This window comes from Janthinobacterium silvisoli (genome assembly GCF_014200725.1).
In the GTDB taxonomy this organism is placed as follows: Bacteria; Pseudomonadota; Gammaproteobacteria; order Burkholderiales; family Burkholderiaceae_D; genus Janthinobacterium.
Window position 1 is genome coordinate 114484 of sequence record NZ_JACHCL010000004.1, and the last position, 57671, is coordinate 172154.

Annotated in this window: 47 protein-coding genes, 1 tRNA gene and 1 pseudogene (2 of these 49 only partly in view); 15 read left to right on the forward strand and 34 right to left on the reverse strand. The window is 59.2% G+C overall.

Annotated elements, in window-relative coordinates; all coding sequences use genetic code 11:
- Nucleotides 1-513, forward strand: partial view of an aspartate carbamoyltransferase gene (locus tag HDE75_RS19550; protein ID WP_409254927.1) — the 3' end only. Its footprint begins 786 nt before the window's first position; the window shows 513 of its 1299 coding nt (coding positions 787-1299); its start codon lies beyond the left edge, outside the window; its stop codon occupies nucleotides 511-513.
- A gap of 174 nt (nucleotides 514-687) precedes the next feature.
- Here HDE75_RS19550 and HDE75_RS19555 read toward each other — a convergent pair whose 3' ends face one another.
- Together HDE75_RS19555 and HDE75_RS19560 are read right to left on the reverse strand one after the other, a co-directional pair.
- Complete coding sequence (locus HDE75_RS19555) at nucleotides 688-1425, reverse strand: SDR family NAD(P)-dependent oxidoreductase (RefSeq protein WP_183679681.1); 738 nt, start codon at nucleotides 1423-1425, stop codon at nucleotides 688-690.
- 63 nt (nucleotides 1426-1488) lie between these two features.
- Nucleotides 1489-2685 carry an MFS transporter gene (locus HDE75_RS19560; RefSeq protein WP_183679679.1) on the reverse strand — a complete coding sequence of 399 codons (1197 nt, stop codon included), beginning with the start codon at nucleotides 2683-2685 and terminating at the stop codon, nucleotides 1489-1491.
- A 108-nt stretch (nucleotides 2686-2793) separates the two neighbouring features.
- Here HDE75_RS19560 and HDE75_RS19565 point away from each other — a divergent pair, with 108 nt between their 5' ends.
- Together HDE75_RS19565 and HDE75_RS19570 are read left to right on the forward strand one after the other, a co-directional pair.
- On the forward strand, nucleotides 2794-3735 hold the full coding sequence (locus tag HDE75_RS19565) for a LysR family transcriptional regulator (protein WP_183679677.1): 942 nt from the start codon (nucleotides 2794-2796) through the stop codon (nucleotides 3733-3735).
- A 175-nt stretch (nucleotides 3736-3910) separates the two neighbouring features.
- Nucleotides 3911-7507 carry an indolepyruvate ferredoxin oxidoreductase family protein gene (locus HDE75_RS19570; RefSeq protein WP_183679675.1) on the forward strand — a complete coding sequence of 1199 codons (3597 nt, stop codon included), beginning with the start codon at nucleotides 3911-3913 and terminating at the stop codon, nucleotides 7505-7507.
- Between the two features lie 53 nt (nucleotides 7508-7560).
- On the opposite strand, the gene HDE75_RS19575 is transcribed toward HDE75_RS19570, so the two are convergent.
- The gene (locus tag HDE75_RS19575; protein ID WP_183679673.1) at nucleotides 7561-8571 is read right to left on the reverse strand and encodes a substrate-binding domain-containing protein; all 1011 of its coding nucleotides are present in this window, start codon (nucleotides 8569-8571) and stop codon (nucleotides 7561-7563) included.
- A gap of 436 nt (nucleotides 8572-9007) precedes the next feature.
- Here HDE75_RS19575 and HDE75_RS19580 point away from each other — a divergent pair, with 436 nt between their 5' ends.
- Nucleotides 9008-9331 carry a hypothetical protein gene (locus HDE75_RS19580; RefSeq protein ID WP_183679670.1) on the forward strand — a complete coding sequence of 108 codons (324 nt, stop codon included), beginning with the start codon at nucleotides 9008-9010 and terminating at the stop codon, nucleotides 9329-9331.
- Nucleotide 9332: 1 nt separating this feature from the next.
- Here HDE75_RS19580 and HDE75_RS19585 read toward each other — a convergent pair whose 3' ends face one another.
- Nucleotides 9333-10376, reverse strand: a complete 1044-nt coding sequence (locus HDE75_RS19585; RefSeq protein WP_183679668.1) for an MBL fold metallo-hydrolase — start codon at nucleotides 10374-10376, stop codon at nucleotides 9333-9335.
- 157 nt (nucleotides 10377-10533) lie between these two features.
- Here HDE75_RS19585 and HDE75_RS19590 point away from each other — a divergent pair, with 157 nt between their 5' ends.
- Together HDE75_RS19590 and HDE75_RS19595 are read left to right on the forward strand one after the other, a co-directional pair.
- Nucleotides 10534-11157, forward strand: a complete 624-nt coding sequence (locus HDE75_RS19590) for a TetR/AcrR family transcriptional regulator (protein WP_183679666.1) — start codon at nucleotides 10534-10536, stop codon at nucleotides 11155-11157.
- A 19-nt stretch (nucleotides 11158-11176) separates the two neighbouring features.
- The gene (locus tag HDE75_RS19595) at nucleotides 11177-11485 is read left to right on the forward strand and encodes a hypothetical protein (protein WP_183679664.1); all 309 of its coding nucleotides are present in this window, start codon (nucleotides 11177-11179) and stop codon (nucleotides 11483-11485) included.
- 19 nt (nucleotides 11486-11504) lie between these two features.
- Here HDE75_RS19595 and HDE75_RS19600 read toward each other — a convergent pair whose 3' ends face one another.
- The 9 genes from HDE75_RS19600 to HDE75_RS19640 all read right to left on the reverse strand — a co-directional run bounded on the left by HDE75_RS19600 (nucleotide 11505) and on the right by HDE75_RS19640 (nucleotide 20255).
- Nucleotides 11505-11792 (reverse strand): 2Fe-2S iron-sulfur cluster-binding protein, encoded by a 288-nt coding sequence (locus HDE75_RS19600; RefSeq protein ID WP_183679662.1) that lies wholly within the window; start codon nucleotides 11790-11792, stop codon nucleotides 11505-11507.
- A 16-nt stretch (nucleotides 11793-11808) separates the two neighbouring features.
- The gene (locus HDE75_RS19605; protein ID WP_260174218.1) at nucleotides 11809-12957 is read right to left on the reverse strand and encodes a Gfo/Idh/MocA family protein; all 1149 of its coding nucleotides are present in this window, start codon (nucleotides 12955-12957) and stop codon (nucleotides 11809-11811) included.
- Between the two features lie 9 nt (nucleotides 12958-12966).
- Nucleotides 12967-14019: a sugar phosphate isomerase/epimerase family protein gene (locus HDE75_RS19610; RefSeq protein WP_183679661.1), complete on the reverse strand. Its 1053-nt coding sequence runs from the start codon at nucleotides 14017-14019 to the stop codon at nucleotides 12967-12969.
- Nucleotides 14020-14076: 57 nt separating this feature from the next.
- Nucleotides 14077-15048: a substrate-binding domain-containing protein gene (locus tag HDE75_RS19615; RefSeq protein WP_183679659.1), complete on the reverse strand. Its 972-nt coding sequence runs from the start codon at nucleotides 15046-15048 to the stop codon at nucleotides 14077-14079.
- A gap of 59 nt (nucleotides 15049-15107) precedes the next feature.
- On the reverse strand, nucleotides 15108-16115 hold the full coding sequence (locus HDE75_RS19620; protein ID WP_183679657.1) for an ABC transporter permease: 1008 nt from the start codon (nucleotides 16113-16115) through the stop codon (nucleotides 15108-15110).
- Nucleotides 16096-17583 carry a sugar ABC transporter ATP-binding protein gene (locus HDE75_RS19625; RefSeq protein ID WP_183679655.1) on the reverse strand — a complete coding sequence of 496 codons (1488 nt, stop codon included), beginning with the start codon at nucleotides 17581-17583 and terminating at the stop codon, nucleotides 16096-16098. Before HDE75_RS19625 ends, HDE75_RS19620 begins: the two co-directional genes overlap by 20 nt.
- Complete coding sequence (locus tag HDE75_RS19630) at nucleotides 17583-18611, reverse strand: LacI family DNA-binding transcriptional regulator (protein WP_183679652.1); 1029 nt, start codon at nucleotides 18609-18611, stop codon at nucleotides 17583-17585. Before HDE75_RS19630 ends, HDE75_RS19625 begins: the two co-directional genes overlap by 1 nt.
- Before the next feature lie 115 nt (nucleotides 18612-18726).
- Nucleotides 18727-19308 carry a hypothetical protein gene (locus HDE75_RS19635; RefSeq protein WP_183679650.1) on the reverse strand — a complete coding sequence of 194 codons (582 nt, stop codon included), beginning with the start codon at nucleotides 19306-19308 and terminating at the stop codon, nucleotides 18727-18729.
- Between the two features lie 35 nt (nucleotides 19309-19343).
- The gene (locus tag HDE75_RS19640) at nucleotides 19344-20255 is read right to left on the reverse strand and encodes a glycerophosphodiester phosphodiesterase (RefSeq protein WP_183679648.1); all 912 of its coding nucleotides are present in this window, start codon (nucleotides 20253-20255) and stop codon (nucleotides 19344-19346) included.
- 148 nt (nucleotides 20256-20403) lie between these two features.
- Here HDE75_RS19640 and HDE75_RS19645 point away from each other — a divergent pair, with 148 nt between their 5' ends.
- Entirely contained in the window at nucleotides 20404-21690 is a 1287-nt protein-coding gene (locus tag HDE75_RS19645) for a DUF6445 family protein (RefSeq protein WP_183679646.1), read from the forward strand.
- Here the strand turns inward: HDE75_RS19645 and HDE75_RS19650 are convergent, their stop codons facing one another.
- The 4 genes from HDE75_RS19650 to HDE75_RS19665 form a co-directional block, all read right to left on the reverse strand.
- Nucleotides 21691-22773: an aldose epimerase family protein gene (locus HDE75_RS19650; protein WP_183679644.1), complete on the reverse strand. Its 1083-nt coding sequence runs from the start codon at nucleotides 22771-22773 to the stop codon at nucleotides 21691-21693.
- 75 nt (nucleotides 22774-22848) lie between these two features.
- On the reverse strand, nucleotides 22849-23712 hold the full coding sequence (locus HDE75_RS19655) for an NAD(P)-dependent oxidoreductase (RefSeq protein ID WP_183679642.1): 864 nt from the start codon (nucleotides 23710-23712) through the stop codon (nucleotides 22849-22851).
- A 20-nt stretch (nucleotides 23713-23732) separates the two neighbouring features.
- Nucleotides 23733-24908 (reverse strand): MFS transporter, encoded by a 1176-nt coding sequence (locus HDE75_RS19660; protein WP_221291948.1) that lies wholly within the window; start codon nucleotides 24906-24908, stop codon nucleotides 23733-23735.
- A gap of 84 nt (nucleotides 24909-24992) precedes the next feature.
- Entirely contained in the window at nucleotides 24993-25763 is a 771-nt protein-coding gene (locus HDE75_RS19665) for an SDR family NAD(P)-dependent oxidoreductase (protein ID WP_183679638.1), read from the reverse strand.
- Between the two features lie 142 nt (nucleotides 25764-25905).
- Between HDE75_RS19665 and HDE75_RS19670 the strand changes: the two genes are divergently transcribed.
- A complete protein-coding gene (locus HDE75_RS19670; protein ID WP_183679636.1) occupies nucleotides 25906-26814 on the forward strand; it encodes a LysR family transcriptional regulator in 909 nt (302 codons plus the stop codon).
- A 77-nt stretch (nucleotides 26815-26891) separates the two neighbouring features.
- On the opposite strand, the gene HDE75_RS19675 is transcribed toward HDE75_RS19670, so the two are convergent.
- Nucleotides 26892-26967 (reverse strand) — tRNA-Arg (locus HDE75_RS19675).
- Between the two features lie 198 nt (nucleotides 26968-27165).
- Between HDE75_RS19675 and HDE75_RS19680 the strand changes: the two genes are divergently transcribed.
- Nucleotides 27166-27732 carry a c-type cytochrome gene (locus tag HDE75_RS19680; RefSeq protein WP_183679635.1) on the forward strand — a complete coding sequence of 189 codons (567 nt, stop codon included), beginning with the start codon at nucleotides 27166-27168 and terminating at the stop codon, nucleotides 27730-27732.
- Nucleotides 27733-27859: 127 nt separating this feature from the next.
- Here the strand turns inward: HDE75_RS19680 and HDE75_RS19685 are convergent, their stop codons facing one another.
- The 4 genes from HDE75_RS19685 to HDE75_RS19700 form a co-directional block, all read right to left on the reverse strand.
- Entirely contained in the window at nucleotides 27860-29926 is a 2067-nt protein-coding gene (locus tag HDE75_RS19685) for a M13 family metallopeptidase (RefSeq protein ID WP_311735145.1), read from the reverse strand.
- Between the two features lie 214 nt (nucleotides 29927-30140).
- Nucleotides 30141-32216, reverse strand: coding sequence for a M13 family metallopeptidase (locus HDE75_RS19690; protein WP_183679633.1), 2076 nt, complete (start codon nucleotides 32214-32216; stop codon nucleotides 30141-30143).
- A 155-nt stretch (nucleotides 32217-32371) separates the two neighbouring features.
- Nucleotides 32372-34582, reverse strand: a complete 2211-nt coding sequence (locus tag HDE75_RS19695) for a TonB-dependent receptor plug domain-containing protein (RefSeq protein ID WP_183679631.1) — start codon at nucleotides 34580-34582, stop codon at nucleotides 32372-32374.
- A 233-nt stretch (nucleotides 34583-34815) separates the two neighbouring features.
- Complete coding sequence (locus tag HDE75_RS19700; protein WP_183679629.1) at nucleotides 34816-35433, reverse strand: hypothetical protein; 618 nt, start codon at nucleotides 35431-35433, stop codon at nucleotides 34816-34818.
- Nucleotides 35434-35763: 330 nt separating this feature from the next.
- Here HDE75_RS19700 and HDE75_RS19705 point away from each other — a divergent pair, with 330 nt between their 5' ends.
- From HDE75_RS19705 to HDE75_RS19715, 3 genes are all read left to right on the forward strand, one after another.
- A complete protein-coding gene (locus tag HDE75_RS19705; RefSeq protein ID WP_183679627.1) occupies nucleotides 35764-37215 on the forward strand; it encodes a S41 family peptidase in 1452 nt (483 codons plus the stop codon).
- 198 nt (nucleotides 37216-37413) lie between these two features.
- Nucleotides 37414-38535 carry a beta-ketoacyl-ACP synthase III gene (locus HDE75_RS19710; RefSeq protein WP_183679625.1) on the forward strand — a complete coding sequence of 374 codons (1122 nt, stop codon included), beginning with the start codon at nucleotides 37414-37416 and terminating at the stop codon, nucleotides 38533-38535.
- A gap of 219 nt (nucleotides 38536-38754) precedes the next feature.
- Nucleotides 38755-40467 carry a cation:proton antiporter domain-containing protein gene (locus HDE75_RS19715; RefSeq protein WP_183679623.1) on the forward strand — a complete coding sequence of 571 codons (1713 nt, stop codon included), beginning with the start codon at nucleotides 38755-38757 and terminating at the stop codon, nucleotides 40465-40467.
- A 48-nt stretch (nucleotides 40468-40515) separates the two neighbouring features.
- Here HDE75_RS19715 and HDE75_RS19720 read toward each other — a convergent pair whose 3' ends face one another.
- On the reverse strand, nucleotides 40516-42561 hold the full coding sequence (locus HDE75_RS19720; RefSeq protein WP_183679621.1) for an NADPH-dependent 2,4-dienoyl-CoA reductase: 2046 nt from the start codon (nucleotides 42559-42561) through the stop codon (nucleotides 40516-40518).
- Between the two features lie 160 nt (nucleotides 42562-42721).
- On the opposite strand from HDE75_RS19720, the gene HDE75_RS19725 reads away from it, so the two are divergent.
- Nucleotides 42722-43306, forward strand: a complete 585-nt coding sequence (locus tag HDE75_RS19725; protein WP_260174217.1) for an SRPBCC family protein — start codon at nucleotides 42722-42724, stop codon at nucleotides 43304-43306.
- A gap of 13 nt (nucleotides 43307-43319) precedes the next feature.
- Here HDE75_RS19725 and HDE75_RS19730 read toward each other — a convergent pair whose 3' ends face one another.
- The 4 genes from HDE75_RS19730 to HDE75_RS19745 form a co-directional block, all read right to left on the reverse strand.
- A complete protein-coding gene (locus tag HDE75_RS19730; RefSeq protein ID WP_183679619.1) occupies nucleotides 43320-43775 on the reverse strand; it encodes a hypothetical protein in 456 nt (151 codons plus the stop codon).
- Nucleotides 43776-43782: 7 nt separating this feature from the next.
- Nucleotides 43783-44280 carry a DUF2721 domain-containing protein gene (locus HDE75_RS19735; RefSeq protein ID WP_183679617.1) on the reverse strand — a complete coding sequence of 166 codons (498 nt, stop codon included), beginning with the start codon at nucleotides 44278-44280 and terminating at the stop codon, nucleotides 43783-43785.
- Nucleotides 44281-44376: 96 nt separating this feature from the next.
- Nucleotides 44377-45333, reverse strand: coding sequence for a prolyl aminopeptidase (gene pip, locus HDE75_RS19740; protein WP_183679615.1), 957 nt, complete (start codon nucleotides 45331-45333; stop codon nucleotides 44377-44379).
- 64 nt (nucleotides 45334-45397) lie between these two features.
- Nucleotides 45398-45880, reverse strand: a complete 483-nt coding sequence (locus HDE75_RS19745) for an Lrp/AsnC family transcriptional regulator (RefSeq protein ID WP_183679614.1) — start codon at nucleotides 45878-45880, stop codon at nucleotides 45398-45400.
- Nucleotides 45881-46011: 131 nt separating this feature from the next.
- On the opposite strand from HDE75_RS19745, the gene HDE75_RS19750 reads away from it, so the two are divergent.
- Nucleotides 46012-46638 (forward strand): LysE family translocator, encoded by a 627-nt coding sequence (locus HDE75_RS19750; protein WP_260174216.1) that lies wholly within the window; start codon nucleotides 46012-46014, stop codon nucleotides 46636-46638.
- A gap of 61 nt (nucleotides 46639-46699) precedes the next feature.
- Here the strand turns inward: HDE75_RS19750 and phbB are convergent, their stop codons facing one another.
- From phbB to HDE75_RS19770, 4 genes are all read right to left on the reverse strand, one after another.
- The gene (gene phbB / locus HDE75_RS19755; RefSeq protein WP_183679612.1) at nucleotides 46700-47440 is read right to left on the reverse strand and encodes an acetoacetyl-CoA reductase; all 741 of its coding nucleotides are present in this window, start codon (nucleotides 47438-47440) and stop codon (nucleotides 46700-46702) included.
- Between the two features lie 78 nt (nucleotides 47441-47518).
- Nucleotides 47519-48697, reverse strand: a complete 1179-nt coding sequence (locus HDE75_RS19760) for an acetyl-CoA C-acetyltransferase (protein WP_183679610.1) — start codon at nucleotides 48695-48697, stop codon at nucleotides 47519-47521.
- Between the two features lie 199 nt (nucleotides 48698-48896).
- Nucleotides 48897-49376, reverse strand: a complete 480-nt coding sequence (gene phaP, locus HDE75_RS19765) for a TIGR01841 family phasin (protein ID WP_183679608.1) — start codon at nucleotides 49374-49376, stop codon at nucleotides 48897-48899.
- Between the two features lie 129 nt (nucleotides 49377-49505).
- The gene (locus tag HDE75_RS19770; RefSeq protein ID WP_183679601.1) at nucleotides 49506-50414 is read right to left on the reverse strand and encodes a LysR family transcriptional regulator; all 909 of its coding nucleotides are present in this window, start codon (nucleotides 50412-50414) and stop codon (nucleotides 49506-49508) included.
- 309 nt (nucleotides 50415-50723) lie between these two features.
- Between HDE75_RS19770 and HDE75_RS26600 the strand changes: the two are divergent.
- Nucleotides 50724-51064, forward strand: a pseudogene (locus HDE75_RS26600) (5-methyltetrahydropteroyltriglutamate--homocysteine S-methyltransferase); the annotation flags it as partial.
- A gap of 175 nt (nucleotides 51065-51239) precedes the next feature.
- Here HDE75_RS26600 and HDE75_RS19785 read toward each other — a convergent pair.
- The 3 genes from HDE75_RS19785 to HDE75_RS19795 form a co-directional block, all read right to left on the reverse strand.
- Nucleotides 51240-51626, reverse strand: coding sequence for a hypothetical protein (locus HDE75_RS19785; RefSeq protein WP_183679599.1), 387 nt, complete (start codon nucleotides 51624-51626; stop codon nucleotides 51240-51242).
- The gene (locus HDE75_RS19790) at nucleotides 51623-55309 is read right to left on the reverse strand and encodes an RHS repeat-associated core domain-containing protein (protein WP_183679597.1); all 3687 of its coding nucleotides are present in this window, start codon (nucleotides 55307-55309) and stop codon (nucleotides 51623-51625) included. Before HDE75_RS19790 ends, HDE75_RS19785 begins: the two co-directional genes overlap by 4 nt.
- A gap of 449 nt (nucleotides 55310-55758) precedes the next feature.
- A protein-coding gene (locus HDE75_RS19795; protein ID WP_183679595.1) for an FG-GAP-like repeat-containing protein crosses the window boundary here: on the reverse strand, nucleotides 55759-57671 show its 3' portion. The gene runs 1537 nt beyond the window's last position; the window shows 1913 of its 3450 coding nt (coding positions 1538-3450); its start codon lies off the right edge, out of view — the gene reads right to left on this strand; it ends in the stop codon at nucleotides 55759-55761.

The window sequence follows — 57671 nt, forward strand, 5'->3', positions numbered from 1 at the left end:
AAATTGCTGGCGCTCTATAGCGGCATCAAGTTCACCCTGATCGCACCGGCAGAATTGGAAATGCCGGCACATATCATCGAACGTATCGCAGTCAATGGCAACGTCGTGGAACAGACGTCGGATCTCGTCAATGGACTACGCGGCGCCGACGTTGTATATGCCACGCGCATACAAAAAGAACGCTTTGCTAACGAGACAATTGAAGGATACACCCCGGAGTTCCAGATCAATCAAGCCCTGGTCAATTCTGTTTGCGGACCAGACACACTGATCATGCACCCCTTGCCGCGCGATAGCCGTCCGGGTGCCAATGACCTTGGCACGGATCTTTTGCATGACCCTCGTCTGGCGATCTTCCGCCAGACCGATAACGGCATCCCCGTCCGGATGGCGCTGTTCGCCTCTTTATTAGGCGTCGCTGATCAGGTACCGCATTCGCTGCGTGATGCAAGCTGGAAGGCACCGCGCTTTATCGGACCTGACGATGCACTCTTTCACGGCATGGATGGTTGAACAAGCCGCCGTGTACACGCATTACCGGGAAATGCGTCATCTGATGCTGGCCCCGGCGCTGGACGGCCTTTTCCGGATGCCGGCAGCCAATTTGCCAACGGCTGGCCTTTACGCAACCTTCCCGGTTCTCACCACGCAGCCGGTAGCTCCCTGGCGTCGCCCTGTTCGTCAATCTCAAGTGAGATTCAAGCCCCCATCGGATAACAGGATTTCTCCCGTCAGGTAGTTCGATGCGACCAGCATCGCCACGGCCTGGGCGATATCTTCCGGCTGCGCGGCGCGGCGCATCGGCGAGCGCTCGCGCCACAGTTGCTGGGCGGCCGTCCAGTCGGCTGTCAGCGGCGTATCCACCAGGCCGGGCGCGACGGCATTGACGCGGATCTCGGGCGCCAGCGAGAGGGCCAGCAAACGCGTCATGTGGTTCAGCGCCGCCTTGCCGGCCGCATAGGGTATCGATGCGCCCTTGGGACGCACGCCCGCATGCGAACTGATATTGACCACGCAGGCGGCGCCGCCACGCCGTGCCGACTCGCGCAAGGCCGCTTCCGCCTCGGCAATCAGCCGGAAAGGCGCGATCACATTGATTTCGTGCAGTCTTTGCCAGACTGCCGGGGTGGCCGCCGCCAGGTCGGCATGCGCGATGACTTGGCTGATACCGGCGTTATTGACCAGCACATCGAGCCGTCCCCAATGGACCACCGCCTGCTGCACCAGCCGCACGCGTTCAGCATCGATTGCCAGGTCGGCCTGCACATAGGTCGCCATGCCAAGTTCTGTGGCCAGCGCCTGGCCCGCCTCGTGCGAACTGCGCGAGTGCAGCACCACGGCATAACCGTCCTGCGAGAGCCGGCGCGCGATGGCGGCGCCGATGCCGGACGTGGAACCGGTGATGAGGGCAACAGGATGTGTCATCGGCAAGCTCGCTGGTATGCATAATCAATCGAAGCACCAGTATGCGTCTCAATGGAGCTTGCATCAACTATTGGCATGCCGGCGCGTGCTAAAGCCATGCGTCCTGGCCTGCCAGGCGATGAACAGCGCCAGCAGCAGCAATCCCAGCAGTACCCACGGGATGGTTGCTGCACCCGCCGTTTCCAGCAGCAGGCCACCGAGCACGCCGCTGCCGGCGAACGCCAGATTGAAGACCGTCACCAGCATGGACTGGGCAACATCGGCGCCTTCGCCTGCAGCGTCCGCCAGGGCGGTCTGCAGCAAGGTCGGCGCGCCACTGAAGCTCAAGCCCCACACGGCGACGCTCAGATACACCATGGACGGAGGAACACTACCCAGCGCCAGCACCAGCGCAGCCACGGCAAACGCGCCCAGGCTGAGCAGCACCAGCGGGCGCAGCCAGCGGTCGACCAGCAAGCCGGTGATCCAGATGCCGATCATCGCAGCGGCGCCAAAGACCAGCAGCGCCAGGTTGAGACGGTCGCCCAGGCCGATGGCGGCAAGGAAAGGCGCAATATAGGTGTAGAGCGTGTAGTGCGCCAGGATCCAGGCCATGATCACGCACAGCACGGGGCGCACGCCGGGCGTCGTCAACACATCGCGCATGGCAATGCGTTCTGTGGCCGGCTGCCCCGGATAGTCTGGCACGGCCAGGCGCACCCAGGCCATCAGTAACAGGCTCAGCCCGGACAAGATGGCAAAGATATTGCGCCAGCCGACCAAGCTGCCCAGCCAGGCAGACAGCGGCACACCGAGCGCCAGCGCCAGCGGTATGCCCAGCATGGCCAGCGCCATCGCGCGGCCTTGCAGCGGCGGCGCCACCATGCGCCGCGCATAGCCTGCTAGCAAGCTCCAGGCCAGGCCGGTAGCGATGCCCACCATGAAGCGGGCGCACAAGGTCACACCGTAATAGATGGACCAGGCCGTCACGGCATTGCAGATAAAAAAGCCGGCCAGGGCCAGCAGCAGCACCGCTTGCCGCCGCCAGCTGCGTGTGGCGATGGTCAAGGGTATCGCCGCCAGGCCTGAACCCAGGGCGCACAAGGTCACCAGTTGCCCGGCCCACGCTAACGATATGCCGAAACCCTCGGCGATCTGCGGCAGCAGGCCGGCCGGCACGGTTTCATTCGCGGTCGCAATAAAGCTGGCCATGGTCAGCGCCAGCAAGGCCGCCACCGGCAGGCGCTCGCTTGTTACGGGATGGCAGCTACTGTGATTCATGGTTGGATCTTTCGTGATTGCATGGTTGGTCAATGCATCACTTTGCGCCCGTGTCTTAGATTTGATAATTGGCGTACCATTTGAAAAAATTTCAAATCTACATTGATAATGGCCACTGACCGACTGGGCGACATGCGCCTGTTTGCCGAAGCAGCCGCACTGGGCAGCTTGTCCGCCGCCGGGCGGAAACTCGCGCTATCGCCTGCCGCCGCCAGTGCGCGGCTGTTCAAGCTGGAAGCGGCCTTGCACACCAGATTGTTTGACCGCAGCACGCGTCAGTTGCGCCTGACCGAGGAAGGCCGCCTGTATTTGCAGCATTGCCTGATCGCCCTGCGTGCAATAGACGAGGCAGAAGCGGTGCTGCAGGAAGGAAAGAACGGGGTGCGCGGCAAGCTGCGCATTTCAGCGTCAGCCGACTTTGGCCGCCATCTGCTGAACCAATGGCTGGAGGAGTTCATCAGCCAGCATCCCGACTTGAAGATTGCCCTGACCCTGTCCGATTCCATGTCGAATCTGCTGCAGGACGATATCGACCTGGCGATCCGTTTTGGACGGCCACAGGACGGCTCGCTGATCGCCCGCCCGCTGGCGCCCAACTGGCGTGTGCTGTGCGCCGCGCCCGACTACCTGGCGCGCCACGGCGAGCCCAGCTCCCCGGAGGAGTTGGCCGGCCATCAATTTATCGTGCTGGTCACGGCGGCCGGCCCCTTGAACACCTTTCATTTTGCGCAGGGCGAGCAGCAGTGGAGCCATACCGTGACGATGGAGCAGGCTTGGGAAACCAATGACGGCGCGCTGGCCCGCAGCTGGGCGCTGGCCGGCCATGGCATCGCGCGCAAGACCATCTGGGACGCTGCAGCGGATATCCGTGCCGGCAAGCTGAAAATTCTGTTGCCCGGTTTCAGCGCCAGCGAGGCCGGTGTCCATGCCGTATTTCACAGCAGCAAATACATGGCGCCCCGCGTGCGGCTGCTGCTGGACTTTTTGATCGCGCGCTTTGCCCACGCCACCGAAGAACTGCTGAGCGATATCGCCATGCCAGGGCGGTAACGCCGCCATATCATTTTTTCTTATACCCCCATCGTCAAACCGTATTAGCCACCATACCCCCCTCGCCCTACACTGACCTGGCCGCGCACACGCGGCAATTCCGCCTGCACCGGGCGCGCCTTACCGGGCGCCGTTCTGTGCAGACGTCATCTGAAACACCCTTTTGGAGACAGCCATGTCCGTAACCACGGAAAACGGCTCCGCAGCGTTCGCTAGAAACGCCGGTGCCGCGCCATCTACGCCCCCCGACACTTCCCGTTTGACCACAGTCAGCCTCGACGATAAATACACGGCCACTTCCGGCGCCATCTTTTTATCGGGCATCCAGGCCCTGGTGCGCCTGCCGATGATGCAGCGCCTGCGCGACCAGGCGGCGGGCCTGAACACGGCCGGCTTCATTTCCGGTTATCGTGGATCGCCGCTGGGTGGCCTCGATGAAAACTTGTGGAAAGCCAAGCCACAGCTGGAAGCGCACCACGTGCAATTCGTGCCGGGCGTCAATGAAGACCTGGCCGCCACCGCCGTCTGGGGTTCGCAGCAAGTGGACTTGATCGGCCCGGCCAAGTACGACGGCGTATTTGCCATGTGGTATGGCAAGGGCCCCGGCGTGGACCGCTGCGGCGATGTCTTCAAGCATATGAACCATGCAGGCACGTCCAAACTGGGCGGCGTGCTGCTGGTGGCCGGCGACGACCATGGCGCGTATTCCTCGACCCTGCCGCACCAGTCCGACCATTTATTTTCGGCCTCAATGATCCCTGTGCTGTACCCCTGCAATGTGCAGGAATACCTGGACCTGGGCATCCACGGCTGGGCCATGTCGCGTTTTTCCGGCTGTACGGTGGCCTTCAAGGCGCTGGCCGACACGGTGGAATCGTCAGCCTCCATCGATGCCGATCCGTTCCGCGTGGAAGTGAAAATTCCGCAGGATTTCGTCATGCCCGAAGGCGGCCTGAACGCGCGCCTGTCCAGCATTCCGCTGGGCCAGCAAGCGCGCAACCAGGAAGCGCTGATGCAGGACTACAAGATCTATGCGGCGCTGGCTTACGCGCGCGAGAATAAGCTCAACCACACCACCATCGACAGTCCGAACGCCAAGCTGGGCATTATTGCTTCAGGTAAATCGTATCTCGATGTACTGGAAGCGCTGGAAGAACTGGGCATCGACGAGAAAATGGCGGCAGAGGTCGGCATGCGCCTGTTCAAGGTGGCCATGCCGTGGCCGCTGGAACCGGACAGCGTGCGCGAGTTCGCGCAAGGTCTCGATGAAATTCTGGTCGTCGAAGAAAAGCGGCAAATCGTCGAATACCAGCTCAAGGAGCAACTGTATAACTGGCGCGACGACGTGCGTCCCAAGGTGATCGGCAAGTTCGATGAAAAAGGCGAATGGGTAGCGCCGCGCGGCGAATGGCTGCTGACTTCCAAGGCGGATTTTTCCGTCTCGCAAGTAGCGCGCGTGATCGCCAGCCGCATCGCGCGGCTGATTTCCGATCCTGTCACCTGCGACCTGATCAAGGCGCGCCTGAGCTTTCTCGACGCCAAGGATGCGGTCCTGAAAAAAGCCGTCAACACGCCGTTTCGCCCAGCGTTTTACTGCTCGGGTTGCCCGCACAATACCTCGACCAAGGTGCCCGACGGCAGCCTGGCGCTGGCCGGCATCGGCTGCCACGTGATGGCGACCTCGATCTATCCGGAAATGAACAAGCTGACCACCCACATGGGCGGCGAAGGCGCGCCATGGATCGGACAAGCGGCGTTTTCCAGCATTCCGCACGTGTTCCAGAACCTGGGCGACGGCACCTATTTCCATTCAGGCTACCTGGCCATCCGCGCAGCACAGGCCGCCAAGGTGAACATCACCTACAAGATTTTGTACAACGACGCCGTCGCCATGACGGGCGGCCAGCCGGTCGACGGACTCATCACCGTGCCGATGATGGCGCAACAGGTTGCAGCCGAAGGTATCGCCCGTATCGCGCTGGTGACGGAAGACCTGTCACGCTATGCCGACCGCAGCAATCTGCCTGCGCACCTGACCTTGCACGACCGCAAGGACATGGACGCCGTGCAGCGCGAACTGCGCGAAGTGCCAGGCGTGTCGGTGCTGATCTACGATCAAACTTGTGCGGCGGAAAAACGCCGGCGCCGCAAAAAAGGCGAATACCCTGACGTAGCCAAACGCATGGTCATCAACGACGCCGTCTGCGAAGGCTGCGGCGATTGCGGTCTGCAATCGAACTGCGTGTCGATCTTGCCGAAAGAAACGGAATTCGGCCGCAAGCGCACCATCGACCAATCCTCTTGCAACAAGGATTACTCCTGCGCCAAGGGTTTTTGCCCCAGCTTTGTCACGGTCGAAGGCGGCAGCCTGAAAAAGACCAAGACCGGTGCCGGCAAGAAAGATGAAGTCGATAACTTCGGCCCCTTGCCCGAGCCGGTACTGCCCGTCTGCGACGCGCCCTACAACATCTTGATCAACGGCATCGGCGGCACGGGCGTGATCACCGTCGGCGCGCTGATGGGCATGGCGGCCCACCTGGAAGGCAAGGGCGCATCCGTGCTGGACATGACCGGCATGTCGCAAAAGAATGGTTCCGTCACTTCCCACGTGAAGATTGCCGGTTCGCCGGCCCGCATCCGCGCCCAGCGCATCGCCACCGGCGAAGCCGACCTGATACTGGGCTGCGACATGCTGACGGCCGGCGCGCAGGATGCCGTATCGAAAATGCGTCCGGGCCGCAGCCTGGCCGTGGTCAACCTGCATGAACAACCACCGGGCACGTTTGCGCAAAACGCCGATTGGCAATACCCGACGGCAGAAGTGCGCCAGCTGATCGAGGAATCCGTGGGCGGTGCCGACGCGGCTGACTTTATCGACGCGACAAAATTAGCCACAGCGCTGATGGGCGACTCGATCGCCGCCAACCTGTTCATGCTCGGTTACGCCTGGCAAAAGGGCCGCATTCCGTTGACAGAAGCGTCCTTGCTGCGCGCCATCGAATTGAATGGCGTCGGGATCGAATCGAACAAGAAAAGTTTCCTGTGGGGCCGCCGCGCCGCATTCGACGTACGCAAGGTCACGCAAATCGCCACGCCGTCGCAAGCGATCATCGTGCAAATGCCGCAAAGCCTCGATAGCGTGATCAAGAAGCGCGTGGAGTTCCTCACCAGCTATCAGAACGCCGCCTATGCCGACGGCTACCTGACCTTGGTCAAGCAGGTGCGCGACCGCGAAAACACCCTGGGACTGGGCCAGAAACTGTCGACCGCCGTCGCCAAGTCCTACTTCAAATTGCTGGCCTACAAGGATGAATACGAAGTGGCGCGCTTGTACACGGACGGGCGGTTCGTGGAGCAATTGCAGCAGCAATTTGAAGGCAATTTCTCCGTGAAATTCAACCTGGCGCCACCGCTGTTCGCCAAGAAAGATGCCAAGGGCCACCTCGTGAAAGCGGAGTTCGGTTCGTGGATGTGGCGCGCCTTCCATCTGCTGGCGAAAGCCAAGGGCTTGCGCGGCGGCACCTTCGATGTCTTCGGCTACACGGCCGAGCGCAAGATGGAACGGGCGCTGATCGTCGAGTACCGCGAAATGCTGGCCAGCCTGCTGGCCAATATGACGGCTGAGAACCACGGCACTTGCGTGGAACTGGCCAGCCTGCCCGAAAAAATCCGCGGCTTCGGCCACGTCAAGGAAGCGGCGGTCGCCACGTATCGCAAGGACAAGGCGCGCTTGTTGGCGGTATTGGCGCAAGGCAGCAAGCACGCGGCGTAAAAGCGTAGTTAGAAAAGCAAAAACGCAGAGTCCAGGCTCTGCGTTTTTTTTGCTCAATCGGGGCAGCGTCCCACTGTCGCTCCGGGCAAAAGTACCGGCTGCCAGATTTCCTGCAGTTTTTCAGGCGGCGTGCCGGCCAGCAGCGCTTGCAGCATTTCGACCATCTTGGCGCCCGCGCGCGGCAGGTCGGGCTGGTCGATGGTGGTGACATTGATGCCGATCAAACTGTCTTCCAGGCTGCCCCAGACGATCACGGAGATTTCCTTGCCGATCTTGATGCCGGCATCCATCAGCGCACGCACGGCGCCCATGCCGGATAAATGGTTGTCGACGATGACGGCCGAGGGACGGGGCGAACAGACCAGCAGTTGCTGCATGGCGTGATAACCGCTGCGCCGGTCGAAGGTATTGTCGAGCATATGGCGGGGATCGGGCAACAAACCCGCTTTCGTCATGCCACGGATAAAGCTTTCCTTGCGCTCCAGCGCAAAGTGCACATCCAGCGGCGCGCTGAGCAGCGCGATGCGCTGGTGGCCATGCGCCAGCAGAAACGTCAGCGCCAGGTCGATGCCTGTATCGTTGTCATAGTCAAAATACGCATACGGTGCATCGACGCGCGTGCGCCCATGCGCCACGAACGGAAAACCGACCCGCGTCAGATACGCGATGCGCTCGTCACGCACGCGGGTGCGGCACACTAGCAGGCCATCGACCTGACGGCCCAGCACCAGCGATTCATAGGACGCCAGTTCATTCTCGGGCGACACGGGAGCAATGATCAAACTCATCTTCGCCGCTTCCACGGCGCCCGACATGCCATTGATGATGGATAGAAACAGGCTGTCGCCCAGGTCGCCGGGCAGTAATGGATAAATCGTCCCCAGCACATTGCTGCGGCCGACCGCCAGGCTGCGCGCCAGGGGATTGGGCCGGTAGCCAACTTTCTTGGCGGCGGCGAGGACGATTTCACGGGTGCGGGAATTGACTTCCGGATAGCCGTTCAACGCCCTGCTGACTGTCGTTTTCGACATGCCGAGGGCAATTGCGAGGCTCTTGAGATTCATGTATTAACTACCTGTCTGTCTGACAAATAAAACCAACTATGACCCACGATTATAGCCGAGCTCGTCAAACAAGCGACGCCTCAAGGCGTGTTGGATTGGTAGGAAAACAACGATTTAAACCTGATCGAATAGGACATTTTATGACGACAGCTACGCTTGAGGCCGCATGGTGGGCCATCGTGCATGAATGGTTTTCATAGGGAACAAAAAGAAGCAGGCACTTACTGTCGCCATGATACTTGCCAAACATCGCTACCAGGATGGCGATGTTTTCTGCGCACGATAGAATTATCAATAAAGCACAATTTACTGGAACTATGCGAGAATTTATCCTAATCTTGATTTTGGTAAAGTAAGCAGGCTGGTGTTCCGGCCGATACACATACGCTTGCCGCTCCCGGCCGCTTTCGCCCCACCCTCTACTAAGGTGACCAACGTGGTATCGCTAACCTCCGTCAACAATCTGCAGGCATCGCTGGCAACGGCGCAGCGGCGCGTCGAGCAGGGACAAAACCAGGTGCAGCGCGACAGCGAGCAACTGGCGCAAAGCCGTCAGCAGCTGGTGAAGGAACAGGAACAGTTGCGCGATACCGAACGCAGCAGCCAGCAAGCGCGGGCGGACGCCACGCCGGCCATCAAGCAGCCGCAACTGGACAGGGCCATCGAGATCCCCGTCCCGCCGAAACCGGCGCAGACACCGGCCGGCCAACTCAACAGCATCGGCCAGACGATCGGACGCCTGATCGACGTAACAGCTTAGTTTATTCAGTCAGCTCTTGCTGCAACACGGGCAACCACCATTTCTCGCCGTGGTGCGGCTGCTTCAGATTGAGGGCTTCCCCCATCTGGGGCGTCGTCATGTCCACGCCCTGCTTCTCGGCCAGGCCGGCGATGCGGTCGAACGGCTCGTGCCATACATGCAAGCCCAGGTCGAAGGTGCCGTTATGCACGGGCAGCAACCATTTCCCCTGTAAATCGAGGTGCGCCTGCAAGGTTTCTTCGGGTTGCATATGAATGTCAGGCCACTGTTTATCGTAGGCGCCGGTCTCGATCATGGTCAGGTCAAACGGACCATATTTTTCACCGATTTTCTTGAAGCCATCGAAATAGCCGGAGTCGCCGCTGAAGAACACGCGCACTTCGGGCGCTTCGATAACCCAGGATGCCCACAGGGTCTTGTTGCCGTCAAACAAGCCACGGCCCGAGAAGTGTTGCGACGGCGTCGCCACCAATTTCACGTCAGCAATCGTCGTGCCTTGCCACCAGTCAAACTGCTGCACCTTCTCCTTCGGGATGCCCCACTCCACCAGGGTATCACCCACGCCCAGTGGCGCCACAAAATGTTCGGTCTTGGCCGCCAGTTCCAGCACGGCCGCATAGTCCAGGTGATCGTAATGGTTGTGCGACAGGATCACGGCCTTGATCGGTGGCAAATCAGCGATGCTGATCGGCGGCTGGTGAAAACGTTTCGGTCCGGCCCACTGCACCGGTGACGCGCGCTCGGAAAAGACCGGATCGGTCAGGAAGAACTGGCCATTGAGTTTCAGCAGCAGGGTCGAGTGGCCGAGGCGGAACAGGGTATTGTCGGGCGCGGCCAGCAATTGCGCCTGGCTCAAGGCTTGCACGGGTACCGCCTTGGTCGGCACGGTGCCATCCGGCTTGTTGAAAAAGAAAGTCCACATCAGCTTGGCGGTATCCGCCGTGCCCAGCTTGAACATGGGCACGGGGTTGCGGAATTTGCCTTCATGCTGCTGTGGCGAAGCAAGGATGGCCGCAGGCTCGGCGCGCAGGGTGCAAGAACTCATGATGATCAGGATTCCCAGAAATAGAATATGGTGCAAGAACATATGGTGCCCAGTGGTTGGAAAACAAGATACAATTTACACTACACAGTGTAGTTCCTATTTTCAGCAAAGTAAACCAAGAGGTGTAAAATATTGTTTTCAAAGGAGATTTACCACCATGTCCTCACCGCAACGCTTGACCGACCGCAAGCGCGTAGCCATCGTCGATGCCGCCATCGCCGAGTTCCGCGAAAACGGTTTTGATGCGACCAGCATGGACAAGATTGCCGCCACGGCCGCCGTTTCCAAGCGCACCGTGTACAACCATTTCCCCAGCAAAGATAGTCTATTTGCAGAAATCTTGCAGCGCATGTGGGAAGGCAGTGCGGCACAGCCGGCAGTCGCCTACCAGGCGGATCAGCCCTTGCGGCCGCAAGTGATGGAACTGGTGCAACAAAAAATGGCCTTGCTGGCCGATGAGCACTACCTCGACCTGGCGCGCGTGGCGATGGCAGAAACCATCCATTCGCCGGAACGGGCGCAAGCGATGGTGGCGCGCATGGATGAAAAGGAAAGCAGTCTCAGCCACTGGATACGGGCCGCGCAAAAAGATGGCCGCGTGAAACAGGCCGATATGCACGATGTATCGCATCTGCTGCTGGCGCCCCTGAAAACCTTTGCCTTCTGGCCGCAAATCATCCTGGGCAAACCCATGCTCACTGCCGCCAGGCGGCAGGAAGTGATGGACATCGCCGTCGATATGTTTCTTTGCTACTACAGCGCGACGCCCCACCCCGCATAAACCAACTCAGGAGGCAGGCATGACGATCACCCCGGAGCAGCTCGCAGTGCTGATGCAGGAAGTGGAATTGTCGGACCCCATCGACTTTGCCGACCTGCCCTTCGATGAACAAGAATTGCGCAGCCTGATCGCCAACCACCTGTGCGAAATGGCCGACGCCATGGAAACCTTCACGCCCGAAGACCGCAACCTGACCTTGCTGGCGGTCGCTGCCAAGCTGGTGCTGGAAAATCTCGTGCTGCACGTGCAGCTGCTACGCCGCCACGGCTTGCCGGTAAGCGATAGCGTGGCGGCGCTGCTGCAGCGTTTACAAGACAAAAAATCCTGAACGGCCGGGAAAAGCAAACTCAGGCCCGGCGCACTGCCCGCGCCTGCAAGATGATGTCCGCTTCCGCCACCGCCACGCAGGGCAGGATATAACCATCGAGCCGTTCATCGGGGCTGACGCCGGGCCAGTCCACCGTGTAGCGCACCTGGCCCGTGGGCATATGGCACAGGCAAGTGCGGCAAGTGCCGTTGCGACAGGAGCTGAGCAGGCGGATGCCGGCCAGCTCGGCGGCGGCCAGCAAGGTTGTGCCGGCTTCTGCCGTGAATTGCCAGCCTTGCGGCATCAGGGTAATGGTGTAGGAGCGCATACCCCAGTGTAACAAATCAGCTTGCGAGGCTGGTCCAGGCAGCGCCTTGCCGATGGCTGCGCAGCACCGCTTCGGCAAACGCCAGGCCGGCCACGCCATCGTCAGCCGTCGGCAGCCAGCGCGCTTGCGCTGGTACCGGCTTGCCTGCCTGCAGCGCGCGGATGGCGATCGCCGCATCGAGATACAGCTGCGCAAATGCTTGCAGATAACCTTCCGGATGGCCGGCCGGCACCCGCGTGGCATGCGCGGCGGCGGCACTGTGCACGCGGCCCGGGCGCAGCAGCTGGCGGTTGCCGCCCTGCGGCGTGAACCATAGCGCATTCGGTTCTTCCTGGTCAAAATCGAGTTGCGCCTTGCTGCCGAACAGACGCAGGCGCACCGTGTTTTCACAACCGGTCGCCACCTGGCTGGCCCACAAGATGCCGCGCGCGCCATTGGCGTAGCGCAGCATCACTTGTACGTGGTCATCCAGGGTGCGGTGCGGAACAAAGGTCGACAATTCCGCCAGCAATTGCTCCGGCGTCTGGCCGCTGACAAATTGCGCCAGGTGATAGGCATGCACGCCCACATCGAGCAGGGTGCCGCCAAAACCCGCCTTTTGCGGGTCGTTGTGCCAGTTGCCCTCTGCCATGCCACCGGCCGCAATCGCGTCCGCCAGCCAGTCTTGCGAATACTCGACCTGCACCAGCCGTAGCTCGCCGATCTCGCCCGCTTCCACCATCGCCCGCGCATGGCGCAAGAGCGGGTAGCCGCTGTAAGTGTGCGTCAGCGCAAACAGCAAGTTTTTGCGCTGCGCCAGCGCGGCCAGCGCACGCCCTTCGGCCAGCGAAATGGCCAGTGGCTTGTCGCAGATCACGTGGATGCCTGCTTCCAGGAAAGCCGTCGCCACCGGCGCATGCAAATGGTTGGGCGTGACGATGGCCACCGCTTCGATGCCATCGGCGCGCGCGCTTTCCGCCTGCGCCATGGCTTGGTAATCGCTATAGCAGCGCTCGGGCGCCAGATGCAGCGCGGCGCCGCTCTCGCGGGCGCGCTGCGGGTCGGACGACAAGGCGCCCGCCACCAGTTCATACTGGTCATCGATGCGCGCGGCCATCCTGTGTACGGCGCCGATGAATGCGCCCTGTCCGCCTCCTACCATGCCCAGTCGTATCCGTCGCTGCATCGCGCCTCCCTAGCCCAAGCCCAGCAAATGATTGATCTGTCCCTGATCTACAGCGCTACCGGCAAAATCATCAAACGCGCGTTCGGCCACGCGGATGATGTGCTCGCGGATAAAACGCGCGCCCTCGGCTGCGCCATCTTCCGGATGTTTCAGACAGCATTCCCATTCCAGCACTGCCCAGCCCGGAAAGTTGTATTGCGCCATCTTTGAAAAGATGGCCTTGAAGTCGATCTGCCCGTCGCCCAGCGAACGGAAGCGCCCGGCCCGGTCTTGCCAATCGCCATAACCGCCATACACGCCCTGGCGACCGTTCGGGCGGAATTCTGCATCCTTGACGTGAAAAGCCTTGATGCGCGCGTGATAAATATCGATAAAAGCCAGGTAATCGAGCTGCTGCAGCACGAAGTGGCTGGGGTCGTACAAAATCGCCGCGCGCGGGTGGTCATTCACAGCAGCAAGGAAGCGTTCGAACGTCACGCCGTCATGCAAGTCTTCGCCCGGATGCAACTCATAACAAAGGTCCACGCCAGCCGCATCGAACGCATCGAGGATGGGCAGCCAGCGACGGGCCAGTTCGGCAAACGCCGTTTCCACCAGGCCAGCGGGGCGTTGCGGCCACGGATACAGATAGGGCCAGGCCAGCGCGCCGGAAAACGTCACGTGCGCCTTCAAGCCCATACGCTGCGACGCGGTAGCCGCCCACAGCAATTGCTGCGTGGCCCAGGCCGTGCGGGCCTTTGGGTCACCTCGCACGTGCTCGGGCGCAAAGTTGTCGAACAGCGCGTCGTAGGCTGGATGCACGGCGATCAGCTGGCCCTGCAAATGCGTGGACAATTCCGTTGCCTGCAAACCATAGCGGGCCAGTAAGGCGACCACCTCATCGCAATACTGCTGGCTGGCCGCCGCCTGTTCCAGGTCAAACAAGCGTGGCGCGGTCGGTAACTGCAAGCCCTTGTAGCCCAGGCCCGCCGCCCATTGCGCCAGGTGCTCCAAGGTATCGAACGGCGGCTCTTCGCCGAGAAACTGGGCCAGGAAAATGGCCGGGCCCTGGATGGTTTTCATAAGAATCCTCAAAGAAACAACCGCCGGGGTCAGACCCGACGGGTCTGACCCCAGTTTTTAAAACGGTGATTTTGGAAAATAAAACTGCTTGGCATTTTCGCGCGTAATCAGCACCGAGGGAATGATCGTGTTCGCTGGCAATTTTTCGCCTTTCAGCCGTGCTTCCGTGGTCAGCTTGATGGCGTCGTACATGAACTTCGGCGAGTACGATACATCGGCCACGATCAGCGGGTCCGAGCCATCCATGATCTTCTTGACGGCGCCCTTCGCACCGGCGCCGCCGAACACTTGCTTGATGTCCGTGCGCTTGGCTTGCAGAATGGCTTTCTGCACACCGATGGCCATGTCGTCATCGGCCGCCCAGACGGCATCGATCTGCTTGAAGCGGGTCAGATAATCCTGCATGACCTTGAAAGCATCGTCGCGGTTCCAGTTGCCATACTTGGCGTCGAGAATCTTGATATCCGGATGGCCTTTCATGACGCTGTTAAAGGCGTCGAAACGTTCATTGTCGAGGGTGGTCGGCATGCCGCGCAGCACCACGATATTTCCCTTGCCATTCAAGCTCTTGGCTAAATATTCGGCCGGCAGCTTGCCGAAGGCCGTGTTGTCGCCAGCGATATACGCATCCTGCGCTTCCGTATTGGTCAAGCCGCGGTCCACTACCGTCACGTAGACGCCCTTGTTTTTCACTTGTGCCACCGGCTGCGTCAGGGACGCCGATTCAATCGGGAAGATCACCAGGGTGTTGATCTTGTTGACGGTCAACATATCCTGCAACTGGTTCGCCTGCTCGGGCGCCGTGGCAGCCGTCTTGACGATGATTTTCAAGCCTGGATGGGCTTTTTCCAGTTCCGCCTTGGCCTGGTTGGCCCACCATACGATGCCCGAGGTAAAACTGTGGGTTGCCGTGGGAATCGCCACGCCCACTACCAGCTTGTCGGCAGGCGCTGCCGCCTGCGCGTTCGGCAAGGCCCACGCCTGCATCACCAGCACTGCCATCCCTGCTACACGAATAAAACGTTTCATGCTGCTCTCCTCCAAGGTTGTGGGCGCCCGTTGGCTGCCCGTCAGAAGACCGCTGTTTTTTATTTGCGGCCCCGCTGCAGGAAGGCGACGGCGATGATCACCACCCCTTGCACTGCGGCATTCAGGTAGACGCTGATGATGCTGGTCAAATTCAGGATATTGCTGATCACGGACAGCAGGATGGCGCCGATCACGGTGCCGATGATGCGTCCCTCGCCCCCTTTCAGGGCCGTGCCGCCCACCACAACGGCGGCGATTGCTTCGAGTTCCCACAGCAAGCCCGTGGTGGGCGTGGCCGAACCCAGGCGCGGCACGTACAGTACGGTGGCGATGCCCACACACACGCCCAGCAACATATAGGTAAGGATTTTCACGCGGTCGACATGGATCGCCGCATAGCGCGCCACTTGCTCGTTGGAACCAATCGCCTGCACATGGCGGCCAAAGGTGGTGCGGTTCAAAATCACGGCGCCGGCCGCCGCCACGAATAAAAAGATCCAGATCGGGATCGGCGCGCCCAGCACGCTGGTGTAATACACGGGGCTATACAGGTCGGACAAGGTGGCGTCCAGGGTCAGCGCGCCGCCATCGGCCAGGTACGTCAGCACGGCGCGGAAGATGCCCAGCGTGCCCAGGGTCACGATGAATGGTTCGATATTGCCCTTGCTGATCAACAAGCCATGCATCAAGCCAAAGCCCGCGCCCAGCACCAGGGCCATGGCGATGCCCAGCACCAGCATGGTCAAAGGCGCCAGGTCGCCCGCCACGCCTTGCGCCAGCTGGTTCATGAAATAAATCATGCAGCCGGCGATCAGCGCCGCCATCGAGCCGACCGACAGGTCGATGCCGCCGGAAATGATCACAAACGTCATGCCGACGGCGATGATGCCGATAAAGGCCGTGCGCGTGAGCACGTTCATCATATTGTCGACGGTGGCGAAATCGCCATTGAGCAAGGTGCCCGCGATGCACAGGGCCAGCAAGCCCAGCACGGGACCAAAGCCCTTGATGCGCGCACCCAGTTTGCCCAGGGAATGTACGGTAGTGTCAGTGCGTGCCGGTTGCATGGGCAATCAACTCCTCTTCGGTCAGGTGCTCGGCGCCGAGCGTGGTTTGCAAACTGCCTGCGCGCATCACCGCGACGCGGTGGCACAGGCCGATCAATTCAATCAATTCGGAAGAAATCACGATCACGGCGCGCCCTTCGGCAGCCAGCCGGTGGATCAGGAAATAAATATCGCGCTTGGCGCCCACGTCCACGCCACGGCTAGGTTCATCGAGCACGATGACACGCGGATCGGAATGCAGGTATTTCGCCAGCGCCAGCTTTTGCTGGTTACCGCCCGACAGCATCCGTGCACGGCTTTCCAGGTCGCCCGTGCGGATATTGAAATCCTGCACCGCCGTGGCCAGCGCCGCTTTCTCTGCCTTCACGTCCAGCCAGGGGCGGGCATAGCGCTCCATCGTCATCATGGTCAGGTTTTCACGCAAGCCCAGGTTCACGTGCAGCCCCTTGCCCTTGCGGTCTTCGCTCAGATACGTCAGGCCATGCTGCATGGCTTGCTTGGGCGTGCGGATATCCACCGGCTTGCCATTGAGGGTAATCGTGCCGGCGCTGCGCGGGCGCAAGCCCAGCACGGCTTCAAACGATTCCGTGCGCCCCGCGCCCACCAGGCCCGCAAAACCGAGCACCTCGCCGGCGCGCACTTCGAACGACAATTCTTTGGCCCAGCCAGGCACCGATAAACCTTCGACTTTCAGGAGCACGGGCGCGTCTGGCGCCACCGCTGTTTTGGTGGGGAACATATCCGACAATTCACGCCCCACCATCAAATTGGCCATTTGCTGGCGCGTCAGGCTGGCCGTCAATTCGCGCGTGACGAAACGCCCGTCGCGCATGACGATCACCTCGTCCGTGTTGCGCTCGACTTCATCGAGTTTGTGGGAAATGTAGAGGATAGTGACGCCATCGGCCTTCAGCTGCGCCATCACGGCAAACAGGCGCTGCGTCTCGGACGAGGTGAGCGTGGCCGTCGGTTCATCCATGATCAAAAAGCGGGCCCGGCGCGACAGGGCCTTGGCGATTTCCACCAGTTGTTTCTCTGCGACGATCAAATCGCGGATCTTCGTATCAGGCGATACGTCCAGCCCCACCTGGCGCAGGTAGCGCGATGCTTCCTGCTTCATGGCCGCTTCGTCGAGCAGCCAGCCGCGCGTTTTTTCGTGGCCCAAAAACATGTTCTGCGCCACCGTCAGGTGTTCGGCCAGGTTGAATTCCTGGTGGATCAGCACGATGCCTGCAGCCTCCGCCGCGCGCGAACTGGTGAAGCGCTGCGGCTGGCCGTCGATCAGCAATTGCCCTTCGCTCACGGCCTCATAACCGGCCAGGATTTTCATCAGGGTCGACTTGCCTGCACCGTTTTCACCGAGCAAGCCATACACCCTGCCTGGCGACAAGGTAAACGTGACGCCATGCAAGACGCGCACGGGACCGAAATCCTTGCAGATAGCCTCAAAACCGACAGCAACGCTCACTATGCACTCCCTCGCAAAACCAGCTGATGGTTTAACAGCACACCCGGCACTTGCGCCGCCGGGTCCGCCAGGCGCTGCAGCAGCAAGCGCGCCGCCGTCTCGCCCAGTTCGCGCATCGGTTGCGCGATGGTGGTGAGACCCGGCTCGATTTGCGCGGCGATCGCAATATCGTCAAAGCCGATCACGGCCACGTCTTGCGGCACTCTTTTACCGAGTTGGCGCAACGCACTCAGCACGCCGATAGCCAGGGTGTCTGATACAGCAAAGATGGCCGTGGGCGCGTCTGGCTGGGCCATCATGTCCAGCGTGGCCAGCTTGCCCGCTTCATAGTCCAGGCTTTGTACCGTGCGCAGCCATTGCGGCAACACGGGCAAGCCGGCGCCGGCCAGGGTATCCAGATAACCCTGCTGGCGTTGCCGCGCATACAGGTAGCGCTCATCGGAATTGATCAAGCCGATGCGTCTATGGCCGCGCGACAATAAATGCGCGACCGCCTCGGAGGCCGCCTTGTGGTTGTCGATGCCCACATAAGGCACGGCCACGCCAGGATCGAATTCGCAGCAAGCCACCCATGGCAGGCTGGCCGACTCATGCGACAAGGCATGCTGCACCGTATCGGGATCGAGGCAGATGGCGCCATCGGCGCGGTGCATGCGCAGCAAATCGAAATAGGAACGTTCGCGGCCGGCATCGGCGCCCGTATCGCACAGCAACACGAAATAACCATGCTCGCGCGCCACCGTATCGATACCGCGCACGATCTGCGCATAGAAAGGATTGCCCACGTCCGGCACCATGGTCAGCAACATGCGGCTCTCGGCCGTGCGCAAGCTGCGCGCCAAATGATTCATGCGGTAACCGAGCGCTTCCACCGAGGCCAGCACCTTGTCGCGCGTGGGTGCCCTCACTCCGCTCTGCTCATTCATCACGCGCGACACAGTCGCCACCGACACCCCTGCATGCGCAGCAACGGCGCTGATGGAGACGGCGGATTCTGGCGGCGGCTGGTTCGGTACGACTGGCGGCATGGGATTTCTTTATAAATGTAATCGATTACATTTATAAGCCAGCCAGTAAGAGGATGCAAACATTATCGATGGTGCGATGCGGCAGGATCAGCCTGTTGCAGGCCTTTGAAGAGGCTTATTTGTGGGGCTGGAGCGGCTTTTGCTGCACGGCAAAACCGGCACGCAAGGCCGACACGGCTGCTACCCACAAGATCAATCCAGCGCCCAGGCAGCCGCCCGGGTTGACGGGACCATGGCGCAAGGTCAGGGGGTAGCCGATGGCCCATACACACAGCGCCAAGCCGATGGCCACATGGCGGCGGGCCTTGAACAGCCAGGCCAGTGGAAAGAAATGCAGGCCGACGATGAGGATAAACGCGGGAATGAACCATGCCTGCAGTCCCATATTCTTGAGTACATTGCCGACGATAAAAATGGCGATCCACTGGCCCGCGTTGATGATGTTGAACAGCTTGCCCGAACGTTTTGCCTCGGGCGTGTCTTCCTGCGCCTTGTGGGCGGCACGGTTGCGGCTGAACTGGCGCCAGGCCAGCATGAACAGGAAAGCGGCGATGGCGGCGATCGGCAACACCTTGAGCGGCTGTGGACCATAGCTTTGCACGCACCAGGCCGCCACCCAGGCGCCGCCGAAAATGGAAAAAAACATGGCGCCGATGGCGCTGCCGGCGAGTGCCGCGGATGGGTTCGAGGCTTGCATGGTCATGGCCTGTTGATCGAGTTCAAAGGAAAAGCTTATTCCAGCATCGCGCAAAACGTCTCCGGTGGCCCGTTGAGTATCACGCCGCTGGGCCAGCGGTGGCTGCGCTTTTGTGCGCGCAGCAAAGACGCGGCCAGGGCCGAATCGCCATCGGCGCCGTACACGAAAACGGGCATGTTCAAGGTCGCGGCATCGCCCAGCAAATGCGGGTTGGCATCGAGGCTGCGCGCATCGATGTGCACGCCGATGGGCATGCCGATCTGCTGCTGCATGCGCTGCAGCCAGACTTTGTCCAGCTTGGGCTGGCGGGCACTCTTCGCGGCCAGCCTGCTGACCTTGTTTTCACCAACCGCCTGGGCCTGGCGCGGGTCCGGCACCACCACACCCAGATAGCCTTGCGGATCGGCGCGGCGGGCGCACACGAGGTTGCTCGGCACGCTGGACGTCAAAAACCAGTTGCCGTGCTTGACGTTACTACGCAACTGCGCCACCAGTGACTCCACCGGCGCGCAAGAGGGCGCCACGTCCCTGATTTGCGCATTCAGGGTTTTCTCCGGGAAGGCCGTAGCCAGGTCCGCGATATCGGCCACGAAAGGCGGCGTTTCTGCCGTCAACGCACCGTGGTTTTTCATGCGCGCTGCGCGCCAGTCATCGCTGTCCATCTGCTGGATGGCGCGTGGCTGGCCCGTATCGACCACCCGGCCCGTCAGCAAGTCGTGGTACACCACCCAGTTGCCATCAGCCAGCAGTTGCAGATCCGTCTCGACGCCATCCCAGGTGCCAAAATAGGCATTGCGCAGCGCACTCAGGGAATTTTCCGGCGTATCCCCGGCGCCGCGGTGGGCGTGCACTTGCATGCCCAGGCAATCGGCGTGGGCAACCGTGCTGAACATGCTCAACAGCAGCGCCAGCGCGGCCGCCTTATTTTTTTTCTGGCTGATCAACATAGTTCTATCCCTGTAAGCATGGCGGAAATTTTCTCATATGACTCAGGGAATCCCTAAAGTTTATTTGTTTGACAGCATAGTAGACGGCCCCGGCGCGTTCAGGCTGACTCAGTTACACTGTTCGCTACCCTACATAGGACATAACAACATGGGCGAACAACCATCCACACTTGCCGCGCAACAACTTACAACTGGCCAGCAGCTTCATCAGGCGGGCAAGCTGATCGAAGCCATCAATGCTTACCAGGCAGCCTACAAGCTTGATCCTGGCTTGGCCGAGGCCCAGCATGGCCAGGGACTGGCGATGCTGCAACTGGGCCAGCACGCCATGGGCATCGGGCTGATCAAACTGTCGCTCAAGCAGCAGCCCGGCAATGCCTTGTTTCACTACAACCTGGGCAATGTGCTGCGCGCAACAGACAGCGAGGCAGCGCTGGCCAGCTACGCTACGGCCGCCCAACTGGCGCCAGGCGAACACGATTACGCTATCGTCCATTCCGAGTTGCTGCTGAGTAAACAGCGCTTGCCGGAAGCTATCACCGAACTGGAACGCGCCCACGCCTTGCGCCCGGAACGCTGGCAAAACCTGCAGGGATTGGCTGAACTGTATTACCGCACCGGCCAGAAAGAACTGGCGCTGGCCCGTTATGCCCAAGGTCTGGCGCTGCATCCGGCGATGGCGCAAACCTGCCGCATCGGCTTTGCCAGCCCGCAAGCAGACCGGCCTGAAAAACTGATCACGCTGGAGGTGGCCGATGACTTGCGAGACTTCCTGCTGGAAACGGATTTGCGCATCATCGACGACTTCCTGCCCAACCCCGCTGCCTGGCGCGGCAATGCACTGACCCTGCCCTTCGCGCCACAGCGCTATGCGGGGCAAAACTATCCTGGCAGCCAGACGGAAGGCCAGCCTTGCCAGGACATCATGGAACGCATCGCCACGGCGCTGGGCCGCGAAATCCGTTTCATTTCGCCCGACAACGCGTCCTACCGCATCAGCCATGCCGACGCGACGGCGCGCACCGATATCCACGTGGATAACGAAACGGGCAACAACTTCCAGTTTTATGCGGGCGTGCTGTACCTGAACCCGCCTGAACAATGCCAGGGCGGCACCACCTTCTGGCGCCACCGTCCCAGCGGCTGGACCCGGCGCCTGCCGGAAACGGACGTGAAAGCAGGCGGCTACCCCAGTTTCAAGGAATTCCAGAAACGCTGGCTGCCCAACAGCAAGGTGCAAAAATTCAATGAGCTGCAGGCACAGCGCGACAGCTGGGAAGCCTTGCTGGAAGTGCCCATGCGCCACAACCGATTGATCGTGTACAAGGGGCATTACTTTCACTCGATCAGCAAGGTGTTCGGCGACACACCGGACAATGGCCGGCTGGTGCAGCTATTCTTCTTTGAGGTACCCGAGGCAGACCAGCCGCGCTGATCAGGCGTCGGTAGTAAAACGGTACACCGTTTCCATCTGATATGGCTTGCCTGGCCGCACTATACAGTCAGGAAAATGTGGCTGGTTCGGCGAGTCCGGGAAATGCTGGGTTTCCAGGCACAGGGCGCCGCGACGCTGCAGCGGCCCCTGCTTGCCATGCTGGCTATCGTCCAGGAAATTGCCCGTGTACAGCTGCACTCCCGGCGCTTGCGTGTACACCTCCAGCACCCGTCCCGATGCGGGATCGCGCACGCTGGCCGCCAGGTCCAGCGACGAATCTGCCTTTTTATTGAGCACGAAATTATGGTCATAGCCATGGCCAAAACGCAGTTGTTCGTGCGCAGCATTGATGCCGGCGCCCACCGCCGTGGCACGGCGCAAATCAAACGGTGTACCGGCCACGTCGGCTAAGTCCCCGGTAGGAATCGAGCCGGCATCGACGGGCGTGTAGCGGTCGGCGGCAATCATCACTTCGTGCGCCAGGATATCGCCCTGCCCTGCGAGGTTGAAATAACTGTGATTGGTCAGGTTGACGGGCGTGGCCTGGTCCGTCACGGCGTGGTAACGCAGGCTCAAGGCATTATCATCGTTCAACTCGTAGACCAGGGTCACATCCAGCCGACCCGGATAACCATCTTCGCCATCGGGGCTGCTGCGGGTGAAGACTACGCCTGCCGCACCATCTTTTTGATACGGCTCGGCAGCCCACAGTACCTGGTGAAAACCTTGCTCGCCGCCATGCAGATGATTGACGCCATTATTCACGGCCAGGCGGTAATCGCAGCCATCGAGGCTGAAACGTCCACGCGCAATGCGGTTGGCGAACCGCCCCACCACGGCGCCCAGATACCAGCTATTGCGCAGATACGGCGCGATACCATCGAAGCCCAGCACCACGTCAGCGACTTCGCCATGCCGGTCTGGCGCATGCACGGCCTGGATGATGGCGCCAAAGTCCAATACCTTGATGCGCAGACCCTGGCGGTTGGCCAGGGTGTAGGCAGTCACCTGCGTGCCATCGGGCAACACGCCGAACGGGGCTTTACTGACAGATACAGACGGGGAAGACTCAACACGGGTCATGGCATCTCACAAGGTCATGGTTGATGAATTGCTAGAAACATCATAAACCAAGACCTTGCGGTCAAGAAAATTTAATTATTTAGCAAACAATTGCACCACACCCGTCATATTGATCTCGCCTAAACCTTGTTCGATTGCCTGCTGGAACACGCCCCGCGCGGCCGTGATGGTGGGGATGGTAGCGCTATCGCCCGCCGCCGCAACGGCATAGCCAAAATCTTTTTCGATCAGCGCTATCGGAAATTGCGGGGCGAAATTAGAGCTAAGCATGGTCGAGACCAGATAATGATTGACGGGCGCCCATACCGGCGTGGCCGAGATCGCTTTCAAAGCCGCGTCCACGTCGGCGCCATTGCGCTTGAGCAAACCGATTACTTCAGCCAGCGCCGTCACCTGTATCCCCAGCAAGGCATTGGTGGACAGCTTGGTCAAAGCGCCATTACCGACCGGACCCACCAGGTGCACGGCGGCTCCCATCACCTTGAGCAGCGGCTGGCAACGCTCCAGGGTTGCCGCATCACCGCCGGCCAGGAAAATCAATAACCCCGCTTCAGCCTGCGGACGGGAACCGGCCACCGGCGCTTCGAGCAGCTCGACGCCATGCTCGGCAGCCTGCACACCGAGTTCGCGTATCCAGCCCGGCGTCACGGTCGAACTTTCGATGGCGATGCTGCCCGCTGACATGCCAGCCAGCGCACCGTGTTCGGCATCGAGCCAGACCTGGCGCGATGCCGCATCGTCGCGCAGCATGGCCAGCACGAAATCGGCGCCCGCCACCGCTGCCCGCGGCGTTGCCGCCTGCCGCGCACCCGCCGCAACCAGTGTTGCCGCCGCTTCGGGCGTGCGGTTCCAGATGGTCAGTGTATGTCCAGCCTTGAGCAGATTGGCGGCCATGCGCGATCCCATCGCGCCCAGGCCCAGTACGGTAATGTTACTCATTGTGTTCTCCTTGAAAAATATCAACGTTGGCGCGATGTGCGCTGGCGGGTAGCGATCACCACGATCAATCCCGCCAGGATAAAGCAGGCAGACAGACCGGGAATCGGCGCCGCCCCCGCGCTGTTAATGATCAGTCCGCCGATCCATGCACCGAGGCCGATGGCTGCGTTAAAGACCGCCACGTTGACCGAGGTTGCGGCGTCTGCACCGCCCTCGATTTTGGAGGCATGCTTGAACACCATGGTTTGCAACAATACCGGCAATGCGCCATAGGCCCCGCCCCATACCGCCAGCGTGGCCAGCATGGCGCCGTAGCTGGCCACCGCCATATTCATCGCGACCAGACTGACGGCAAGCAAGGCCGTCACGATGACCAGGCAAGTCCGCAGCGACTTGGCGGCGAAGGGTGCGATGGCAAAGTTGGTGATCACGCCAGCGCCGCCGTAGACCAGCAGCATCACGCTGATCTGGCCGGCAGTCTGTCCCGCGAACTGTTCCAGATACGGTGCAATATAGGTGTAGGCCAAAAAATTGCCCGTCACAATCAGCGCCGTCGTCGCAAACACGGCCATCAAGCGGCCATCCTTGAGAATCGCCGACATGGCACCGCGTGTGGAAGACTTGGCAATCTTGACGGCAGGCACGGACCAGGCAATCACGGCAAACACCAGCAAACTCAGCACACTCAGCGCGGCAAACACGGCGCGCCAGCCTTGGTGCTCGCCCAAAATCGTGCCAGCGGGAATACCGAGCACGGCAGCCAGAGAAACGCCACCGAACACGATCGATGTCGCCCGTACCGCATGCCGGGCAGCAACCAGATGCACGGCCGTCACCACGGCGGTCGACCAGAATACGCCGATGGCTGCGGCCACCAGCATGCGTGCGATCAACACGATAAAGTAGCCGGGCGCCAGGTAGGTCGCCAGGTTGCCCAGGCAGCAGACTGCCAGCAAGGCGGCCATCAACAGCTTGCGGTTGACGGCGCTCAACATGCTCGTCAACGGCGCGGCCGTGAGCGCCACCATGAAGGCAAAGCCCATCACCAGATAACCGGCCTGGCCCAGTGAAACGTGCAAACCCTCGGCCATCGAAGGCAGCACGCCCACGGGCATCAGTTCGGTGCTGACGAAAGTAAAACAGCCCAGGCTGAGCGCGCTCACGGCGGCGGCGCTGCGCGCCCTGTACGTCTTCACGCCCTGCGCATGCGGCGCAGAACTTGAGGTGTGTGTGGTACTCGATTGCATAAAGTATCTCGCTAAAAAATATTCCGATAAAAATCAGGGCATCACAACGCCGGACAAGCGCGCGCAAGCCGATAGAAAACGTTCCTGGATGGCCATATCGCGCGCTGCCTGCAGCACCCCGGCAGGCCGTTGATGGTAAAAGTAGCCGCCCGTCACCTGTGTGGCAGGATCGGTGCCGGCAGCCAGCCAGGCCTGCGTACGCGGCGCCAGGTTCAGGTCATCGGGCGCACTGGCGCCGCCCATCTTGGTAGCCACCCAGCCCGGTTCCAGGCTGTTCGACAGCACGCCGGGCCAGCGGCGCGCAACGGCAAACGCCAGCAGCAGGTTGTGCAACTTGGAATCGGAGTACGCCTGGGTGCCATCCCATGGCCGCTTTTCCCAGGCCAGGTCATCCAGCGAAATATCGCCATGCTGATGCAGCTTCGAGCTGATGTAGACCAGCCGTTTCGGCGGCGTCACCAGCGCCGTCAGGATGTACGGCGCCAGCGCATTGACGGCAAATACGTGCGGCAAGCCATCGACGGTGGCGAGGCGCATAGGTTCCTGATAGCCAACGGCCGCGTTATGAATGAATGCGTCAAAGGCGCCCAGTGCATTGATGCGCGCGGCCAGCGCCGTGGTTTCGGCGATGCTGGCCAAATCGCCCGCCAGCACCGTGTCGGCGCCCGGCACCTGCGCCATGGCATGGGCAGCGCGCGCATCATTGCGGGCATGCAGCACGACCTGGTGGCCTTCGGCGACCAGTTGCCGTGCAGCCATCTGGCCCAGTCCGTCAGAAGATCCTGTGATAAGAATACGTGCCATTTTTTAACTCCAATCTGTCCGTTTCAAGGTGGCGACATGTCAATCTGAAAGTCAGAAGGCGCCGCGTTGGAAGTATTATGGGAGCGTGAAGATCGAATGGCGATAACATGAAAGGCATTACATTTATGCGCGAGAGGCAAGAATGAGAGCACTCAGTTCCCAATTGCTGGAGGGTGTGGACGTGATGGCGGCGGTGGTCGATACGCGCAGTTTCAACGGCGCCGCCGAAGTGCTGGACATGTCGCAATCGGGCGTAAGCCGGGCCGTCGCCCGCCTGGAAGCGCGGCTGGGCATCCGCATTTTCGAGCGGACCACGCGCTCGGTCCGGCTGACGGACGAGGGCCGCCATTTCTATGAGCAAGTCATGCCCCTGCTGGCCGCGCTGAGTGAGGCCACCGGCAGCGCCGCCAGCCATGTGCGCAAGGTGCAGGGACGCCTGCGCATCAATATCGACCCACTGTTTGCCCGCTTTATCCTGGGGCCAAGGCTGGGCACCTTCATGGATAGCCACCCTGAACTCGATATCGAACTGCGCACCCGCGAAGACCTGGGAGATTTGGTGGCCGACGGCTTTGACGTGGCCTTGCGCTTCGGCCACCCGCAACCCTCGTCGCTGGTGGCACGGAAACTGTTCGACACGCGCGTCTTCGCCATGGCCGCGCCCGCCTATCTGGAGCGCTACGGCCATCCAGTGGACCCCACCGAACTGGAAAACGGATCGCACCGCTGCATCCTGTTCCGCGAACCAGTCACCGGCCGGCCCTTCCCGTGGGAATTTCATCAACGCAAGAAAAAACTGATCGTCAAACCGCAAGGCGCCCTCACCGTCAACGACCCCGGCACCCTCTACAGCACCTGCCTGGCCGGCCTGGGCATTGCCCAGTTGTTTGAACTGGGTCTCGAGCAATACATCACGTCAGGACAGCTGATCCGCCTCTTCCCAGACTGGCCCGACCACCGCTTCCCCCTGTACGCCTACTACCCGTCGCGGCATCATGTGCCGGCCAAGACAAGGGCATTGCTGGATTTTGTGGAGAGTTTGGTGCGGTGAGAGTGCGAAGACATGCAGAGGCAGGCGCAACAGCGCGTCACCGTGCAATGGTAAATAATTGATTTATTGAGGAATGTTGGTGCGGCTGGCGGGGATCGAACCCACGACCCTTGGCTTCGGAGGCCAATACTCTATCCACTGAGCTACAGCCGCGTAGGGGGAAACTTGGAGTGATGCGAAGGATACCGTTTTTCTTTACCTACGTCTATGGAAACTGTCGTATCGCGGGCAATTGCATGTCATGGCCTTTTTTTTATGCCTATAATTGGGAGTTTCATAAAGGTTTACATCCAGGCATGTAAAAATGCTACCGTACAAGGCCATCAGTTTCGAATCTGGATTAAGGACATCATGAGCGACGCACATAACGAACAACAATCAGCGATCAAAACTCCTAAGCAATTGCTTGCCGCCGTGGCCGGTTTCTTCCTCGTCACCGTCATCGGCATCATCTTGCTGGTGCAATTTGTCACGACCCAAAAACTGACTGGGGCCGGTTCGGACAGCCAGTCGCCAGACGCCATCGCGGCGCGCCTGGCCCCTGTCGCCGATGACGGTTATACCTTCAAGGACGCCAGCGGCCCGAAAGTGCTGTTAAGCGGGGAAGCCATCTACACCTCGACTTGCGTGGCTTGCCATGGCGCTGGCGTGGCCGGTGCGCCGAAGTTTGGCGATGCGGCCAGCTGGACGGCGCGCCTGGCGCAAGGCTATGACACGGTCTTGAAACACGCCATCGAAGGCTTGCGCGCGATGCCGGCCAAGGGCGGCAATCCCGACCTCGACGATGTGGAAGTGGCGCGCGCGGTGGTCTACATGGCCAACGCTTCGGGTGGCAAGTTCAAGGAACCGGAAGTGCCGGCACCGGCTGCAGCAGCAGCTGAAGGCGCATCGGCAGCAGCCTCCGTACCCGCCAAATAAATACCCTTCCCAATATGAAAAACCGCCTTCGCTGGCGGTTTTTTTTCGCCTCGGAAACTTTCAGCAGGCGTAAAAAAGCCGCCCGGCTTGCGCGGGGCGGCTTTTCACTACAGCATCAGACAGTGCATTACCACATGATGACGCGCTCTTTCGGTGGCAGATACATCTTGTCACCTGGTTTCACGCCAAACGCTTCGTAGTAACCAGGCTGGTTGCGCACGGTGCCGTTGACGCGGAACTGGCCAGGCGAATGCGGATCCGTTTTCAGGTAGACCAGTTGCTGCGCTTCACGCATTTTCATGCGCCATACTTGCGCCCAGCCGCTGTAGAAGCGCTGGTCGCCCGTCAAGCCGTCGATGACCGGGGCTTTTTTGCCGTGCAGCGCCAGCTTGTAAGCCTTGTAGGCAATCGCCAGGCCCGAGTTGTCGGCGATGTTTTCACCCAGGGTCAGTTCGCCGTTGACGAAATAACCTTTGACCGGGCTGAAGCCGTTGTACTGGGCCACCAGCTGCTTGGTTTTCGCGGCAAAGTTTTTATGGTCGGACTTGGTCCACCAGTCGCGCAGGTTGCCGTCGCCGTCATATTGCGCGCCCTGGTCGTCGAAGCCGTGGCTGATTTCATGGCCGATCACGGCGCCGATAGCGCCATAATTGACGGCGTCGTCGGCGTTGGCGTCAAAGAACGGCGCTTGCAGGATCGACGCCGGGAAGACGATTTCATTCATCTCCGGATTGTAGTAAGCATTCACTGTCTGCGGCGTCATGCCCCACTCATCGCGGTCGATAGGCTGGCCCAGCTTGTTCAGTTCGCGGTTATACGACACCAGGTTGGCGCGCTCGATATTGCCGATCAAGTCGTCTGGCGTGACCGTCAGCGCCGAGTAGTCGCGCCATTTGTTCGGGTAAGCGATCTTGGTGGTGAACTTGGACAGCTTGATTTGCGCCTGTTTCTTGGTGGCCGGGCTCATCCAGTCCAGCTTGTCGATGCTTTGCTTGTACGCCGTCAGCAGATTTTTCACCAGCGCTTCCATGCGCACTTTGCGCTCGGCCGGGAAATATTGCTCAACGTACAGTTGGCCTACGGCTTCGCCCAGCGCACCTTCGACGGCGCTTACGCCGCGTTTCCAGCGTGGACGCATTTCCGTCACGCCCGTCAGGGTGGTGCCATAGAAAGCGAAGTTTTCATCGACGAAGGCTTTCGGCAGGTAGCTTGCATTCGCGTGCAGCAAGTGCCATTGGAAATACGCTTTCCAGGTAGCGATCGGGGTCTTGTTGGCGATCTCCGCAAAGCCTTTCAGGTAGCTGGGCTGGCTGACGATCACATAACTAACCTTGCCTGCAATACCGGTGTCTTTCAGGTAAGTCGCCCAGTCAAAGCCTGGCGCCACGTCGGCCAGCTTGGCCAGGTCGACCTTGTTGTAGGCCTTGACCGGATCGCGGTTCTCGACCTTGCTCCATTGCACTTTAGCCAGTTCTGTTTCCAGCGCCAGGATGGCCTTGGCATTGGCGGCAGCGTTCTGATCGCCAGCCAGGCTGAGGATTTTTTCGACGTGGGTCAGGTATTTGGCGCGCGTGTCGGCCTTGCCTTCTTCCAGGTAGTAATCGCGGTCAGGCAAACCAAGGCCGCTTTGGCCGATGTCGGCGACGTATTTGGTGGAATCCTTGGCATCTTGATGGATACCGAAATCGTAAGGCAAGCTCACGCCCAGCTTGCTGAATTCGGCGATGAAAGCTGGCAGTTCGCTGGTATCTTTCAAAGCGGCAATCTTGGCCAACTGGGCGTTCAATGGGGTCAGGCCCAGGCTTTCCAGTTTGGCTTCATCCATGAAGCTGGTATAGAAGTCGCCAATCTTTTGCTTGTTTGAACCGGCGGCGCGGTTCTTGTCGGCAGCGGCGCCTTCTACGATGCCGCGCAACTGTGTCTGGGTGTCATCTGCCAGTTTGGCGAAGCTGCCCCAGCTCGACTTGTCGGCAGGAATGACTGTCTCGGCCAGCCATTTGCCATTCAGGTGCTGGAACAGGTCGTCCTGGGCGCGCACGGCTGGATCGACATATTCGGTGGCGATGCCGGAAGCCAGGGCGGCTGGCGCAGCGGCAGTAGCGACAACTTTCTTGGACGCATCAGCGGCGCCGGCCATGCCGGACACGCCAGCGAGCAAACTCAGTGTCAATGCACTTAACAGATAACGATTCACAGTAGTCCTCAAATATTATATGGAATTATTGTACGAAATATCAGGGTCAGAACGCCTCAGGCTTCTGGCCCGGTTTTTGACTGTAGCATAAGCAATTGAGCGGAAGAAAGAACTTTCTGGGAATGCAAAAAAAGACCACGCAAGGTGGTCTTTTTTTTGCCTAAGCGCATACGTTTATATCATTTACGCATAAGGCTTGCACCAAAGCAGCGCATTACCAGATGATGACGCGGTTTTCCGGGGCGACATACATCTTGTCGCCTGGTTTGACGTCAAACGCTTCGTAGAAGCCAGGCTGGTTGACCATGGTGCCGTTGGCGCGGTACTGGCCAGGCGAGTGCGGGTCGGTCTTGATTTGCACGATTTGTTGCGCTTCGCGCATTTTGCTGCGCCATACCTGGCCAAAGCCCATGTAGAAGCGCTGGTCGCCCGTCAAGCCGTCGATCACCGGAGCAGGTTTGCCGCCCAGCGAGATCTTGTACGCCTTGTAGGCGATCGCCAGGCCGGAATTGTCGGCAATGTTTTCGCCCAGGGTCAGCGCGCCGTTGACGTGGTAGCCCGGCAGCGGGCTGTAGCCATCGTACTGTTTGGTCAGCGCGTCGGTCTTGGCGGCGAAGTTCTTGCGGTCTTCCGGGGTCCACCAGTCGCGCAGGTTGCCATCGCCGTCGGACTGGCTGCCCTTGTCGTCGAAGCCGTGGCTGATTTCATGGCCGATCACGGCGCCGATGGCGCCATAGTTGACGGCGTCGTCCGCCTTGGCGTCGAAGAATGGCGGTTGCAAGATCGACGCCGGGAAGACGATTTCATTCATCGTCGAGCTGTAATAGGCGTTCACCGTTTGCGGCGTCATGCCCCACTCTTCACGGTCGATCGGTTTGCCCAGCTTGGCCACATTGCGTGCGGAAGCGAAATTGGCAGCGCGCATCATATTGCCCACCAGGTCACCCTGGACGATTTGCAGCTTCGAATAATCGCGCCATTTGTTTGGATAGCCGATCTTCGGCGTGAACTTGGCCAGCTTGATTTGCGCTTCTTTCTTGGTTTCCGGGCTCATCCAGTCCAGGGTGTCGATGCTTTGCTTGTAGGCGGCCAGCACGTTTTTCACCAGTTCTTCCATGTGCGCCTTGCGGTCGGCCGGGAAGTATTGCGCCACATACAGTTTGCCTACGGCTTCGCCCAGCACACTGTCGACCGCGCCCACGCCACGCTTCCAGCGCGGCTGGTTTTCCGTCACGCCGCTCAGGGTCGTGCCGTAGAAGGCAAAGCTTTCATCGACGAAGTTTTTCGACAGGTAGCTGGCGTAGCTGCGCAGCAAGTGCCATTCGAAATAGGCTTTCACGGTGTCGAGGTCGGTGGCGGCCAGCACCTTGTTGTAACCGGCCAGATAGCTAGGCTGGTTAACGATGACGTAATCGACCTTGCTGGCGATGCCAGAGGCGGACAGGCCGGCTTTCAGGTCGTAGCCCGGGGTCAGGTCATTGAGCTTGGCAACGTCAGTCTTGTTGTAGCGCTTGATCGGGTCGCGGTTCTCGACCTTGGTCCATTGCACTTCGGCCAGCGAAGTTTCCAGAGCAACCACGGCCTTGGCGTGGGCGGCGGCGTTCTTGTCGCCGGCCATGGACAGCATTTTTTCCACGTGCGCCTGATACTTCTCTTTCACAGGAGCCTGCTTGGCTTCCAGGTAATAGTCGCGGTCTGGCATGCCCAGGCCGCTTTGGCTGACGTAGGCGGCATATTTGGTCGATGCACGGGCATCCTGGCCCACGTACACGGCGTACGGGGTAGCCACGCCAACCTGGCTCAGATGAGCGATCAGGGCAGGCACACCCTTCTTGTCGCGCAGCGAACGGATGCGGTTCAGTTCGCCAACCAGCGGTTTCACGCCCAGCGCATCGAGGTGGGCTTCATCCATGTAGCTGGCGTACAGGTCGCCGATCTTTTGCGCTTCGGAACCGGCTTTTTTATTCTTGTCCTTTTGCGTGGCTTCAATGATGCCGCGCAATTGCGGCGTCGTGTCGTCGCGCAGTTTGGCGAACGAACCCCAGCTCGACTTGTCAGCCGGAATCTCGGCCGTGGCCAGCCACTTGCCGTTCAAATGGGTAAAGAAATCGTCCTGCACGCGCACGGCAGGGTCGATGTATTGCACGTCGATGCCGGAAATGGCGCCGGCGGCCGCTGGCGCAGCAGTCGGTGCAACGGTCGGTGCGGCAACGGTCGATGCTGGTTCGGCGGCGTTGGCAAACGCAGCCAACAGGGTCAGGGTCAGGCTGCTCAAGAGGTAACGGTTCACGAATTGTCCTTATGGGGCATGTCAAAAAAATCGGGCGAATGGCTTTTGGCGGGTCGCCCGCCACGCCAGAAGCTTCAGGAATGTAGCACGTCAAGTCCAGGCTTGACCATCCCGGGTCTGCTGCGGCGCGGTGGCTTTGTTGCTTTACACTAACATTAAAACTTGGTTTCCAGACGAACGTTCCAGACAGTGTTGGTCGGCGAGGTCGTCAATGCGCTTTGCAGCAAACCATTCGTCAGCACGTCGCGGCCATTGATGTAATCATCGTGCAGCAGGTTGCTGGCGGAGATGCGAAGTTGCGTGCGCGCATCAAATTTCCACAAGCCATATACATCGAGCCCCCGCTTGGCCGTGCCATACACGGTTTCCGTCAGGCTGGTCTGGATGGTGGTGGCTGGCGTCCAGTTATAGCTGCCGCCCAGGGTCAGCGGCACTTCCTTGATGCGGTAGTCGAGGCCCAGGTTGGCCGTCTGCTTGGCTTGCTGGTCGAGCCGGTTGTTAGGGCCGGGAATGCCTTCCACGTTCGACCAGAAACGGCTGTAATTGGCGCGCAAGTCGATGGCAGGCGCATTGGCCATCAGTTCCGCCAGCTGGAACTTGGCTTCCAGTTCGATGCCGCTGGTGCGCGCATTGCCGATATTGGTGGGCGTGGAAACCCAGCGCGGACCGGTCAGCGTGTTTTGCAAGCTCGTTTCGCGGCGCATCAGGTTATCAATATTGCGCGTAAAACCGCTCACGCTGAGGATGCCGGCGCGGCCCAGATAATGCTCATAGGCCAGGTCGATACCGGTCGCCAGTTCCGGTTTCAGATTCGGATTGCCGGTACGGTCGGGCCGCGTGGCGTTGTTCAGGCGCGACAGTGATGGCAGGGCGATCAGGTCGTTCAGGGCTGGTGCGCGGTAGCTGCGCGTCAAACTCATGCGTACCTGGTCTTTTTCATGGCCGGGAATACGCCACACGCCGTGCAGCAAGGGGCTCCAGACGCTGCTGGTGTTGCTGATGGTGCCGCTGCTGCGGTCGCTGAGGGTACGGATGCCTTCCCAGCGCAAGCCGAAATACGCGGCCCACTGGGGCGTGATATCCCATTCATCCTGGGCGAAAGCGGCGAAGCGGCGCGTCTCGGCCGTCAGGTTGTCGCCCGAATCGACAAAACCAGGTACGCCATTGTCGAGCGATACGCGGGTCTGCTCGCGCTTGCCCCATTCGGCATCCCAGCCGGCCGCCAGTAAATGGCCCTTGCCCAGCGGCGAAGTGTACTTGCCGCCCGTATTGACACTGCGGTCGCGCGTGCTGTCCGTGTCGAGGAAGTTGTCGAGCAGCTTGCCGCTGGCATCATATTGATTGCGCACTGCATCGCTGTCGCTCTTGCCGCTGCCAAAACCAAACTTCACATCCAGCTTGGCCGCGCCTTCCATCTTGTGCACCCAGTTGCCGAAGCCGCGCAAGAAGGTGCTCGACGAAGTGCTAGTACCAGCGGCAGTGTGGTATTCAGGGGCGATCTGCCCGATGGACTGGTCCAGCAAGCTGCTGGTGCTGCCATCGCTGCGGTTGCTCATCAGGAAAGGCTGGAAGTTCAAGGTATCGCCGCCGTCGAACTTGTAGGACAGGCGCGGCGTCAGGTGCAGCGAGGTGGAGCGGCGCATGCTGATGTCCTGCACCTGCTGGTCTTTTTCCACCACGCCATCGAGCAAATCTGTATCAACATTGTGCGTGCGGTTGATGTCTTGCTGGCGGTTTTGCGACACGGTCGCGGAAAGCAGATAGGTCAGGCCGCCCACCTTGCCCGGCACCATCAGCGACACGTTGGGGCCATGCCGGCCCTTTTCGATGCTGTCGGTCAGTTTCAGCTGAATATCGCGCTGCTGGTAGCCGTCGCGCAAGATGATGTTGATGGTGCCGGCGATAGCGCGCGTGCTGTGCTCGGCCACCGGACCGCGCATCACTTCGATGCGCTCGACCTGGTCGGGCGACAGCGAATCCATGGAAAAGCCGGCCGGCGGCCGCTCGCCATTGAGCAGCACCTGCGTGTAGCCGCTACCGAGGCCGCGCATGCGGATCTCGCCGCCACGGCCAGGCTTGCCACCCATGGTCACGCCCGGCAAGCGTTTCAATACATCGCCCAGGCTGGTGTCGCCATTGCGGTCCAGTTCTTCGCGGCCATATACCTGCTTGCCCGCCGTCGACTGGCGCCGCTCATCCATGTCGCTGGCGCGGCTGCCATTGACGGTGACGGCAGGCACTTCCTTGCCATCCTTGTCTTTCACCATCACGCTGGTGTCGGCGGTTTCAGTCTGGCCAAAGGCGGGCGACCATAGCGCAGTGGAACTCAACAGCGCCAGGCTGGCGGCGGAAATCAGTTTACTCATGGGGGACAGTGCAAGTGAGGGTGACGCTGTGGCTAAATATTGTGGCTTCAGCAATGTAAAAAACGTATTCTAGGTGCGCTGCCCCGGCCATGGCCGGCACCGTCGCCGTTTTTTACTTTACGATACATTTGCACAACAATTAAGCAACAATTCCCTGCCACTGCCTACAACACTTTCAGGCTTTTCCCCTCGCCAGCCCGCTGTCCGCCTCAATGACGGGCTCCATTCACATCTTAGTTCATCGGAATATTCACTCCGCCACCCACATTGCCGGAGCCGGAACCGCCCATGCCATTTCCACCCATACCGCCCATGCCGCCGCCCATGCCGCCACGGCCGCCTCCCTTGCGCCCGCCATGGTCGCCACTGGGCGCGCCTTGCGTTTCGCTGTGCGGCACGACGCCATCCATCACGCGCGCCATCTGGCCGGCGATAAACTGGGCCACGGCGTGGCGCTGGCTTTCATCGAGCGCATCGTTGACGGTCAGCCACCACTCGCGCAACTGCTTTTCTTCGGCCTGGCTGATCGCACTTTCATTGTCAAGTCCCCCGACCAGGTCGCGCAGCTCCAGTTGCGGCGCCGCCAGGCCAGCTTGCACGCTCGCCTGCAAGCGCTCGCGGCGCGCCTTGCGTTCGCGCAGCAATTGCCGTGTTTTTGTTTCCACCTGCTGCCATAAAATGTTCTGATTCGCATTGAGCTTCAATTCAGCCTTGAAATCAGGCGCCATCGGCAGCAAGTCTTCCAGGCGCATCTCGGTGATCGGTATGGCAGATGCCGTCAAGGCAGTCGTACCGAGCAGCAAAGCCAGGCTGAGGCGACGCAAGGAAGGCAACAAAGTCAGGGATGTCATAAGAGCTCCGGATAAAAAAAAGCCTGCGTCCTGAGACGCAGGCAAAACCACTTCGGGTCGAGAATGCGAATTCACTATATGACGGCGTGTGAGACTTTTTTTCGAGTATTACAAATGCTTACTCCCCTCAAGAACAACTATACATCGCATACAAAACTGCAACATATGGCAAGTTATTGGCTGGTTTCTACTGCCTACACTGTGCTTTAAACCCGATTAGCGATGGCGTCCCACGCCAGCCGGGATTCAGGACTATACTTTCAGACAGCGCCGCTCCACAGGGACTGGCGCCTGTGCAACACAGAAGACCAATTCTAGCTAGGTGGACATATGGGCAAACTCAAAAACACAGGCTTGATCGGCCTCGGCGTGGTGGCAGGGGTCGCCGTCTCGCTGCAATTTTCCGCGATGGCGCAAAAAAACGTCGAACCGGCCCTGCCGCTGGAAGAACTGCGCCAGCTGGCCGACGTGTTTAGCCTGATCAAGTCCGACTATGTGGAACCGGTGGAAGACAAGAAACTGTTGACGGAGGCCATCTCCGGCATGGTGGCCTCGCTCGATCCCCATTCCGCCTACCTGGACAAGAAAGCCTACGCCGAACTGCGTGAAGGCTCGGAAGGCAAGTTTGTGGGCCTGGGGATTGAAATCGGCCTCAGCGAAGATGGCTATATCAAGATTGTTTCACCGATCGAAGATTCGCCCGCCTACCGTGCCGGCATCAAGGCGGGCGACCTGATTACGCGCCTCGACGGCCAGCCCGTGAAAGGCAGCAGCCTCGATGACAACGTCAAGCGCATGCGCGGCGAGCCGGGCACCAAAGTCTCGCTGACCATTGCCCGTAAAGATGAACCACAGCCTCTGTCCTTCGTCATCACCCGCGAGGAAATCCACCAGAAAAGCGTGAAGTCGAAGATGATCGCGCCCGGTTACGCCTGGGTGCGCGTGTCGCAGTTCCAGGAACCGACCGTCGATGACATGGCGGCCCAGATCACGGCGCTGTACAAGCAGGATCCCAATATCAAAGGCATGGTGCTGGACTTGCGCAACGATCCGGGCGGCGTGCTGCAAGGCGCCATCGGCGTGGCGGCAGCCTTCTTGCCCAAGGATAGCGCCATCGTCTCGACCAATGGCCAGCTGCCTGATTCCAAGCAAGTGTTTTATGGCCGCGCCGAATACTATTCCCTGCACAGCGAAGGCGATGCACTGGCAAAATTGCCGGAAGCCTTGAAAAAAGTACCGCTGGTGGTGCTGGTCAACACGGGTTCGGCCTCGGCCTCGGAAATCGTCGCCGGCGCCCTGCAAGACTACAAGCGAGGCACCATCATCGGCACGCAAACCTTTGGCAAGGGTTCCGTGCAAACCATCCGCCAGCTGACCGCCGACACGGCCGTCAAGCTGACCACGGCCCGCTACTACACACCGAATGGCCGTTCGATCCAGGCCAAGGGCATCGTGCCCGACCTGCTGGTCGATGAAAACGCCAATAACGACGGCTTGAACAGCCTGCGCATCCGCGAGGCGGACTTGCAGAAACACTTGATCAACGATCGCGACAAGGACGCCGAGAAAACCACGGCCAAGGCGGCGCCCGTGAACGACGAGATGGAAGAGCAGTTGCGCATGATCGCCCTGGAAAAAACCCAGAAGCCGCTGGAATACGGCAGCCAGGATGACTTCCAGCTGAACCAGGCGCTGAATCACCTGAAAGGCTTGCCGGTGCAACTGGCCAAACCGGAACCGGTGGTGGTGCAGGCGGAAGTGAAGCAGGAACCGAAAAAGTAGTGACTTAAGCAGCATCTATTCTTATAGCAAAGTTCAAGGACCTGCCTGCGCGGCAGGTCTTTTTCTGCAACACACGCCATACATCACGCCACCGCTATTTCCCTGCGTGGCACGAAACTCTCTACAGTCGAGTCTGTTTGTGTAAAATTTGCTTCACTTATCGGCGTCGCGTCGATTGCCTAATTTGAAAGATTTCACATGAAACAAGTCGTCATCAGCGGTACCGGCCTGTATACGCCGCCATTCTCGATCTCGAACGAAGAGCTGGTCGCCTGCTTCAATGCCTACGCAGAGAAATTCAATGCCGAGCATGCGGCAGCCATCGCTGACGGCACGGTGACGGCGCTGGACCTGTCGAGCGTGGCCTTCATCGAAAAGGCCTCCGGCATCAAGTCGCGCTACGTGATGGAAAAGGAAGGCATCCTGGACCCGGCGCGCATGGTGTCGCGCATCGCCGAGCGCGCCGATGATGAAATTTCCTTGCAGGCTGAAATGGCCGTGGCCGCCGCGCGCGAGGCGCTGGACCGCGCCGGCCGTACGGCAGCCGATATCGACATGGTGCTGGTGGCCTGCAGCAATATGCAGCGCGCCTACCCGGCCATGGCGGTGGAAGTACAGCATGCGCTGGAGATCGATGGCTATGGCTTCGATATGAACGTGGCGTGCTCGTCGGCCACCTTCGGCATCCAGCAAGCGGTGGCCGCCGTGCAAAGCGGCCAGGCGCGCGCCGTGCTGGTGTTGAATCCTGAAATCACCAGCGGCCACCTGAACTGGCGCGACCGCGACAGCCACTTCATCTTTGGCGACGCCTGCACCGCCATCGTGGTCGAGGCGAAAGAGACGGCCGTCTCGCAGCACCAGTTTGAAATCGTCGGCACGGAATTGAAAACGCGTTTTTCCAACGCCATCCGCAACAACTTCGGCTTCCTCAACCGCTTTGATGAAACCAAAGTGGGCCAGGCCGATAAACTGTTCCGCCAGCAAGGCCGCAAGGTCTTCAAGGAAGTCTGCCCGATGGCGGCCGAGATGATCAAGGCTACCCTGGCCAAGGCCGGCGTGGAAGTGGCGCAAGTGAGCCGCTACTGGCTGCACCAGGCGAACCTGAACATGAATCTGCTGATCGCGCGCCTGATCCTGGGCCGCGACGCCGAAGCCCATGAAGCGCCGGTGATCCTCGACACCTACGCCAATACCTCGTCAGCCGGTTCGATTATTGCCTTCCATAAATATCAAGATGATATGCCTGCGGGCGCCATGGGCGTCATCTGCTCGTTCGGCGCCGGTTACTCGATCGGTTGCGTAGTAGTACGCAAACTTTAATCTGCAACTTTAATATAGATATCTGAAAAAGCGCCTACTGGCAGAATTAGGCGCCGTTCCAGGTGGATAGGCATGCGTTCGCAGCCACCTGGACGAAGATAGGGTATGGATTTTTTGTAAAAAAGCGGCGGGAAAAGTCCCAGCCGCAGCTTTGTTGCGTTTATACTCAAGCGCTCCAATTTATCTTTTTACATCTGCACCATAAGGAACCCATAGCGCATGCCCCACGACATCAGTCTGATTACCACCATCGCCGCCGCCCTCGGTTTCGGCCTCGTTTTTGGCTTTATCGCCACCCGTATGAAATTGCCGGCATTGGTCGGTTATCTGGCCGCCGGCATCATGATAGGACCGGCCACGCCAGGTTTTGTTGCGGATGCTGAATTAGCCGGGCAATTGGCGGAAATCGGCGTGATGCTGATGATGTTCGGTGTCGGCCTGCACTTTTCCATCGAAGACTTGTGGGATGTGCGCAAGATCGCCCTGCCTGGCGCCATCCTGCAGATCGCCGTCGCTACCGCGATGGGCATGGGCCTGGCCCACTGGTGGGGCTGGAGCATAGGCGGCGGGCTGATCTTCGGCCTGGCGCTGTCGGTCGCCAGTACCGTGGTGCTGCTGCGCGCGCTGGAAGAACGGGGCATCCTCGATTCCCTGAATGGCCGCATCGCTGTCGGCTGGCTGGTGGTGGAAGACCTGGTGACCGTGCTGGTACTGGTATTGCTGCCGGCATTCGCCGGCGCGCTGGGCGGCACGGTGGCGCCAGGCGCCGAGAAGGTCAGCCTGTGGTACACGCTGGCCATCACCCTGGGCCAGGTGGCCGGTTTCATCGTCTTCATGCTGGTGGTGGGCCGCAAGCTGTTCCCGTGGATCTTGTGGCAAGTGGCGCGCAGCGGTTCGCGCGAACTGTTCACCCTGTGCGTGATCGCCGCCGCCGTCGGCATCGCCTATGCGGCCACCAAAGTGTTTGGCGTATCGTTCGCGCTGGGCGCCTTCTTCGCCGGCATGGTGCTGCGCGAATCTGAATTAAGCCACCGCGCCGCCGAAGAGTCCTTGCCGCTGCGCGACGCGTTCGCCGTGCTGTTCTTCGTGTCGGTCGGCATGCTGTTCGAGCCGAATATCCTGGTGGAAAAACCGCTGCAAGTGCTGGCTGTCTGCGCCATCATTATCTTCGGTAAATCGATCGCCGCCTTCCTGCTGGTGATGGCCCTGCGCTATCCGCCGAAAACCGCCATCATCGTCTCGGCCAGCCTGGCGCAGATCGGTGAATTCTCGTTCATCCTGGCCGCGCTGGGCTTGTCGCTGGGCCTGATGCCGCAAGAAGGCCAAAGCCTGATCCTGGCCGGCGCCATCTTGTCGATCGCCTTGAATCCGCTGGTGTTCAGCATGGCCAATCCGCTGCTGCGCGTACTGAACAATAGCGACTTTGCGCGCAAGTTCGAACGCACGGCCGATCCGCTGGCCGAATTGCCGATGACGGTGCCGCAAGAAAAACTGTCGGGACAAATCGTACTGGTGGGCTACGGCCGCGTGGGCCGCCGCATCGCCGCCGCGCTGATGGAGCGTGGCATTCACTTCGTGGTCGCCGAGGAAAACCGTGAAATCGTCGACCAGCTGCGCAAGCAGGGTATCCCCGCCGTGGCCGGCAATGCGGGTGAACCGGCCGTGCTGATCCAGGCCCACATCACGCACGCCACCATGCTGGTGATCGCCACGCCGGACACCTTCCACGTGCGCGCCATGATCGAGACGGCACGCGCGCTGAACCCCGGCATCCTGACGGTAGTGCGCACCCACAGCGAAGAAGAAGCCGACCTGCTGCGCGCTGAAAACGCGGGCAAGATTTTTATCGGCGAACACGAACTGGCCAACGGCATGGCCGAGCACGTGCTGCATAGTTTTGAAGAAGCGAAGAAGGCACACAGCGGGCACTAAACCAGCACCGCCAGAACAAGCCTGCCGGGTAGCACCGGCAGGCTTTTTTTATAAGCTGGCGGCCAGCTCCGCCCCTTCCCGTATCGCCCGCTTGGCATCGAGTTCCGCCGCCAGCGCGGCGCCGCCGATTTTATGGAAACGCGGGCCGCCCGCAAGCAGCGGCTTGCCATCCTTGTCCGTTTCCGGCATCAGTTCCGTCAAGCTGTCCTGCCCTGCGCAGATAATCACATTGTCCACCGCCAGCAAGCGCGGTTTGCCGCCCACCGTGATATGCAAGCCCTGCTCGTCGATCTTGTCGTACTGCACGCCCGCCAGCATGGCCACGCCATTGCGGGCCAGCGCCGCCCGGTGCACCCAGCCCGAGGTCTTGCCCAGGCCCGCCCCCACCTTGGACGTCTTACGCTGTAACAAAAACAGTTGCCGCACTGGTTCGGCCACCACGGCAGGCACCAGGCCACCGCCGCTCTGCGCTTGCATGTCGACGCCCCATTCACTCGCCCAGGTCGATACGGATTGCGGCAGCGGATGGGATGGATCGTGCAGCAGGTATTCACCCACGTCAAAACCGATACCGCCCGCGCCGATGATCGCCACGCGCTTGCCCACGGCTGCCTTGTCTTGCAGCACGTCTAGGTAAGACAGGACTTTCGGGTGATCGATGCCGGGGATGGCCGGCAGGCGCACCTTGATGCCGGTGGCCACGATCACGTCGTCGTAGCCACCGGCCAGCAATTGTTCGCGCGTGACCCGCTGGCCCAGGCGCACATCGACACCCAGCAAGTCCAGGCGGCGGGCAAAATAGCGGATAGTTTCCGCAAATTCTTCCTTACCCGGTATCTGCATGGCTACCTTGAACTGGCCGCCGATACTGCCGCTGCCTTCAAACAGGGTGACGTGATGGCCGCATTCCGCCGCCACCGTGGCGGCCGACAAGCCAGCCGGCCCGGCGCCCACCACGGCCACCTTGCGGGCCACGGCTTTCCTGGCATACACCAGGGTGGTTTCATGGCAGGCACGCGGATTGACCAGGCAGCTGGCGCGCTGGTTGGCGAAAGTATGGTCGAGGCAAGCCTGATTACAGCCGATGCAGGTATTGATTTCATCGCTGCGCCCGGAGGCCGCCTTGGCCACGAAATACGGGTCGGCCAAAAAGGGGCGCGCCATCGATACCAGGTCACAGTCGCCGCGCTCCAGGATGGCGTTCGCTTCGTGCGGCATATTGATGCGGTTCGAGGCCACCACGGGGATGCTCACTTCACGGCGCAGCCGTCCGGCCACGCTGGCAAAGGCGGCGCGCGGCACCGAGGTGACGATGGTCGGCACGCGCGCTTCATGCCAGCCGTAACCGGTGTTGAGGATCGTCACGCCAGCTTGCTCCAGCGCCTTGGCCACCGTCACCACGTCATCCCAGGTGTTGCCGCCTTCCACTAAGTCCAGCAGGGAATGGCGGTACATGATGATGAAGTCCGGACCGACGGCGGCACGGATGCGGCGCACGATGTCCACCGGCAAACGCATGCGGTTTTCGATACTGCCGCCCCAGCGGTCGGTGCGCAGATTGGTGCGCGCGCACAAAAACTGGTTCAGCAGATAACCTTCGCTGCCCATCACTTCGATACCATCGTAGCCCGCTTTGCGGGCCAGCCGCGCGCAGCGCACGTAGTCGCAAATGGTGCGTTCGATGCCACGCTCGCTGAGCGGACGGGGACGGAATGGCGAGATCGGCGATTTCTTGGCCGATGCCGAAACCACGAACGGTTGATAACCATAGCGGCCTGCATGCAGGATCTGCATCAGGATCTTGCCGCCCTCTTCATGCACGGCGCGCGTCACCTTGCGGTGATTGGGCACGTCGCCAAGGAAATTCAAGGTGCCGCCGAATGGCAGCAGCCAGCCTTGCCGGTTCGGTGAAATGCCGCCCGTGACGATCAGCCCCACGCCGCCACGCGCCCGCTCGCGGTAAAACGCAGCCAGCTTGCCGTAGTGGTAGAAACGGTCTTCCAGGCCCGTATGCATGGAACCCATGATGACGCGGTTGCGCAAGGTGGTAAAACCCAGGTCGAGGGGAGCGAGCAAATGTGGATAGGAAGTCATGGCCTGATGTCTGAAAGGAAATATACAGACGGTACGGTAACAAGCATTGCCGCCGCCTGCAGCGATTTTCTCTAGACCAGCAGTTCTAAATGTGCGCTAGCGCTCGTTCGATGGCACGCGCATCTTGTGCCCGGCGCAACTTTACCGTAGGCTAGCCGCCATGACGCGACTCTTTCTTTGCCTACTGCTACTGTTCGCCGTGACCAGTTCCACACCGGCACTGGCGCAAACGCCCCGTTTGGAAATGCCCAAGCTGAAAGTCGACGTCAGGCGCATCGAAGTCGATGGGCAGCGCATGTATGAAGTGGACGCCAGCGGCACCGTGCAGGCGCCGCCCGCCTCGGTCTGGAAGACCTTGACCACCTATGAACGCATGAGTGAATTCGTGCCCGACATGAGTTCCTGCCGGGTGCTGTCGCGCAATGGCAATGAAGTCATCATCGAGCAGCAGGGCGTGGCACGCTTCCTGTTCATGAACCACGCCATCCATCTGGTGGTGCGGGCCACGGAAACGCCGCTCTCGGCGATCAACATCGACCTGATTTCCGGCGATATGCGCCACTATGAGGCGAGCTGGAACCTGTATCCGATTCCCGAGACGGGCGGCACGCGCATCGTCTTCAACAGCCGGCTGATGCCGGGCTTCTACGTGCCCGGCATGCTGGGCCCGACCATGATACGCGGCGATATCGAGCGCATGATGAACGCCGTGCTGGCGCGCATCGACAGCCCGCCAGTGCGCTGATTACGCCAGGGATTTACGCCAAATACGTGTCGCGGTCGCGGATTTCAGCGAAGTTTTCCAGGCTGCCCAGCTTGACCGTGACAGGATTGAGGCTAGCTTGCGGCTGCATCGAGCGCCAGGCGAACAGCCATTCCTGCTCCACCGCTTCGGCGCGCGTCTTGGTAAATACGGCGCCCAGGGCGGCGCGCTGGCCATATTCCACCAGGCCATCGATACCGGCCCAGCTGGGCAAGGTGCGCTGCACGGCGCGGTGCAGGCGCTCACCGAATTCTTCGGTGTTATGGATGATCAAACAGCTGTCGGCCGGCGAAAACAGGTCGAACAGTTTCTTGTCCCATACTTGCGAAAAGCTGAGGGTCAAACAGTTGCCGGCAGGTGTCAAACGGAACTGGCCCAGGCTCAGCGCCAGTTCAAGTTCGCTGCGCTGGCCATAACGGTGCAGGGTGGGTGGGCGTTTGTAATCTTGCATACTGGACTCAATCTTTAATCTTTGGGGTGGTCTTGTCAGGTGGTAATACCGGCGTACCCTGCCGCGCGCCTGGCGGACGGACATGGCGCCGGAAAATCTGGGCGGTGGCGGAGAGATAAATCTCGCGCAGCAAATAAGTGAAACAGCCGATCAGGCACAGCACGGCCAGCACGAAAAACACGGCGATATACTTGTCCAGGGTCAGGTTCAATATATCGCCCAGGAACAGCATGGCGATAATGATGCAGACAAAGAAACCGCAGGCCGTGCTCAGCGAAATCGAATAATTGATCAGATGGGTGCGCTTGTACAGGGTATCGAGCTCCAACATGTAGAGATCGTTGTAGCCGATGTCGAGCCGGTCTTCCAGCACGCGCGAGCGGTCGATGATGCGGCCCAGGCGGTTGGTCAGCACGACCAGCATGGTGCCGATACCAGTCAACAGGAATACCGGCGCAATCGCCAGCTGGATGGTATGGCCGATATCGCCGATCTGTATATTCATGGTTAAAAAGTCGTCAGTTCACGCTGGCGCCCGCTCCTGGCGCGGGCACATGCGATAGTGTAGCAGGCTGACAAGCTTTAACGCTCATTGAGCGTCTCATGCAAAACCACGACCCGGTACGAAACGCTCGGTGGCCCGCACCAGCGCCGAGGCGATGCCATGTTCCAGCGCGCCATGGCCCGCATCGGGGATGATTTCCAGCTGCGCGCCAGGCCAGGCCTGGTGCAGACGGTAGGCCGACAGCGGCGGGCAGATGGCGTCGTAGCGGCCCTGCACGATAACGGCCGGCAAATGCGCGATGCGGCCCAGGTCGCGTATCAATTGATCTTCTTCCAGGAAACCCAGGTTGGCCATGTAATGCGATTCCAGCCGGCCCACGCCCAGGTCCAGCGCATCGTTGGGCGTATCTTCCGGCTGCGGCATCAGATACACGCGGCGTCCTTCGAAACGGCTCCAGGCGCGCGCGGCCGGCCAGTACACTTCCGGGTCGCTGCTGAGGATGCGCTTTACATACGCGGCCAGCAGATCGCTGCGTTCGGCGGCGGGTATCGGTGCGGCAAATTCTTCGTACAATTCCGGATAAAACCAGCGCACGCCTTCGATGAACCAGTCGATTTCCGCCTGGGTGCACAGGAAAATGCCGCGCAGCACGAAACCCAGGCACGCTTCAGGATGCGCCTGGCCATACGCCAGCGCCAAAGTGGAACCCCAGGAGCCGCCAAACACCAGCCATTGGCTAATGCCAAACTGGGCCCGCAGCTTTTCAATATCGTTGATCAGCAACTGGGTGGTGTTGTTGCGCCACTCGCCCAAGGGCGTCGACTTGCCGGCGCCGCGCTGGTCGAACAGGATCACGCGGTAGCGTTGCGGGTCGAAGAAGCGGCGGTGCTGGGGCGACAGGCCGGCGCCTGGGCCGCCATGCAGGAACAGCACGGGAATGCCGTCCGGATTGCCGCACTCTTCCCAATAAATGGTGTGCACCTCATCGACCGCCAGCATGCCATGCCGGTTCGGTGACAGGACGGGAAACAAAGGCGATAAGGTATCGGGCATGGCGGTCCTCGGAAAGCGGTCAGGGAGTAGCAACTATGCCCAATTATAGTGCGCGCCCGCGCACTCAGGCCAGCGGCAAGGGCAGTCGGTTCGACGACTTGATTTCGCGCATAGACAGGCTGGACTGGATTTCCGCCACACCAGGCAGGCGGCGCAAGACGGTGGAGACGAATTCGCCATAGGTTTCCAGGTCGCGCGCCACCACTTGCAGGAAATAATCGGCTTCGCCCGCCACATTGTGGCAAGACAGGATTTCCGGGATCGAGAGGATGGCTTGCTCGAACTGGGACGGCTGCTCGTTGCCGTGGTTGGCAAACACCACGCGGACAAAAGCCACCAGGCCGATACCGAGTTTCTTGCGGTTGAGCAGCGCCTGGTAACCGGTAATAAACCCTTCTTCTTCCAGTCGGCGCAAGCGGCGCCAGACGGGCGTTTCGCTGAGCTTCAGGCGCTCGGCCAGGCGCGCGTTGGACAGCCGTCCTTCTTCCTGCAGCAGCCTGAGTATCTGCAAATCCGTGGCATCGAGGCTAACATCTGAAATTTTCATCTAATTATTGTTTTTTTATGGGTTGAATCTACCCCAATACTAGGGCATACCGAGAAGAAATAGCAAGCACATTTCAATTGCGCAAGAACATAATGCGCAGCACTGCACACCCTCTTCCGCAAAACCGCGCCATGTCTGATTCTACCTTCCTGATGTACCTGCTGGCACTGGCCGGCGCATTTTTATTGCCTGGCCCCGATATGGCGCTGGTCCTGGCGACGGGTGCGGCGCGCGGCGTGGCCACGGCGCTGGTCACAGCTTTAGGCATCGCCGGCGCGCGCGCCGTGCACGTGACCCTGTCCGGCGCTGGCCTGGCAACCTTGATGGTAGCCCATCCGCAAGCCTTGCAATGGGTGAAATGGGCCGGTGCCGCCTACCTGTTTTACCTGGCGGCACGCCTGCTGCAATCGGCGCTGACCAAGGGTAGCGAGCAAAGCGATGAAGCAGCGCCGCCGCCAACGGAACAAGGCGCCCGCGCCAGCCTGGTGCGCGGTTTTCTCACCAATCTGCTCAATCCGAAAGCGCTGCTGTTTTGCAGCATGTTCCTGCCGCAATTCGTCAATGCCAGCGCCAGCATGGGCATGCAATACCTGCGCCTGGGCGCCACTCTGGTGCTGATGGGCCTGCTGTTCGACGCCGTCTATGCGGTACTGGCCGCCCGCCTGGCACGCGGCCTGCGCGGCAAACCTTCGCCATACGGCAAGTTCGTGCTGCCCACGGTATTTGTGTTGCTGGCGGGCCGGCTGGTGATGGGTTAAGTAAAAAAACAGGATAAAAAAAAAGACAGCCGCGGCTGTCTTTTTTTTACATCAGCAACGATTACGACATGTGCTGGCCGCCGTTGATCGAGATATTCGCACCGGTCACGAACGCGGCTTCATCAGACGCCAGGTAAGCGACCAGGCCGGCTACTTCTTCCGGTTTGCCCAGGCGCGCCATCGGGATTTGCGGGATGATTTTGCTGTCCAGCACTTCCTGTGGAATCGCCATCACCATCTTGGTACCGATATAGCCTGGCGAAATGGTGTTCACGGTGACGTTCTTGCGCGCCACTTCCAGTGCCAGCGACTTGGTGAAACCATGCATGCCGGCCTTGGCCGCCGAATAGTTGGTTTGGCCGAAAGCGCCTTTCTGGCCATTCACAGACGAGATGTTGATGATGCGGCCCCAGCCGCGTTCCACCATGCCATCGCATACCGGCTTGGTCATGTTGAAAACGGAATCGAGGTTGGTGCCCATCACGGCGTCCCAGTTCGGTTTGTCCATCTTCTTGAAGGTCATGTCGCGCGTGATGCCCGCGTTGTTGACCAGCACATCGACCGGGCCGATCTCTTTTTCCACCGCTGCCACGCAAGCGGCCGCAGAATCGTAATCGGCCACGTCGCAAGGATAAGCCTTGAAGTCATAACCCATGTCCTTGGTGGTCGCCAGCCATTCCGCGACCTTTGGGTTACCCGGGGAATAGGTGGTGACCACGCGATAGCCCAGAGCCGCCAATTTGAAGCACACGGCTTCGCCCAAACCACCCATGCCACCAGTTACCAGTGCTACTCTTGCCATTTTCATCACCTCAATATCGTTTTATTGCTAAAAATTAAAATCTGTTAAGGCTGTCGGAAACCGTCGGTTGACGATGCCTTAATCGCGTTCGATGGCGAGCGCGACGCCCATGCCGCCGCCGATGCACAGTGCGGCCAAGCCTTTCTTGGCGTCGCGGCGTATCATTTCGTGGATCAGGGTAACCAGGATGCGCGCACCGGAGGCGCCGATCGGGTGGCCGATGGCGATGGCGCCGCCGTTCACGTTGATCTTGCTGGTATCCCAGCCCATTTCCTTGTTGACGGCGATCGCTTGCGCGGCAAACGCTTCGTTGATTTCCATCAAGTCCAGCTCTTCATGCGTCCAGCCGGCTTTTTTCAGGCACAGACGCGAAGCCGAGACAGGACCCATGCCCATGATGGCTGGATCCAGGCCCGACGATGCGTAAGCCTTGATGCGCGCCAGCGGCTTCAGGCCCAGTTCCTTGGCTTGCGATGCAGACATCATGATGACGGCGGCGGCGCCATCGTTCAGGCCCGAAGCATTGCCGGCCGTCACCGTGCCATCCTTGGCAAACGCCGGACGCAAGCCCGTCAGGGAATCGAGGCTGGAACCAGGCTTGATGTATTCATCGCTGTCGAACATCACCGTACCTTTTTTATTGGCGATTTCCAGCGGCAGGATTTCATCCTTGAACTTGCCCGCTTTTTGCGCCGCTTCCGCTTTCAGCTGCGACTGCAGGGCGAATTCGTCTTGCTCGGCGCGCGTGATTTCATATTTCTTGGCGACGTTTTCCGCCGTGATGCCCATGTGGTACTGGTTGTACACGTCCCACAGGCCATCGACGATCATGGTGTCGACCATCTTGAAGTCGCCCATGCGGAAGCCGTCGCGCGAACCGTTCATCGCGTGCGGTGCGGCGCTCATGTTTTCCTGGCCGCCAGCGATGATGATGTTGGCGTCACCGCACTTGATGGCCTGCGCCGCCAGATGGGTTGCTTTCAGACCGCTGCCGCACACCTTGTTGATGGTGAACGCAGGGATGCTGCTCGGCAAGCCAGCCTTGATGACTGCCTGGCGCGCGGCGTTCTGGCCGACAGCGGCCGTCAGTACCTGGCCCAGGATCGCTTCGCCGATCAGGTTCGGGTCGATGCCGGTCTTTGCCAGCAGGCCCTTGATTACATGCGCGCCCAGTTCGGACGCAGGAATCTTGGCCAGGCTGCCACCGAATTTGCCGACTGCGGTACGGCCGGCGGCCACGATTACGACATCATCCATTTATTTCTCCGATATGCTGGCCACGATGGCCAAGGTGTTGATCAATCCGGGAAGACACAGCAAGCTGTGCTTTATTTCTCGTGGCCTGGGCCACACTCCAACGCCACATCGTCGTGACTGGCAAGGTCGGCTGCCGTCGGTGATGGGCGCACGACCGGGCGCGGCGGGTAGCCGCAACCGGGCCGAAAACAGCACCGCCTTAGTTTCCAGCGTGCCTGTTTTTATTTTTATCATACCCTTCATCTGGCTTGCTGAAAGGGGTTTTTAGAAAATTATTGAAGGGAATAACGAGGGGTAACGGCGCTTCTTTTACAGCCTGCAAGAGTTCACCAAATTTTTGATGCGCCGCAGCAAACTCACCCTTTGTCACAGCCGAGAAATTCTCGTGCGTTTCGTGGGCAACATCCTTTGCCTGGCGACCATACGATCCGATGCGATCGATGGCCAATTGCGATTGCGCGCGCGACAATTGCAGCAGCTCTTGCGGGTCTTTGGCGGACAGCAGCTGATTGTTCACAACCGTCGCGGCCGCCAGCGTCGTGCGGGCTGCATCGAGGTTCAAATCGACGACCCTGGCGCCGCCTGCGATGGCGGCCTCGACGAACGCCTGGGCACTAATTAACTGGGCTTCATAGACAGCCAGGCTGGCACGCGATACTTGCTCGGAAAATGACACCATCTTCTTTCTCCTCGGGTAAAAGGCGGCGCTTTGTTGCACCGCACAGTACTCAACTTTAAGCGGACGTTCATTAGCAAACCTTGATGTACCTCAAGCTTTTTTTGTTCATTTGTTTCCAGATGACAGCAATCAAGACAATAACTTGATACCGTCCAGCGAAGATGCGCATTGTTCCCGTATCACGCTGACAAAATCGCGCACATAGGCCTTGTCTTTCAGACTATCCGGAACCGATACAAACAGGTCGCTCCACAAGCCGTGATCGCCCACCGGACGCGCCACCACATAATCGTAATCGACATAGTTTTTAATGGCCCAGTTCGGCAAGGCGGCAATGCCGCGACGGCTGGCAACCAATTGCAGTACGGCCACAGTGAGCTCGGCCGTACGGCGCTCAAAATTGACGTTAGCTGGTCGCAGCACTTCGCGGATCAGGTCGATGCGCTCTTCCGGCACCGGATAGGTGATCAAGGTTTCGCCTTCAAAATCGCTCGCCATCAAACGCCGCTGCGCCTGCAAGCGGTGCTTTTGCGCCATCACCACCAGGATTTCAAAACGGAACAAAGGGAATACGCTGAAATCGGGGCCGTACGGCGAGCCGATCACCAGGTCAGCCTCGCCCGAACGCAGCAATTCCGCCGGCTCGCTATGAAAGCCCGACACCAGGTCGATTTCCACTTCCGGCCAGCGCTGGCGGAACGCATCCATCACTGGCATCAGCCAGTCGAAACAGGTATGGCATTCCAGCACCACGCGCAATTGCCCCTTGTCCCCCTGCGACAGCCGCGCCACATCGCGTTCGGCCAGCTCGATCTCGGGCAAGAGCTTGTCGGCCAATTCCAGCAAACGGCTGCCGGTAGCCGTAAAGGCGATCGGCATCGACTTGCGCTCAAACAAAGGAGCGTTGTAGCGCTCTTCCAATAAACGGATCTGGTGCGACAGCGCCGACTGGGTCAGATTGAGCAGTTGCGCGGCGCGCACCAGGCTGCCCGAGGAACGCAAGGCACTCAGGGTGCGCAGGTGACGGATTTCTAGCATGTGAGAAAAGGTGAGTTTGTACGTGAATTATTTTCACGTTATTCGGAAAAATATTTCTTTTTGATTATAAATCAGATTGCCGCACACTCTAGCCTACGCACATGAAATCTCGATGACATCATGACTTTCCACAGCCATATCCGTGGATTTCTCCGTATCGGTGTGGAACGTGAATGACATTTGTGCTCGACCGCCACTGACACGTTGAAATGTCCGAGGCCGCACTGGAAGAGATCGGCAAAACTCTGCGCGCATACTACTGACGCTGCAAAAAAAGATGCGGAATTGGATCACGTTACGGTGGCGAACGATGCCACGCAGATCCACATGCATATGTGCTATTCGGAATTCAACAACATCCTGCCGCACATCGCTGCTATGGACGCCGATGTGATTACCATTGAAACCAGCCACTGAGGCATGGAATTGTTAACCGGCTTAGGCCAGTTCGCATGTCCGAACGAAATCAGCCCCGGCGTGTACCGCATCCACTCGCCGCACGTACCATCTTATGCACCTGCTGCAAAAAATCCAGCGCGGTGATTCCACCAGCCAATCTTTGGATTAACCTCGACTGCGGCTTGAAAGCACGGGGCTGGGATGAGACGAAAGCGGTCGCGCACAATACGACGCAAATGGGGGTAGCGTGAGGGAAGCGCAAGGCTGACAGAGAATTAATATTTTTTCTTTCTCTGAAGGATAACAATAAAAAGGGCCAACTGCAACGATGCAGGAGTCCCTATTTTTGTTTCGTACGTATTAACTATTCTCATGGCTATGACGCAATGTAAGACCTGACATCATCATTATTTTTTTAAATCTATATTAATTAGGACAATTAAAATTCATTTCAAATACATATTTGATTTGCCATCCATTTTTTCCTTGGCCAATATATATTTTCGCGTGTTCCTTGCACCATCCTTGGTAAGAATAAAAAGCATACCGATTATCAAAAAAATCCACCCATGCAACATTCTTTAATGCCCTATCAACTTCTTCAACATTCGGCTTCCCACTTAAAATACATGTCTCAGAAATAACCCCTCCGCTTGTTCCATTACATTTAACAATATAATTCTGCAATGACGTGCCTTTTATTTTTTGTGAAATATAAAAATTTTTTGTCGAAGGCGGCCTATTTTTTTCCTGAAAAAAAAGAAAGGACATCCAAATTAAAATAAATAAAAATCCAAAAATATTTTTTTTCATTTTTCAAAATCATGAACTTTTATTGTTGCCCCGGCAGAAAGTAAGCCTCCCGTCTTAGGCAGCCCTATGTTTGCTTTGCTTCCTAATCCACCACCAATTAAATAAGCTGTATTTGTCTTGCCTGTATTATTGTCATACGCAGTAGATGTTCCAATACATAATCTTTGACAGAGTACAGCTCCTCCCGCTGCGCCTGGCAAAAATTCATCCACGCTCATTGTAGAGGAAGCACTCATATATCCTGCGAGTACTGAGATACTTCCAAGCGATGGAGTTAATTCCACACCCCAAGTGAAGTAAATACTTTGATCAGTTTTAGTCAATGACATCGATGCACCAAAAACTGATATATTAGCTTGATAAAAGTCTGGCGCTGCGGCCTTAATTGCGACATCCTCACTGGCCTTCCACAATTTTCCTATCGGGGATTCTATCAAAGCATCGAATGGATTTCCGATATCAAGGGGATTACATTTATATGTCCTGCATTGATTGAAGATATAAGCAAAAGCAGCCGACTGCGCACCATTACTGAATTTCCCCCCTCCCAGAACAGAAGCCGTCCCACCGATGACTGCACTAACAGATGCTCCTGCCAACATATCATTTTTTGTAAAGGATGATGTTATTGGCGTAAATGCCTTGGCAAGTGCAGCACTCATTGCTCCAGAACCACATTTGCCACCACCTGCAACACTCGATATACAACCAACGACACCATGCGCCGCTATTGCAGTGGCAAATTTGGAGGAATTGATACCGCCAGCGGCATCTTTATAATTGCCAAATTCTTTGCCTACACCATAAAACATCGATGCAGTAAATGCTCCCTGCAAAGCCCCCTTCAAATTTCCAGAACTCACCGCGCCACTGACAAAGCCACTAACGGCAACTTGTGTAAACTCTCCCGTCACACCCATATTTGCCAAGAAACTACTTCCTGGTAAATATACGCTGATCGCGATGGAGGCAATCATAGGTGCATATTGCTTTATATGGTTGTTCCATAGATTGTCCAGAGCGCGAATCTTGATAAGACCATTGAATAAATGACCACTCGGATCCGTGCACGTCATCGGATTGTTATAGCAATACGTGTAGCGGTTGTAGTTCTGCAGATTGGTCGGATCCTGGATGAAAGGATCGCCCTGCAGGAACAAACCCAGGCGCGGGTCGAAGATGCGCCCGTTCATATGGATCAGGCCAACGTCGTCCAAGTGCTCATGTCCCGTATAACCACGGTCGGTACCGCTACTGGTATTGCTCCAGTCATAGACCAGCTTGCCATCCGGATCGTAATTGCCGCTGGCCGTGCGGCGCTTGCCGAATGGGTCATATGAATAGCGCGCCGTTACCGCACCTGCATGGTCGGTGGTGGCCACCAGGCTATCCAGATGATCCTTGTGCCAGTATTCCACTTTCACCAGCACGATACTGCCCAGTGCTGCGGGACCACCATCGCCGGCCGGCAGGGCGGGCATGCTTCCGCTCGATACCAGCACGCCCAGGCTCATGCCGCCGACGGATAAATAATGGCGGTTGCTGACCGCGCTGCCATTCGTTTCGCTCTCGAAAGACAAACCACCTGAGTTGTCCGGATGCAGCATCCAGGTCACGCGCGTACCGCTGGAATTGACGCGCGTTTCCTTGATACGCTGGTGATTCTCATCATATTGCCAGCTGTATTGCACGCCATTCGGGCCGCTGATGCCGCCCTGGCCATCAGGTAAATTAAAGCTGGTATAGCTGATCTTGCGGTAATTGCCCTGGCTGGACGAGATCATATTGCCGTTGTCGTCATAGCCGTAAGGCTGGCTGCCGCCCACCGTCAACGGTGCATGCGGCCGCAGTGCGCCAGGGCCTTGCGCCGGGTAGGTATAGATACCCACATCACTCTTGTACAGGATGCTGCCCAGCGCACTGTACTGGATGCCTACGGTACGTTCTTTTCCGGGGATATTGCCTGCCGCCGTGCGGTATTCATACAGGCGGCCCAGCGCATCGTATTTATACTCGTCGTTGACCGTGCCTGTCGTGCCGTCGCCATTGATATCTTCGCGCACTTGCAGCTGGCCTGTGCGATCCCAGGCATAGCTGTAATTCATCACTGTGCTTGCACCGTTCAAACCGGCAGTCGCCGTGTCGACGCGTCCGCTGATGGCGTCGAAAGCAGCACGGCTGACGACATTGTTGCCGTAGCGCTGCAATTCGGCTTTGCCCAGAGCATTATAGGAATCGGCCTGCCACAACATACTGCCAGCTGGCAAGCTAACGCTGGCTCCCGGCACGCCACCTGCCACAGCCGGCAGGGGATTGACGGTAGCCGCCGTCGCCAGTTTCAGCTGCGACAGGAAACCCTTGGCCGTGTAGACGTAATCAACCTTCAATCCCGTCGGATAGGTCTGGCTTGCCGGACGGCCCGTGACGCTGTCATAGCTGGTAGCCGTGGCAAAACCGGGACCGTTGCTGACGATGGTGCGCGTACTCACCGGACGGCCCTTGGCATCATAGGCGATCTTGCGGCTGATGCCATTGCTGGTACTACTAGCACACAGCTTACCTATGCCATTCGGACAGTTGTCATACACCCAGCTGCTTTCGTATTCGGCCTCGCTACGCGCCGTCATCCGCCCCAGTACGTCATATTGCATGCGCGTGCGGGCCAGTTTTTCGCGCTGTTCCGGACTTTGCTGCGATTCCTGCGCTATCCTGCGCTGGTTCGGACTTTGCTGCCAGACCATCTCGCCAGCAGCGTTATAACCATATTGCCACCAGCCTGTATCAGGGTCGCGCATCTCCACCTTGCGGCCGCGGATATCATAGCTGAGCTTGATGCTGTTCTGCATCGCATCCTTGGTTTCCAGCAGATTACCAAAGGCATCATGCTGATAGGCAATCTGTGCACCCAGCGCGTTCGTTACGCGTACCAGCTTGCCATCGACGTTTTTTTCCTCGAGCTTGCTTTGACCCAGGTCGTCGGTCGTCAAGACCTTCATTCCCGTATAGCTGATCCGCGTCACCGCTGCCTGAAAGCTGCCACGGCTACCAAACTGCACCGTACCCTGGCTACCCTTGGCGTCGCGCACATACACGGCGACCGGCCGCCCCAGAGCATCATAGCTGGTCGTGCTCATGCCATAGCTCTTGGCCGCGCCACCAGCCACCGAAGCTTCGGTATCGAGGAAATAAGGCTGCGTTGCCACGGTAACAACGCCGTATTGATTGTATTCCGTGTCTTGCACGATCAGGCGGTTGCGGCCACCCGCCTGGCTAGCGCCATCGAAGGCTTCCGTCACGCTGCGTATCACGCGCCCGGCACGGTCAATATACGTACGCGTAAAAGGGCCGCTCTTGTTGCCGTTGACATCACGCGGCTCGCCATGCGTCATGCTGGCTGCCTCGGCGGGCTGCTCACCTGCGGCAAACCCCAGCGATGCGCATTCGGCGCTATTGCTGCTGATATCTCTGTCCAATGATGCCAAGATGCAATACGCAGTCACGCTGCTGGTGCCATCGGCACGTAATTCACGCACGGTTCGGCCAAAATCGTCCACCTGCCAGTTTGTCGTCAACTGGTTCGGCCCCACCAGGCTGACAGCCGAGCCAAAGCGCGGGTCAAAACTCCTGCTTTCCGACTGCCCCTTGGCGTTGCTGGCCGTGCCAGGAAAGGCGCCGGCCGGCACGCTGATGCTGACCCCGCCCACCGTGACCGCCTGCGCTGCAAAAGTGCCGCTGCTGCCACGCGCAAGGAACAGGGCATCGCCAGTGGCGCCGGCGCAATTTTCGGTGCGCGACACTTTCTTGTTGCCGAAAGCGTCGTATTCATAAGTCGTCTTGACGCACAGGGCAGGATTGTCAGGCTCTACCGTTTCGCTGGTGAGCAAGCCGCTGGCGGGATCGTATTCGAACGAACTCGACCGGCTATAACTGTAGGGATTGGGCGCGGTCTGGGCTTGAACTTGCCCATTAAGCAATAAAAAGATAACGCTTAGCAGGGAGGGAACGATTTTACGCATCGCTTGCCTTTGGCAAAAATATTCGGGAAAAAGAAGAAAAACGGGCCTGCCGACAGCGCCGGCAGGTAAGCTCAGGCACCGGCAGAAAACCTCCCGCCAGGCCTGACTTCACGGCATCAGTCGTCGTCGAGTAACAAAGACAGAATGGCCGACAGGTCGATGTTGTTCACCGGCGGCTTGGGTGGCGGCGGATTGCTCCCTACGCCATCGACCGGTCCCGTCGTGGCGGTCGCGATCAGCGGCAGGTGATTCGGCACCTCATTGGCAACCGAGGCTTTTTTCAGGCGCCCCAGTATCCACGCATCACCAGCAATGGTGTTCGGGAAATAAGTATTGGTGCTGGTCTTGGTAAACGTCTGTGCCAGTCCCAGCGCCGTGCCGGTGGTCTGCATGACGATCTGCGTCGCATCGCCGCTATCATTGAAGATGTTGGTCGTCGTTACCGTTGGCAAGTCGTTGCCCGCTAAATCCTTGCCGGTTTCCACGCTACGGTACAGATATGGACGGCGCACCTTGGCGCCAGTCATGCAGGGCGCCGTTTCCGTGGCACGGGCTTCCGCACCCGCCGGGGCAGTACGGTCGCAATACACATAACTGCTGCGGCTCAGAACCTGGGCCTGGTCGCGCGGCGTCGCCAGCGATGCCAGCCACGTTTCGCTCCAGGCCGCCATGCCGGTATCCGCGCCATTTTGCAAATACTGGGTCGTGACTGTCATCGGCTCACCGTTGGGACCTTCGCTCTGGCGGCGAATTTCACGGAACCCCAGGAAGCCGCGTCCGTCATACGCCGATTTCATGCCGGCATAGCGGTATTGCGTCGTCTGCTGGGTTTTGCCAACGCCCGTGTCACTCACCGTACTGGCGACCGCATAGGTAGGCACCACCAGATCGACCAGCGGATACGCCGCCGCATTCGCCGTGCCGCGGTCGCTGATATAGCGTGGTCCCAGGGCGCCACTATCCGAATTGCTCAACAATACCCAATTCAAGGTGGTTGTTAATCCCATGCCGGAAGTAACCGAAATCAACTGATCCGCCGGTGTGGGATCGTCCCGCACAAACAGGGTGTTAACAGCGCCGGGCGTAGGGTAGAACAGTCGCAAGATCTCGGTAGTGCCACTGCCCGTGAAGTCGCCCAGCAGCATGGTGGTTCTGCCATTACTGTGCTGTAGCTGTTCGGTAATATTGAAAGTATCCGAACGCCGGAAAGTACCGTCACCGTTGCTCAGGAATACAGCGTTTTTGCTGGTATCGTCACCCCAACGCAGAATATCGGTGCGACCATCGCCATCCATGTCGACGAAATGGGCATTCGAACTGAACTGAATACCGGTAGAAAAAGAGATAAGTTCATCACCAGGATTAATCAGATTGAAATTTGTTACCTGAGGGCGCATCTGGCTACCGTTGGAAAGCCACAATCGCTGGAAACGTGCATTGAGCGCGGTGTCAAGGCAATCGCTCTTGCCATCACCATTAAAATCCATGGCACCTGCGCAACTTCCCGCGGCAGGAGACTCCACAAAATCGCCGTTCCCCAAGGATAGCAAAACACTGAAGCTTGAAGCCAGATCAGATAATCCATCACCATTGATATCCATGGTGATCAATCCAGTGCCCCCAGGCGTCGCATACACAGAAGTATGGATCAGATTGGTCGAGGCTTCCACGAAGCTGCCATTCTGTTGCCCTAAATAAAGACGCGTACATGTTATTTTTGCACATGCAGTCATCTGGTTCGGAAGTTCAGGTTCGTACAAATCCTTATATCCAGGCAAGACGGTCGTAATAATATCGAGAATACCGTCGCCATTGACATCGATCAGATAGAAATTGCGCCCCTCCGTCTGTGTATATCTGGTCTGATGCTCTGACATGCGAGATGCCATGGCAGCAGCCACTGGTGCAGCCGAAGGTGACTTCATCAGCATTGGCTGATCAATGACGTCACAGTTCCTCACGCATGAATCGAACGATGAATTGAATATTGCCTTGGTGGTGAAATCAATATCTGCAGTAACGTCAATCG

Bases quoted from the DNA above. Each gene is read 5' to 3' on its own strand.
- HDE75_RS19555 (WP_183679681.1), bottom strand. From the start codon at position 1,425: ATGACACATCCTGTTGCCCTCATCACCGGTTCCACGTCCGGCATCGGC.
- HDE75_RS19560 (WP_183679679.1), bottom strand. From the start codon at position 2,685: ATGAATCACAGTAGCTGCCATCCCGTAACAAGCGAGCGCCTGCCGGTG.
- HDE75_RS19565 (WP_183679677.1), top strand. From the start codon at position 2,794: ATGGCCACTGACCGACTGGGCGACATGCGCCTGTTTGCCGAAGCAGCC.
- HDE75_RS19570 (WP_183679675.1), top strand. From the start codon at position 3,911: ATGTCCGTAACCACGGAAAACGGCTCCGCAGCGTTCGCTAGAAACGCC.
- HDE75_RS19575 (WP_183679673.1), bottom strand. From the start codon at position 8,571: ATGAATCTCAAGAGCCTCGCAATTGCCCTCGGCATGTCGAAAACGACA.
- HDE75_RS19585 (WP_183679668.1), bottom strand. From the start codon at position 10,376: ATGAGTTCTTGCACCCTGCGCGCCGAGCCTGCGGCCATCCTTGCTTCG.
- HDE75_RS19590 (WP_183679666.1), top strand. From the start codon at position 10,534: ATGTCCTCACCGCAACGCTTGACCGACCGCAAGCGCGTAGCCATCGTC.
- HDE75_RS19595 (WP_183679664.1), top strand. From the start codon at position 11,177: ATGACGATCACCCCGGAGCAGCTCGCAGTGCTGATGCAGGAAGTGGAA.
- HDE75_RS19600 (WP_183679662.1), bottom strand. From the start codon at position 11,792: ATGCGCTCCTACACCATTACCCTGATGCCGCAAGGCTGGCAATTCACG.
- HDE75_RS19605 (WP_260174218.1), bottom strand. From the start codon at position 12,957: ATGCAGCGACGGATACGACTGGGCATGGTAGGAGGCGGACAGGGCGCA.
- HDE75_RS19610 (WP_183679661.1), bottom strand. From the start codon at position 14,019: ATGAAAACCATCCAGGGCCCGGCCATTTTCCTGGCCCAGTTTCTCGGC.
- HDE75_RS19615 (WP_183679659.1), bottom strand. From the start codon at position 15,048: ATGAAACGTTTTATTCGTGTAGCAGGGATGGCAGTGCTGGTGATGCAG.
- HDE75_RS19620 (WP_183679657.1), bottom strand. From the start codon at position 16,115: ATGCAACCGGCACGCACTGACACTACCGTACATTCCCTGGGCAAACTG.
- HDE75_RS19630 (WP_183679652.1), bottom strand. From the start codon at position 18,611: ATGCCGCCAGTCGTACCGAACCAGCCGCCGCCAGAATCCGCCGTCTCC.
- HDE75_RS19635 (WP_183679650.1), bottom strand. From the start codon at position 19,308: ATGCAAGCCTCGAACCCATCCGCGGCACTCGCCGGCAGCGCCATCGGC.
- HDE75_RS19640 (WP_183679648.1), bottom strand. From the start codon at position 20,255: ATGTTGATCAGCCAGAAAAAAAATAAGGCGGCCGCGCTGGCGCTGCTG.
- HDE75_RS19645 (WP_183679646.1), top strand. From the start codon at position 20,404: ATGGGCGAACAACCATCCACACTTGCCGCGCAACAACTTACAACTGGC.
- HDE75_RS19650 (WP_183679644.1), bottom strand. From the start codon at position 22,773: ATGACCCGTGTTGAGTCTTCCCCGTCTGTATCTGTCAGTAAAGCCCCG.
- HDE75_RS19655 (WP_183679642.1), bottom strand. From the start codon at position 23,712: ATGAGTAACATTACCGTACTGGGCCTGGGCGCGATGGGATCGCGCATG.
- HDE75_RS19665 (WP_183679638.1), bottom strand. From the start codon at position 25,763: ATGGCACGTATTCTTATCACAGGATCTTCTGACGGACTGGGCCAGATG.
- HDE75_RS19670 (WP_183679636.1), top strand. From the start codon at position 25,906: ATGAGAGCACTCAGTTCCCAATTGCTGGAGGGTGTGGACGTGATGGCG.
- HDE75_RS19680 (WP_183679635.1), top strand. From the start codon at position 27,166: ATGAGCGACGCACATAACGAACAACAATCAGCGATCAAAACTCCTAAG.
- HDE75_RS19695 (WP_183679631.1), bottom strand. From the start codon at position 34,582: ATGAGTAAACTGATTTCCGCCGCCAGCCTGGCGCTGTTGAGTTCCACT.
- HDE75_RS19700 (WP_183679629.1), bottom strand. From the start codon at position 35,433: ATGACATCCCTGACTTTGTTGCCTTCCTTGCGTCGCCTCAGCCTGGCT.
- HDE75_RS19705 (WP_183679627.1), top strand. From the start codon at position 35,764: ATGGGCAAACTCAAAAACACAGGCTTGATCGGCCTCGGCGTGGTGGCA.
- HDE75_RS19710 (WP_183679625.1), top strand. From the start codon at position 37,414: ATGAAACAAGTCGTCATCAGCGGTACCGGCCTGTATACGCCGCCATTC.
- HDE75_RS19715 (WP_183679623.1), top strand. From the start codon at position 38,755: ATGCCCCACGACATCAGTCTGATTACCACCATCGCCGCCGCCCTCGGT.
- HDE75_RS19720 (WP_183679621.1), bottom strand. From the start codon at position 42,561: ATGACTTCCTATCCACATTTGCTCGCTCCCCTCGACCTGGGTTTTACC.
- HDE75_RS19725 (WP_260174217.1), top strand. From the start codon at position 42,722: ATGACGCGACTCTTTCTTTGCCTACTGCTACTGTTCGCCGTGACCAGT.
- HDE75_RS19730 (WP_183679619.1), bottom strand. From the start codon at position 43,775: ATGCAAGATTACAAACGCCCACCCACCCTGCACCGTTATGGCCAGCGC.
- HDE75_RS19735 (WP_183679617.1), bottom strand. From the start codon at position 44,280: ATGAATATACAGATCGGCGATATCGGCCATACCATCCAGCTGGCGATT.
- pip (WP_183679615.1), bottom strand. From the start codon at position 45,333: ATGCCCGATACCTTATCGCCTTTGTTTCCCGTCCTGTCACCGAACCGG.
- HDE75_RS19745 (WP_183679614.1), bottom strand. From the start codon at position 45,880: ATGAAAATTTCAGATGTTAGCCTCGATGCCACGGATTTGCAGATACTC.
- HDE75_RS19750 (WP_260174216.1), top strand. From the start codon at position 46,012: ATGTCTGATTCTACCTTCCTGATGTACCTGCTGGCACTGGCCGGCGCA.
- phbB (WP_183679612.1), bottom strand. From the start codon at position 47,440: ATGGCAAGAGTAGCACTGGTAACTGGTGGCATGGGTGGTTTGGGCGAA.
- HDE75_RS19760 (WP_183679610.1), bottom strand. From the start codon at position 48,697: ATGGATGATGTCGTAATCGTGGCCGCCGGCCGTACCGCAGTCGGCAAA.
- phaP (WP_183679608.1), bottom strand. From the start codon at position 49,376: ATGGTGTCATTTTCCGAGCAAGTATCGCGTGCCAGCCTGGCTGTCTAT.
- HDE75_RS19770 (WP_183679601.1), bottom strand. From the start codon at position 50,414: ATGCTAGAAATCCGTCACCTGCGCACCCTGAGTGCCTTGCGTTCCTCG.
- HDE75_RS19785 (WP_183679599.1), bottom strand. From the start codon at position 51,626: ATGAAAAAAAATATTTTTGGATTTTTATTTATTTTAATTTGGATGTCC.